The organism is Psychrosphaera aquimarina, from assembly GCF_032461525.1.
Classification (GTDB): Bacteria; Pseudomonadota; Gammaproteobacteria; order Enterobacterales; family Alteromonadaceae; genus Psychrosphaera; species Psychrosphaera aquimarina.
In genome coordinates, this window is the sequence record NZ_JAWCUA010000010.1 from 115,344 (window position 1) to 173,014 (window position 57,671).

At 38.7% G+C, this 57,671-nt stretch carries 49 protein-coding genes and 3 pseudogenes (1 of these 52 only partly in view); 31 read left to right on the plus strand and 21 right to left on the minus strand.

Translation table 11 applies throughout. The features are described from left to right. Positions 1-107 precede the first annotated feature (107 nt). From RT723_RS12425 to RT723_RS12435, 3 genes are all read right to left on the minus strand, one after another. Positions 108-590: a hypothetical protein gene (locus RT723_RS12425; RefSeq protein ID WP_315947392.1), complete on the minus strand. Its 483-nt coding sequence runs from the start codon at positions 588-590 to the stop codon at positions 108-110. A gap of 26 nt (positions 591-616) precedes the next feature. Next, complete coding sequence (locus tag RT723_RS12430) at positions 617-2,068, minus strand: polysaccharide lyase family 7 protein (protein WP_315947393.1); 1,452 nt, start codon at positions 2,066-2,068, stop codon at positions 617-619. Between the two features lie 139 nt (positions 2,069-2,207). Further along, complete coding sequence (locus RT723_RS12435; RefSeq protein ID WP_315947394.1) at positions 2,208-2,948, minus strand: FadR/GntR family transcriptional regulator; 741 nt, start codon at positions 2,946-2,948, stop codon at positions 2,208-2,210. A gap of 224 nt (positions 2,949-3,172) precedes the next feature. Between RT723_RS12435 and RT723_RS12440 the strand changes: the two genes are divergently transcribed. The 10 genes from RT723_RS12440 to RT723_RS12485 all read left to right on the plus strand — a co-directional run bounded on the left by RT723_RS12440 (position 3,173) and on the right by RT723_RS12485 (position 17,656). Then, positions 3,173-6,331 carry a TonB-dependent receptor gene (locus tag RT723_RS12440; protein ID WP_315947395.1) on the plus strand — a complete coding sequence of 1,053 codons (3,159 nt, stop codon included), beginning with the start codon at positions 3,173-3,175 and terminating at the stop codon, positions 6,329-6,331. Positions 6,332-6,610: 279 nt separating this feature from the next. Further along, entirely contained in the window at positions 6,611-7,492 is an 882-nt protein-coding gene (locus tag RT723_RS12445) for an NAD(P)-dependent oxidoreductase (RefSeq protein ID WP_315947396.1), read from the plus strand. A gap of 196 nt (positions 7,493-7,688) precedes the next feature. Continuing rightward, positions 7,689-9,941 carry a chondroitinase-B domain-containing protein gene (locus RT723_RS12450; RefSeq protein ID WP_315947397.1) on the plus strand — a complete coding sequence of 751 codons (2,253 nt, stop codon included), beginning with the start codon at positions 7,689-7,691 and terminating at the stop codon, positions 9,939-9,941. A gap of 5 nt (positions 9,942-9,946) precedes the next feature. Further along, positions 9,947-12,169 (plus strand): heparinase II/III domain-containing protein, encoded by a 2,223-nt coding sequence (locus tag RT723_RS12455; RefSeq protein WP_315947398.1) that lies wholly within the window; start codon positions 9,947-9,949, stop codon positions 12,167-12,169. A 17-nt stretch (positions 12,170-12,186) separates the two neighbouring features. Further along, complete coding sequence (locus RT723_RS12460) at positions 12,187-12,534, plus strand: cupin domain-containing protein (RefSeq protein ID WP_216056500.1); 348 nt, start codon at positions 12,187-12,189, stop codon at positions 12,532-12,534. Position 12,535: 1 nt separating this feature from the next. Further along, positions 12,536-13,837 (plus strand): MFS transporter, encoded by a 1,302-nt coding sequence (locus tag RT723_RS12465; protein WP_315947399.1) that lies wholly within the window; start codon positions 12,536-12,538, stop codon positions 13,835-13,837. Between the two features lie 92 nt (positions 13,838-13,929). After that, entirely contained in the window at positions 13,930-14,850 is a 921-nt protein-coding gene (locus RT723_RS12470; RefSeq protein WP_315947400.1) for a sugar kinase, read from the plus strand. 114 nt (positions 14,851-14,964) lie between these two features. Further along, positions 14,965-15,582 (plus strand): bifunctional 4-hydroxy-2-oxoglutarate aldolase/2-dehydro-3-deoxy-phosphogluconate aldolase, encoded by a 618-nt coding sequence (eda, locus tag RT723_RS12475; protein ID WP_315947401.1) that lies wholly within the window; start codon positions 14,965-14,967, stop codon positions 15,580-15,582. 13 nt (positions 15,583-15,595) lie between these two features. Beyond that, entirely contained in the window at positions 15,596-16,675 is a 1,080-nt protein-coding gene (gene fbaA / locus RT723_RS12480; protein ID WP_315947403.1) for a class II fructose-bisphosphate aldolase, read from the plus strand. A gap of 21 nt (positions 16,676-16,696) precedes the next feature. Next, complete coding sequence (locus RT723_RS12485; RefSeq protein ID WP_315947404.1) at positions 16,697-17,656, plus strand: class 1 fructose-bisphosphatase; 960 nt, start codon at positions 16,697-16,699, stop codon at positions 17,654-17,656. Between the two features lie 104 nt (positions 17,657-17,760). Here the strand turns inward: RT723_RS12485 and RT723_RS12490 are convergent. Together RT723_RS12490 and RT723_RS12495 are read right to left on the minus strand one after the other, a co-directional pair. Next, positions 17,761-18,809 (minus strand): annotated as a pseudogene (locus RT723_RS12490) (polysaccharide lyase family 7 protein). A gap of 368 nt (positions 18,810-19,177) precedes the next feature. Beyond that, positions 19,178-20,185: a phosphotransferase gene (locus RT723_RS12495; protein ID WP_315947406.1), complete on the minus strand. Its 1,008-nt coding sequence runs from the start codon at positions 20,183-20,185 to the stop codon at positions 19,178-19,180. Between the two features lie 179 nt (positions 20,186-20,364). On the opposite strand from RT723_RS12495, the gene RT723_RS12500 reads away from it, so the two are divergent. Together RT723_RS12500 and RT723_RS12505 are read left to right on the plus strand one after the other, a co-directional pair. Further along, positions 20,365-21,708, plus strand: a complete 1,344-nt coding sequence (locus RT723_RS12500; RefSeq protein ID WP_315947407.1) for a DEAD/DEAH box helicase — start codon at positions 20,365-20,367, stop codon at positions 21,706-21,708. Positions 21,709-21,772: 64 nt separating this feature from the next. Beyond that, positions 21,773-22,111: a hypothetical protein gene (locus RT723_RS12505; RefSeq protein ID WP_315947408.1), complete on the plus strand. Its 339-nt coding sequence runs from the start codon at positions 21,773-21,775 to the stop codon at positions 22,109-22,111. Between the two features lie 114 nt (positions 22,112-22,225). Here RT723_RS12505 and RT723_RS12510 read toward each other — a convergent pair whose 3' ends face one another. Beyond that, positions 22,226-22,633, minus strand: a complete 408-nt coding sequence (locus RT723_RS12510; protein ID WP_315947409.1) for an MAPEG family protein — start codon at positions 22,631-22,633, stop codon at positions 22,226-22,228. A 185-nt stretch (positions 22,634-22,818) separates the two neighbouring features. On the opposite strand from RT723_RS12510, the gene RT723_RS12515 reads away from it, so the two are divergent. After that, positions 22,819-23,466 carry an START domain-containing protein gene (locus RT723_RS12515; RefSeq protein ID WP_315947410.1) on the plus strand — a complete coding sequence of 216 codons (648 nt, stop codon included), beginning with the start codon at positions 22,819-22,821 and terminating at the stop codon, positions 23,464-23,466. 67 nt (positions 23,467-23,533) lie between these two features. Here RT723_RS12515 and RT723_RS12520 read toward each other — a convergent pair. After that, positions 23,534-23,905 (minus strand): annotated as a pseudogene (locus tag RT723_RS12520) (DUF2787 family protein). 407 nt (positions 23,906-24,312) lie between these two features. Here RT723_RS12520 and RT723_RS12525 point away from each other — a divergent pair. Beyond that, positions 24,313-25,161, plus strand: a complete 849-nt coding sequence (locus tag RT723_RS12525; RefSeq protein WP_315947411.1) for a hypothetical protein — start codon at positions 24,313-24,315, stop codon at positions 25,159-25,161. Between the two features lie 196 nt (positions 25,162-25,357). On the opposite strand, the gene RT723_RS12530 is transcribed toward RT723_RS12525, so the two are convergent. After that, a complete protein-coding gene (locus tag RT723_RS12530; RefSeq protein ID WP_315947412.1) occupies positions 25,358-25,615 on the minus strand; it encodes a hypothetical protein in 258 nt (85 codons plus the stop codon). 364 nt (positions 25,616-25,979) lie between these two features. On the opposite strand from RT723_RS12530, the gene RT723_RS12535 reads away from it, so the two are divergent. The 4 genes from RT723_RS12535 (at position 25,980) to RT723_RS12550 (ending at position 29,200) form a co-directional block, all read left to right on the plus strand. Next, the gene (locus tag RT723_RS12535) at positions 25,980-26,615 is read left to right on the plus strand and encodes a class I SAM-dependent methyltransferase (RefSeq protein ID WP_315947413.1); all 636 of its coding nucleotides are present in this window, start codon (positions 25,980-25,982) and stop codon (positions 26,613-26,615) included. Between the two features lies 1 nt (position 26,616). Continuing rightward, a complete protein-coding gene (locus RT723_RS12540; RefSeq protein ID WP_315947414.1) occupies positions 26,617-27,759 on the plus strand; it encodes an HNH endonuclease in 1,143 nt (380 codons plus the stop codon). Positions 27,760-28,078: 319 nt separating this feature from the next. Further along, positions 28,079-28,573, plus strand: coding sequence for a mobile mystery protein A (locus tag RT723_RS12545; RefSeq protein ID WP_315947415.1), 495 nt, complete (start codon positions 28,079-28,081; stop codon positions 28,571-28,573). Positions 28,574-28,576: 3 nt separating this feature from the next. Next, positions 28,577-29,200 (plus strand): mobile mystery protein B, encoded by a 624-nt coding sequence (locus RT723_RS12550; protein ID WP_315947417.1) that lies wholly within the window; start codon positions 28,577-28,579, stop codon positions 29,198-29,200. 88 nt (positions 29,201-29,288) lie between these two features. On the opposite strand, the gene RT723_RS12555 is transcribed toward RT723_RS12550, so the two are convergent. Next, positions 29,289-30,152, minus strand: a complete 864-nt coding sequence (locus tag RT723_RS12555; RefSeq protein ID WP_315947418.1) for a YicC/YloC family endoribonuclease — start codon at positions 30,150-30,152, stop codon at positions 29,289-29,291. Positions 30,153-30,467: 315 nt separating this feature from the next. On the opposite strand from RT723_RS12555, the gene RT723_RS12560 reads away from it, so the two are divergent. The 7 genes from RT723_RS12560 (at position 30,468) to RT723_RS12590 (ending at position 37,133) form a co-directional block, all read left to right on the plus strand. Continuing rightward, the gene (locus RT723_RS12560; protein WP_428983705.1) at positions 30,468-32,357 is read left to right on the plus strand and encodes a DEAD/DEAH box helicase; all 1,890 of its coding nucleotides are present in this window, start codon (positions 30,468-30,470) and stop codon (positions 32,355-32,357) included. Between the two features lie 250 nt (positions 32,358-32,607). Next, positions 32,608-33,321 carry a ribonuclease PH gene (gene rph / locus RT723_RS12565; RefSeq protein WP_216056352.1) on the plus strand — a complete coding sequence of 238 codons (714 nt, stop codon included), beginning with the start codon at positions 32,608-32,610 and terminating at the stop codon, positions 33,319-33,321. Between the two features lie 159 nt (positions 33,322-33,480). After that, positions 33,481-34,122 (plus strand): orotate phosphoribosyltransferase, encoded by a 642-nt coding sequence (pyrE, locus tag RT723_RS12570; RefSeq protein WP_216056351.1) that lies wholly within the window; start codon positions 33,481-33,483, stop codon positions 34,120-34,122. A gap of 110 nt (positions 34,123-34,232) precedes the next feature. Continuing rightward, positions 34,233-35,204 (plus strand): M28 family peptidase, encoded by a 972-nt coding sequence (locus tag RT723_RS12575; RefSeq protein WP_315947421.1) that lies wholly within the window; start codon positions 34,233-34,235, stop codon positions 35,202-35,204. A 66-nt stretch (positions 35,205-35,270) separates the two neighbouring features. Further along, positions 35,271-36,263, plus strand: coding sequence for a prolyl aminopeptidase (gene pip, locus RT723_RS12580; RefSeq protein ID WP_315947422.1), 993 nt, complete (start codon positions 35,271-35,273; stop codon positions 36,261-36,263). Beyond that, positions 36,264-36,701: a D-aminoacyl-tRNA deacylase gene (gene dtd, locus RT723_RS12585; protein ID WP_315947423.1), complete on the plus strand. Its 438-nt coding sequence runs from the start codon at positions 36,264-36,266 to the stop codon at positions 36,699-36,701. 66 nt (positions 36,702-36,767) lie between these two features. Then, entirely contained in the window at positions 36,768-37,133 is a 366-nt protein-coding gene (locus tag RT723_RS12590; protein ID WP_315947424.1) for a hypothetical protein, read from the plus strand. A 71-nt stretch (positions 37,134-37,204) separates the two neighbouring features. On the opposite strand, the gene RT723_RS12595 is transcribed toward RT723_RS12590, so the two are convergent. The 8 genes from RT723_RS12595 to RT723_RS12630 form a co-directional block, all read right to left on the minus strand. Continuing rightward, entirely contained in the window at positions 37,205-38,452 is a 1,248-nt protein-coding gene (locus RT723_RS12595) for a diguanylate cyclase (RefSeq protein WP_315947426.1), read from the minus strand. An 82-nt stretch (positions 38,453-38,534) separates the two neighbouring features. Continuing rightward, positions 38,535-40,628, minus strand: a complete 2,094-nt coding sequence (recG, locus tag RT723_RS12600) for an ATP-dependent DNA helicase RecG (protein ID WP_315947428.1) — start codon at positions 40,626-40,628, stop codon at positions 38,535-38,537. An 18-nt stretch (positions 40,629-40,646) separates the two neighbouring features. Next, positions 40,647-41,420 carry a tRNA (guanosine(18)-2'-O)-methyltransferase TrmH gene (gene trmH, locus RT723_RS12605; protein WP_315947429.1) on the minus strand — a complete coding sequence of 258 codons (774 nt, stop codon included), beginning with the start codon at positions 41,418-41,420 and terminating at the stop codon, positions 40,647-40,649. 7 nt (positions 41,421-41,427) lie between these two features. Continuing rightward, entirely contained in the window at positions 41,428-41,817 is a 390-nt protein-coding gene (locus RT723_RS12610; protein ID WP_216056344.1) for a RidA family protein, read from the minus strand. 15 nt (positions 41,818-41,832) lie between these two features. Next, the gene (gene spoT / locus RT723_RS12615; RefSeq protein WP_216056343.1) at positions 41,833-43,923 is read right to left on the minus strand and encodes a bifunctional GTP diphosphokinase/guanosine-3',5'-bis pyrophosphate 3'-pyrophosphohydrolase; all 2,091 of its coding nucleotides are present in this window, start codon (positions 43,921-43,923) and stop codon (positions 41,833-41,835) included. A 107-nt stretch (positions 43,924-44,030) separates the two neighbouring features. Then, complete coding sequence (gene rpoZ, locus RT723_RS12620) at positions 44,031-44,303, minus strand: DNA-directed RNA polymerase subunit omega (RefSeq protein ID WP_216056342.1); 273 nt, start codon at positions 44,301-44,303, stop codon at positions 44,031-44,033. 116 nt (positions 44,304-44,419) lie between these two features. After that, entirely contained in the window at positions 44,420-45,034 is a 615-nt protein-coding gene (gmk, locus tag RT723_RS12625) for a guanylate kinase (RefSeq protein WP_315947431.1), read from the minus strand. A gap of 62 nt (positions 45,035-45,096) precedes the next feature. After that, positions 45,097-45,438, minus strand: coding sequence for a hypothetical protein (locus tag RT723_RS12630; protein ID WP_216056340.1), 342 nt, complete (start codon positions 45,436-45,438; stop codon positions 45,097-45,099). 238 nt (positions 45,439-45,676) lie between these two features. Here RT723_RS12630 and RT723_RS12635 point away from each other — a divergent pair, with 238 nt between their 5' ends. After that, entirely contained in the window at positions 45,677-47,104 is a 1,428-nt protein-coding gene (locus RT723_RS12635; protein WP_315947432.1) for a hypothetical protein, read from the plus strand. Between the two features lie 127 nt (positions 47,105-47,231). Then, positions 47,232-48,518 carry a phosphoribosylamine--glycine ligase gene (purD, locus tag RT723_RS12640; RefSeq protein WP_315947433.1) on the plus strand — a complete coding sequence of 429 codons (1,287 nt, stop codon included), beginning with the start codon at positions 47,232-47,234 and terminating at the stop codon, positions 48,516-48,518. Between the two features lie 83 nt (positions 48,519-48,601). Here the strand turns inward: purD and RT723_RS12645 are convergent, their stop codons facing one another. Genes RT723_RS12645 through RT723_RS12655 form a run of 3 tightly spaced genes read right to left on the minus strand, consistent with a single transcriptional unit; the run spans position 48,602 to position 50,667 of the window. Next, a complete protein-coding gene (locus RT723_RS12645; RefSeq protein WP_315947434.1) occupies positions 48,602-49,489 on the minus strand; it encodes a DMT family transporter in 888 nt (295 codons plus the stop codon). A gap of 1 nt (position 49,490) precedes the next feature. Next, positions 49,491-50,237 (minus strand): DUF481 domain-containing protein, encoded by a 747-nt coding sequence (locus tag RT723_RS12650; RefSeq protein WP_315947435.1) that lies wholly within the window; start codon positions 50,235-50,237, stop codon positions 49,491-49,493. 19 nt (positions 50,238-50,256) lie between these two features. Beyond that, positions 50,257-50,667, minus strand: a complete 411-nt coding sequence (locus RT723_RS12655) for an MAPEG family protein (protein WP_315947437.1) — start codon at positions 50,665-50,667, stop codon at positions 50,257-50,259. A gap of 248 nt (positions 50,668-50,915) precedes the next feature. Here RT723_RS12655 and RT723_RS12660 point away from each other — a divergent pair, with 248 nt between their 5' ends. From RT723_RS12660 to glnG, 4 genes and pseudogenes are all read left to right on the plus strand, one after another. Beyond that, the gene (locus RT723_RS12660) at positions 50,916-51,818 is read left to right on the plus strand and encodes a phosphoribulokinase (RefSeq protein WP_216056334.1); all 903 of its coding nucleotides are present in this window, start codon (positions 50,916-50,918) and stop codon (positions 51,816-51,818) included. A gap of 249 nt (positions 51,819-52,067) precedes the next feature. Beyond that, positions 52,068-53,474 (plus strand): glutamate--ammonia ligase, encoded by a 1,407-nt coding sequence (gene glnA, locus RT723_RS12665; RefSeq protein ID WP_315947438.1) that lies wholly within the window; start codon positions 52,068-52,070, stop codon positions 53,472-53,474. A 221-nt stretch (positions 53,475-53,695) separates the two neighbouring features. Beyond that, positions 53,696-54,805, plus strand: coding sequence for a nitrogen regulation protein NR(II) (glnL, locus tag RT723_RS12670; RefSeq protein ID WP_216056332.1), 1,110 nt, complete (start codon positions 53,696-53,698; stop codon positions 54,803-54,805). Continuing rightward, positions 54,802-56,210, plus strand: a pseudogene (gene glnG / locus RT723_RS12675) (nitrogen regulation protein NR(I)). Before glnL ends, glnG begins: the two are co-directional and overlap by 4 nt. A gap of 136 nt (positions 56,211-56,346) precedes the next feature. Here the strand turns inward: glnG and RT723_RS12680 are convergent. Beyond that, positions 56,347-57,671 carry the 3' portion of a carbohydrate binding family 9 domain-containing protein gene (locus tag RT723_RS12680; protein ID WP_315947439.1) on the minus strand. 907 nt of this gene lie beyond the right edge of the window, so only the last 1,325 of its 2,232 coding nucleotides appear in the window; the start codon falls outside the window, past its right edge; it ends in the stop codon at positions 56,347-56,349.

The following is a 57,671-nucleotide window of genomic DNA, read 5'->3' on the forward strand; positions in this document are numbered from 1 at the left end:
AATCAATTTGGTTTTTATAAAATAATCAAAAGGAATGATAAAGATTTAACTAATTATAAGTTATTGTTTTTCAATGGATATTGTATTCATTAATTCTCTTATTTGGGTTAACCATTTGGTTTTATATTTTTTTCTGTGGTCAAAAAGGTCAACATGGTAAGTTGATTTTTAATGGGTAATGCGTAGGTTAAGTAATAATGGTATTGACCAATTGTCTCTATTTCATATTCAAAAATTGCGACTTTAGTACCAAACTCATTAATCACTTTGTCTTTTTTCCATTTGGCATTTTCATGTGCTTTACGCAGCATCCCAGATAAGGCGTTTTGAATTTTTCGCATTGATTTTTTATCGGCTTGCATCGGATATTGTGTCAACGTTAAGGTAACTGAATTGTCATTATTAGCAAAAGCCGATGATGGTGGAAGTTTTTGACCGCTGTAATATTTTGTTAACTCTTGCTCAGTCATTAGGTTTAAATCACTCGGTAATGACAGGGTTAACGCATTATCAAAAAATGCATAGGTATTTGATTCTGCTTTAATAGATAAAGTGGTAAACAGTAAGATTAGTGGTAGTAATAATTTCATTTTATGCCCTCAATTTGTCTGAATAATTAATGTAGGTTTTCAATTTTATAAAAGGTCGCTTGAACATAATCATGCAGATCGCCAGAGTTGTTTTGGTTATAAACACCGGCTTTGAAGTACATGTACTGGCCACCCTTGTCATAACCACTTTTGCTCATATCCACCGTTTTACTAAATACATCACCGTTTTCTTTAGTGATAGTGACCGTTAGTTCATTGCCAACGACTTTAATTTGATACGAAAATTTTTCGTTTAATTCTATTCCGTTAGTTGGGTTACTTGCGCTGTTGTCCCTTGACCCTATTAATGAATAATAACTGTCGTCGCCGTCTAATATTTCGTGAGCAATATAAATACTGCCTTTATCATTATTTGGTAACTTACGGTAATAAAGCCGTACGGGTTCGTCGTCGTTAGCGTGGATTTGACCTATGATCACTCGGCCAATCTGATAATCTTCCCCTGTCGACGTAACGTGATTGACCGCAACATCGACATTCAAAATACCATCGACTCCACCGGCATTGTTCTGATCTAATTGAGGTGCAGAGGAAAATACCCAGTTGTTTTTATTTACGCCTTGCGTTTTATGTGAACTATTACCCTTACGCAACATTTCACGTAATTCACTACGTACGTAACTTGTATTTTCTGATGTTTTGTAACCTTTAATGGTACTAGAAAATACCAGACCTTCATCTTCACTAACGTAAAAGAATCTTGGATCTTCATAACCTTCGCTCAGGGTACTTTCTTTAATACTGTCGGATTTACCATTACCGTCTTCATCCGTTTGCACACTTAAATACCAATCAATAAGTTCAATATCGTGTTGCGTGTCTTGATGACAGCCAAATGCTTCAAATTCGATCACTCCACTTTGATTATTCAAGCTATTGCCATTTAACGTTAACTTGAGAAAGTATGCGGTTTGTTGATTAGTATTTAGCGATAACTTATCAGCGATAATGTAGTTTTTCTTACTTTGGCCATTAGTAATAAGCGGTTGCCAATTCTCTTTATCTAGTGAACTGGCTATTTCAAAGTAGTTGTATACATCTTGTTTCTGCCAGCTAATAACAAAGTCTTTTAATAACGCTTTATTATTTAGTTGCATGACAATTTCTTGTGGTTTGTTTTCAGATTGCCAATGAGAGTCATTGGTTTTATCGCCATCGTATAAATGAATTAGATTTGCATCCGTGGTACCTGTAGTAATGTTTTCTGCAGATACTATTGTTATTGGATACGAACCATTACAAGATAATGGGGTGGTGTCACTGATATCAATTTCAGTCACCTTGTCAGAATTACTCGTGTCTTCGGTATTAGTTGTGTCTTGACTTTCACTCTCTACGGGGACATTTGTTTTTGTACCAGAGTCGCCTGTCGACTTTTGTTCATTGTGAAATGACAGCTCTTTGCAACTCACAAGTAGAATGGAAAATGTTAATAGTATGTACAACGCTCTAGACATGAGTAACCTCAAAGATTAATGGTAAGTTCGCTCTATTGAGTGATTATTTTTGATACGTTTTACACTAGTGATGAATGAACGGTCAACCAAAATATAAACTTTGGTTTACAATTTGGCGGTTAATTCTAAGGCTAGTTGATTACGTTTTGTGTTCAACTAAGTGATTTATAGAATATAACCCACGGGTTTCATTATTCTTTCTTTTTATTTCTTCTAGAGCTTGGGCTTCGCTTGCGTCAAATAATGAGTTTATCAAACGATTAAAATGTTCATGCATTGCCATACGTGCTGCTTGAGGGTTTCTATTTTTTAACGCGTTATAAATATTTCTATGTTCATCTAAACGTTTATCGACACTACCGTGACAAACATTTGAATAGGCTTCTTTAATATTTTGTTTATGTTCCCTTAAATGCCAAAAATTTTGCACTGCATATAATATGGCGTTATTGCGAGTTGCTGCAGAAATAATGTGATGAAATTCTCTATCTGCGTTTTCTGCATCTATCCCTTTTTCCATTGCAATCAATACCTGGTGCAACCGATTAAGCTCTTCTTCTGTGATACTAAAAACAGCAAGCGCTGCGGCTTCCCCTTCTACTAATGCACGGGCTTGAGTCAGTTCAAATGCACTGACTGGAAGTTGATTCGTGACATCTTGTGCTTTCTCAATGACGTAAACCCCAGAGCTGGTTTTTACTTCAACACGACCTCTAACTTCCAAGGCAATAATGGCTTCACGTATGGTTGGTCGACTTACATTAAACAGGTCTGCTAATACACGTTCCGGCGGTAATCTTCCGCCACAAGGATACTGCCCAGAGTCAATTGACTCCTCAATTTTTTCTACTATTTCCCAAAACAAACGACGGTTCTGCATTGTGATTCTTCTTTATTTATACCGCTAGATGATAATGAATAATTAAATTTTATTGATGTAACTTTATAACAGGAAATAAACAATATGCAAATTGGTATGTCAAAGATTAACCTTTGGTAATGTCAGGAGTTGAAGTTATGGTTAACCAAAGTGGTTGACAATGGGCTAATATGTTGTTTGAATGCACACTTGCTGAATAATAAAAAAATATGAGATCACTCAAAATGGCAACAAACAACAGGCTAAACAAAATCAGTGAGGTGCTTCGTCAGAGCACAAACTTACGTGACAATTTAATTCTCGCTTCTACTTTATTAGGTTTCTTAGCGTTTCCTGCTATATCAGCAGAAGACGACGATAAGAAAAAAGAAAAAGCAGATAAAGAAATAGAAGTTATACAAGTGCAGGGCCTTCGCGGGACAATGACACGCTCTCTTAACGAAAAGAAAAATAGCGTGGCAATTGTTGATGCGGTTGCAGCATCTGATTTTGGTGAATTACCTGGTTTGTCATTGGCTGACATTATCGAAAATATTTCTGGGGCATCAGGTCACAGATTAAAAGGTAGCCAAAACGAAATCTCTATTCGTGGTTTAGGTTCATATTGGGGTTACTCAACTTACAATAACAGAACCATTACTAATGCCGGCCAAGGTCGCGCAGTTAACTTTAAAAAGTTCCCTTCTGAGTTAGTTGATAAAGTTGTCATTTATAAATCTCAACAAGCTGATCTTGTTGAAGGTGGTACGTCAGGTACGATTGATGTTAACTCTCTTAGAGCCGTAGATTACGGTAAATCACAAACAACGGTACAAGCTGCAGGGATTTACAACTCTTATTACAGCGATGTTGAAGGTGAATCTACTCCATTTGGCGGAAGTATTGTTGCTTCAACGGTTCAACAGTGGGAATTAGATGGTCTTGGAGAAATGGGTTTCACGTTAGGTTTAACGCATAAAAAGACATCTAACCCAGAAGAAAATTTTGGTGGTAGTTCTCAAATGGGCGTTTGTGCCCTAAGAAATGCCGCTGGTGATGACTTAATCGCAGGCAGTGAATGTGGTACGGGTCAGCAAGGTGTAAGTGCAGGTCGAGTAGGTCGTGAACCTCAACTAGGTATTGATACTAACCTTGAAGATTACGATCCAGATTCACTTTATTATGTTCCAAAAGACGCATATTGGCGTTCGGTTGATGACACAGATGTGCGTACTGGTGCAGTTGTTACCTTCCAATGGAAACCAAATGCAGACCTAGACATCAATGTTGATTACCAACACTCAGACCTTGAATACACTGAAAAGCGTTATGAATTAGGTTTAAATAACCGTTGGGAATTCCTTGAAGATCAAGTTGTTACCGATGATCACAACTTAGTATATTCAACCGGTATGACACGTCCTCAGTTATTAGATGAAGATAGAAACCAGGTAGATAATTACCGTGGTGGTGGTATTGAAATTGAATATTCACCTCTGGACGACTTAACGCTGACATTAGATATGTCTTACTCAGAATCGACTCGATACTTGGTACGTCATCGTACTAAATTAAGAGCGCCAAACGTAAAAAGTCATGGTAATGGCTATTACAATTACGCGTTAGATTTCACTAACAGTGATGTACCAGTAGTAACTTGGTTGGACTCAGAACGCAGAGGCCCAGGTGATGCTGGTTTTGTATCATCAGAGGTATTTGATGCTTCAGATCTGAATAACTTTGTGCACGATGGCAAAGCTTATGTTGAATATCGTCGCGCCCACGATTACAGAAATGACGATATCTATGCGATTAATTTTGATACGGAATACCAACTAGGTAGTGAGTACTTCTCAAGTATTAAGGCCGGTGTAAGATTCTCTAAAGAACATTTAATTGATCAGTCTAATGGCTCAAGTGCAAACGATGTTTCTATTGGTTTCAATGGTGAAAAAATCGCTGGCGCAACTGATAATGAAGATAAATATGATGGTGGCACTAACTGGTATGTTGAAAATCCAGAAGCCAATTCAGCTTTAATCAATGGCATCATTGATAGCTGTGCAAGTGATCATGTTAATAACAATCATTTTGAAGAAGAATCAGGCGCTGCTGGTGATGTTCCAGGTTACGCTAAATACGATCCAAAATGTTTTATCGGTCAAATCTTAGGTCAACTTCCTGGCGCAACGGGTACTGACTTCTACGATATCGGTGAAAAAGAAGATGGCCGTGATGGTTCTGACAGAGATGTAACAGAAACAATCACTGCCGGTTACGTGATGGCTAATATCGATGCTGAAATATTTAATACACCGGTTTACGGTAATGTAGGTGTTCGTGTTGTTCGTACTGAAACTAACTCCGTTGGCTGGGGTGATAAAGTTTACATTACTTCTTCAGTATACGAAGACGATGAAGACTTATCGGTTTATTCAGCTGAGATCAATGCAACAGGTGAAATCGAACGTTTAACCTTAGACTCAGATTACACTGAAGTTCTTCCTAGCTTGAACTTAACGTGGCAAGTAACCGACGAATTTTATGTTCGTACGGCAGCTTATCGTGCCATGTCTCGTTTCCAAATGAACGCGATGTCGGCAGGCGTAAGTTATGAGACATGTGAAAACGAAAATGACGAGATCTGTAACCCAGAAACCAACACTGACTTATCTGAAGTGATCCGTAGTGGTGACGCAAATGGTAACCATTTAGCTCCTTATACCTCTATGAACTATGACTTATCTTTAGAGTATTACCCAAGTGAAGACGCGACAGTGTCTGCTGCGTTTTATCACAAAGAGTTTAATGGTGGTTATGAAACCGCGATTGAATATCGTGATATCACAGTGAGCTTAGATGGCCAAGATGTGACATATCCAAATGTTGCCCACGTGGTTAAACAAACTTCAGATGATACTTCTACTATTAAAGGGATTGAACTTGCAGGTCAAGTTCACTTTGTTGACTTACCAGAACCATTTGATGGACTAGGCGCTAAATTCGCTTGGAACCGTGCAGATTCTGATTTTGTAACCGAAGAGATTGCAAGCCCTGGTGCAGTAGCTGATGCCAACCTATTTGGTTTCTCAAAAGATGTGGCTTCGGCGTCTATCTACTGGGAAGGCGACAAAACAACTATCCGTCTTCTTTGGAAATACCGTTCTAAATACTTCCAACCAAATGGATTGCCATTCCCAGACCGTTCTCATCGTTATGTTCAGCCAGCTGAATACATCGATATGTCGGCTAAATACAAAATCAATTCATCAGTTAGCCTGTTCTTTAAAGGGTCAAACTTAACCAATACGGCTCAAGTTTATACTCGTGGTAATGATTCAACTATTTCTGATTACTCACGTTCAGGTCCTAAATGGGAGTTAGGTATAAAAGCAAAATTCTAGGTTATTCCTAGTGGTTAGCTTCGGCTGACTGCACTGAGTTTGTGTTGATTATTGATACACAAACTTAATGTCCCCCTTTGCCGTCATTTGATTGCAAAGGGGGACAAGTCTTCAAGGAACGCAGATAGAGCACATTGCTCAACTATATTTTTAAGCGTGCGGTTTCTATCCATTTATTAAATAGAAGCGGCAAATAACAAAGCAAAATTTCGAATGCACACTGCTAATCGGTGAGCCAACAATATGCGAAATAAGCATTTATATATTTAGGAGTTAATTATGTCTAAACCAACTATCGGCTTTATCGGTCTTGGCCTTATGGGCGGCAACATGGTCGAAAACTTACAAAAACGTGACTATACGCTTAACGTGATGGATTTGAATAAAGAAGCTGTTGCTAAAGTACTAGAGCGCGGAAATGCGACTGAAGTATCTTCAGGTAAAGAATTAGCAGAAAAAAGTGACATCGTAATGCTTGCTTTAACAACGTCTAAAGTTGTTGAAATGGTTGTTTATGGTGATAACGGTATTTTAGCTGGTATCTCAGAAGGCAAAACGTTAATTGACTTCGGTACTTCAATTCCTGCTTCTACTCGTAAAATTGGTGCTGATTTAGCGGCTAAAGGCGCTGGCATGATTGACGCACCTCTAGGTCGTACACCTGCTCACGCTAAAGATGGTTTATTAAACATCATGGCAGCTGGTGATATCGACACGTTTAACAAAGTTAAGCCTGTATTAGATGATCAAGGTGAAAACGTATTCCATTTAGGCGCACTTGGTGCCGGTCATACAACTAAATTGATCAATAACTTCATGGGCATGACGACAGTAGCAACTATGTCTCAAGCATTTGCAGTTGCTAAAAAAGCAGGTGTTGATGGGCAGCAATTATTCGACATTATGTCTGCTGGTCCTTCTAACTCTCCATTCATGCAGTTCTGTAAGTTTTATGCAGTAGACGGCGAAGAAAAACTTGGTTTCTCAATCGCTAATGCAAACAAAGACTTAGGTTACTTCTTAGAAATGGTTAAAGACTTAGGTACTGAATCTTTGATCGCAGAAGGCACATCTAAAGGTCTACAAGCAGCAGTTGATGCTGGTCTTGGCCAAAATGATGTTCCAGTTATATTTGATTACTTCTCTGGTTTAGAAAAGTAATTAGCTAGTCTTGAAAGGAGCTTTAAGGGAAGGTTTAGTTTTAACATGCAATTAAACAAAGAACTTATGGCTCCCTCTTAATATACAAGATATCAGTCTTATCAATTATTGAGCTATTGCCACTTATGATGTGGCTATTAATTACAGAAGTCGTATTTTTATACCGCTTCTTTTTTACAAATATAAAGAGTTAATTATGCGATTCATAAGCGGGCACTTAATAAATATATGTTTAGTTCTGGTATCTTTTATAGCTACAGACTTGTGTGCCAAAGAGTACTTAGTCGACAACAAAAAAGCCTACAACAAATTGGCTTCAACCTTGGTTGCTGGGGACACAGTCGTTCTTAAGAACGGTGTTTGGAATGACTTTGAGATTGTATTGCAAGGTCAAGGCAGCAAAAACGCACCAATTTCACTAACAGCTGAAACTAAAGGCAAAGTTATTCTTTCAGGCCAATCAAATTTAAAATTGGCTGGTGAATATTTACACGTTTCAGGTTTAGTATTCAAAAATGGTTTTACGCCAAGTAGTGCCGTTATTGAATTTCGTGTAAACAAAGACAACTTTGCTTATCACTCACGCGTTACAGAAGTGGTGATTGATAATTACAGCAATCCAGATAAAACAGAATCGGATTATTGGGTTGCGTTATATGGCCAACATAACCGTTTTGACCATAACCACTTAGTGGGTAAAAGAAACAAAGGGGTGACGGTTGCGGTTCGTCTTAACAGTGAACAAAGTCAACAAAATCATCACATCATTGACCATAACTATTTTGGCCCTCGCCCTATATTTGGTTCAAATGGTGGAGAAACCTTAAGAATTGGTACTAGTCATCATTCATTAACGGATTCATATACTTTGGTTGAAAATAACTACTTTGATCAAACCAACGGTGAAGTAGAAATTATTTCAATCAAGTCAGGCAAAAATACGGTACGTGGAAATGTATTTTTTGAAGCGCGTGGTACGTTAACTATGCGTCACGGTAACGATAACTTAATTGAAGAAAACGTATTTTTTGGTAATGGCGTAGATCATACCGGTGGCATACGTGTTATCAATAAAGGCCACACCATCCGTAATAACTATATGGAAGGCTTAACGGGTTTCCGTTTTGGTAGTGGTTTTACCGTAATGAACGGTGTTCCTAATTCACCAATCAATCGTTATCACCAAGTTGATGGTGTGACGATTGAAAATAATACTTTAGTGAATGTTGAGCATGTTCAATTAGGTGCAGGTAGCGATGCAGAACGAAGTGCAGTACCAATAAATAGCACATTAAAAAATAACTTAATCATCAACCAAGACAATCAACAACCGTTCACAACGTTTGATGATATGAGTGGTCTTAAATTCTCAGATAATATTGCCAATACCGATGTGCTTAAAGAATTAGCCTACGGGATCAAGAAAGAGGGTGTTGAGTTAAAACGCGGGATAAATGGTCTGCTTTTACCTAAATCAAACGCCATTAAGGCTGGGGTAAAACGCGACTTATCTGTATTAGATAAAAACGCGACAGGGGTAACTTGGTACGCTAAAAAACCAGCTGTTGTTGCCTTTGAGTCAGGTGTTACACATACAGTGAAAGCCAATTCAAATGCCTTATTAGCCGCAATTGAAAAAGCAAACTCGGGCGATGTATTAGTCTTAGAGTCCGGTCAATATAACATTCCTAAAATCGTCATTGTGGATAAGACATTAACGATAAAAGCCAAAGAACAATCAAAAGCAACAATCACTTATGAACGCTCTACCTTATTTGAAATCCACGACGGCGGCAGTTTAAAACTAGATGGCTTAACCATTACCGGTGAAAGAAGTCCTGATTATGCGGGTAACAGCGTTGTGCGTACCAAAAAATGGGGCATGGTAGAAAACTATCGTTTTGTTTTAATCAACTCTACGGTAAGCAACCTAGACATCAACCACTCTTATAGTTTCTTTATGACCGGAAAAGTCGCGTTTGCTGATGATGTTTCTATTATCAACAATACGTTCACTAACGTAACCGGTGACATATTACGTTTAAATACAGAATACGAAGATTTAGGTATTTATAACGCTGAGTATGTAAATATCAAAAATAACCAGTTCACAGACGTACAAGGTAGCATCGTTAAGTTATACCGTGGTGGCTCGGACGAAAGTACCTTCGGCCCTCATTTGTTTATGAGTGATAACCAACTTAATAATGTTGGACTTGGTAAACGTAATAAAGATGGCTCAAGTTTGTACGCTCATGGTGTTCAGGTAACAGATATTTCTAGCAATACCATAGTGAACTCAGCACCAATCATCATTGAACATACTGTAGGTGAACCACAAACAGCGATTACCAGTAACGTATTTGACGGTACGCAAGCTCCTAGTGTGACTGAGTTACGTGTAAAAGGCCCACATACCGCTAAGCTAATAAACAACAAGGTTAAATAAAAATTATGTTGAATTTAACTAAAAAAGTAGCAGCGATTTTTTTAATAGCGAGTGTGTTTGCGATGAGTTCATTGGGTGTAAATGCCAAACACCCTAATTTAGTAACTACCTCTGAAGACGTGCAGTTAATGCGTGACGCGATTAACGTTGAAGGCCGTTTTGCAACGACTTACAAAAAGTTAAAAGCGCAAGTTGATGCACAAATGCAACAACCAATGGCAGTGCCTGTGCCTAAAGACGGCGGTGGTGGTTATACTCATGAACGCCATAAAAAGAACTATCAGTTAATGTATAACGCGGGCATGATTTATCAATTAAGCCAAGACGAAAAATACGCTGACTTTGTTACCGATATGTTGTTGCAGTACGCAAATTTATATCCAAACTTGCCACTACATCCTGCTAGAAAAATGAAGTCGCAAAACCCGGGTAAGTTTTTCTGGCAAAGCCTGAACGAAGCCGTGTGGTTAGTGTATACCATTCAGGCTTATGACTTAGTTTATAACGCGTTAAATGCATCTGAGATCAAAAAAATAGAACAAGAGTTATTAAAACCGGTTGCGCTGTTTTTATCTGAAGGGCAACCATCTACGTTTAATAAAGTTCATAATCATGGCACTTGGGCAACAGCCGGAGTAGGTATGGCTGGCTTTGTTATGAATGAACCTGAGTGGGTAGAAAAAGCATTATATGATTTACAAAAATCGGGTAAGGGCGGTTTCTTAAAACAGATAGAGCAGTTATTTTCACCGCAAGGTTATTATAACGAAGGCCCGTATTATCAAAGATACGCATTATTCCCTTTTGTTACCTTTGCTAAAGCAATAGAAAATAACCAACCTGAACGTAAAATTTTTGAACAGCGCAATGGGTTATTATTAAAAGCCATAAATACAACTATTCAACTTAGCTACAACGGCTTATTTTTCCCAATAAATGATGCGATTAAAAGTAAAGGCATTGACACCATTGAGCTAGTTCATGGGGTAACCATTGCTTATGGATTAACAGGCAATACTGGTTATTTAGATATCGCGCAGCAACAAGACCAAATCATTTTATCTGGCGATGGGTTAAAAGTCGCTAAAGCGTTAGATAAAAAATTAGCAACACCTTACCAGTTTAAATCAGTGGCATTTGGTGATGGTAACGACGGTAAACAAGGCGCATTAGTTATTATGCGAAGTGTTACTGAAGATTCAGACTTTAATAGTACTCAAACCGTATTGTATAAACCTGCAGCTCAAGGTTTAGGTCACGGTCATTTTGATAAATTAACTTGGCAGTTTTATGACGCCGGAAATGAAATCGTTTCGGATTATGGTGCTGCTCGTTTCTTGAATGTTGAAGCTAAATTTGGTGGTCGTTATTTACCAGAAAATGAAACCTATGCTAAACAAACCGTGGCACATAATACCGTTGTCGTCGACGAGACAACGCACTTTAATGAAAATGTGGAAGTAGGTAATGCTAACTACCCGACACTTAACTACTTTGAAACCAACAATTTTGGTACGGTTTCAAGTGGCAAAATAAGCACGGCGTATGAAGGTGTTGAATTAGAGCGTACGTTAGCACTTGTTAACCTTCCTGGTTTGGACAACGCAGTTGCGTTAGATTTATTTAATGTAACTTCAGATGATAAACATCAGTTAGATTTACCTTTGCATTATCATGGTCAGCTTATTGAAACTGACTTCCCATTAGTGGGTAATACCAATAGTTTAAAACCAGTAGGTGCTAAAAACGGTTACCAGCATATGTGGTTAAAAGCACAAGCGACCCCTGAGCAAGGGTTAGCTAAAGTAACGTGGTTAAATGAAAACGGTCGTTTTTATACTCAAACCAGTTTAGTTAAAGGTAATGAATCATTTTTATTCACCCAACTAGGTGCCAATGATCCTAACTTTAACTTACGTAATGAACATGGGTTTATCAGACGTGTTGAAAATACCAAACAGCATAAGTTCATTTCATTGTTAGAACCGCATGGGTTATATAATCCAAGTAAAGAGTTCACTTTAGAAGCGGCAAGTCGTGTTTCTGGACTAGCGTTTACCGAGCAAGATCAACTGGCTCTTATCAAAATCGATATTGCAGAACGTTCATATTTGGTTGTTATCAACCAAGCTGAAACGGATCAGAAATTGACAACTGAATTCAAATATAACAATAAAACATTATCACTAAATGGCCGTTTGGCTGTTTATGAGCTGAATAATCAATAGGAGTTAATAATATGAAGATGCAAAATGAAAGTGCACATTTTACTGACGGCGCTACGGCTGAGATTGAAGATATAGGTGGCGGTTTACGTCGTCAAATGTTGGGTTTCAACGACGAGTTAATGGCGGTTAAAATATATTTTGACGAAGGGGCTATTGGTTATAATCATGCCCACAGACACTCTCAAATTACTTATGTAGTAGAAGGGGAGTTCCACTTCAATATAGACGGTGTGACCACGGTAATGAAGCCAGGAGACAGCTGTTACATTCCTCCTTTTGCAGATCATGGAGCTACTTGTCCTACCGGTGGCATCTTAATTGATACTTTTAGTCCAGCTCGTGAAGACTTCTTAGAGGAAAAATAACATGAAAATTCAAGGATTACGTTGGTGGGTAATCGCATTAATTGCGCTTGCTACCATAATAAATTATATCGACCGTTCAGCATTAAGTGTTTTATGGCCTGATATCGTAGAAGACTTATTTCCGGACGAGTCTGCGTTAGAGCGTAAACAAATTTACGCTACCATTTCAGTGGTATTCGTATTTGCTTATGCATTTGGTCAAGCCATCTTCGGTAAGATCTTCGACTGGATTGGAACCAGAATTGGTTTTGTACTTTCAATTGGTGTTTGGTCATTAGCGACCGCGGCACATGCCTTTGCTCAAGGTGTATTAAGTTTCAGTATTTTCCGCGCCATTCTTGGTGTTGCAGAAGCCGGTAACTGGCCGGGTGCAGCTAAAGGTAATGCAGAATGGTTCCCAACCAAAGAACGTGCATTAGCACAAGGTATCTTTAACTCTGGTGCTGCCATTGGTGGCATTGTTGCAATTCCACTTATTGCATTCTTAACCATATATTTCAGCTGGAAAATGGTGTTTGTGATCATTGGTTTAGTGGGTCTTTTATGGTTAGTGCCTTGGATGGTATTAGTAAAAGCGCCTCCTGGTAAACACCCATGGATCACAGAAGAAGAACGCGCATATATCTTAACTGGTCAAAAACGTGAAATTTCTGCTGAAACCGGTGTTGAAATTGATGAATATAACCCGTCAACGACTGAACTATTATCTCGTAAACAAAGCTGGGGTGTGATCATCGCATCTGCGGCGATAGACCCAATTTGGTGGTTATTCGTATTTTGGATCCCTATTTATCTAAATGAAGTTTACGGCATGGACGTAAAAGCGATTGGTATCTACGGTTGGGTTCCTTATGTTGGAGCTATGTTCGGTGCTTGGTTTGGTGGCTTACTTGCTCAAAACCGCATTAAAGCCGGTTGGGATACAAACAAAACACGTAAGTTTGTTATTACTTTAGGCTGTTTAATTATGCTGCCTTCATTACTGGCGATGTCTAATCCAGGCGCACCCGTTAATGCGGTATTAATCATGGCCGTTATCTTATTTGGTTTCCAAACGGCAATTGGTAACGTGCAAACACTACCAAGTGACCTTCTTGGTAAAAAGTCTGTGGCAACATTAGCGGGCTTCTCTGGTATGGCCGCTAAATTAGGCGCGGTTGGTTTAACGTCTTTAGTTCCAATTTTAACTGCAGATGGTAACTACTACCCTGCATTTATCATAGGTGCATCGTTAGCAATCATTGCTATGGCGGCGGTTTGGATCTTAATTCCAAGAGTTGAACCTCTAAAGCCAAAACAGTAAACAGCTAAAAAAACAGCAATACTCAAATGACACTGTGAGGTTGTTTGGGTATTTGCATCACACATTTAATTTAAAGTTAATAAGTTTTGAAAATGAAAAATATTTATTTTTTTGGCGAGTGCATGATTGAGTTACGCTCAATCGAAGAAAGTTTGATGCGTCAATCGTTTGCCGGTGATGTTTACAATGCTGCTGTGTATTTAAAGCGATGCTTTCCAGCTATTAACTCTTCGATTGTGACATCTGTTGGTCAAGATAATTTAAGCGACAAAATGATCGGTGTGTTTGCTGAAGAAGAAATAGATACAGAATTTGTTTTCAAACATGACACTAAAATCCCTGGTATGTATTTGGTTGAAACCGATGATGTTGGGGAAAGAAGTTTTACCTATTGGCGTAGTGACGCCGCTGCGCGTTATACAATGGAACTGTTCAACGACGACGCAATCGCAAAATTAAAATGTGCAGACATGTTTTTCTTTTCTGGCATTTCATTAGCGATTATCAAATCTGAACTAAGAGACTCATTTTGGCAAATGGTTTGGCAATTAAAAGACGCGGGCGTTCAAATTGTATTTGATCCTAATTATCGTGCTCGTTTATGGGCATCGGTAGACGAAACCAAATTATTATATGACCTAGCACTGCAAGTTAGCGATATTGTTTTACCGGGCATTGAAGACTTTAATTCAATTTACGGCCACACCAGTTTTGACCATGTAAAAACATTCTGTAAGCCATACAACATCAAAGAGTTGGTGATCAAAGATGGACCAAATGGTGTTTTGGTTATATATGACGGTGAAGAAACCTTCATTGATATTTTACCGGTTGAAAACGTTGTGGATACCAACTCAGCTGGTGATTCGTTCAACGGTGCGTATTTGGGTTCTCGCCTTACAGGTCGCTCAATAACAGATGCTGTTCAATTAGCGGCAAAAGCAGCGGGCACGGTTATCCAGTATCCAGGTGCAATCATTCCTAAAGAAGCATTTGATTCAATTAGGCAGTAACCGATCTTAACGCTATTTTTCGTTTAATAGCGTCAAAATTTAATGGCACAGACCATAACTAGTCTGTGCCACCTTCAACATTTTAATTATTATTGTAAGAGTAAAGGAATTTAGATGACTTCTTTTTCTAGTTTAATGGGTTCACAAACATTATTGCCTATCATTCAGGCCGACACACCTGAACAAGGTGTCAATATTGCTAAAGCAATGGCCGCCGCGGGGTTAAAACTTGTTGAAGTGGTATTACGTACAGAGCAATCTTTAGCAGCCCTTAAAGCAATAAAAGAACAAGTTCCTGAATTATTAGTAGGTGCAGGTACGATTACCAATAAAGAAATATTGCAGCAGGCAATTGATGCAGGTTCTGACTTTATTGTTACTCCAGCAGTGTCTGACAAACTACTAAGTCATTTAACCAAGTGTGGCGTACCTGTATTACCAGGTGTTTCAAACACGGGTGATATTTTAATGGCTATCGAACACGGGTTTACTGAATTGAAATTATTCCCAGCATCTTTGTCTGGTGGCGCACCGTTTTTATCGGCGGTTGGCTCAGTATTCCAAGGCATTAAATTTTGCCCAACCGGTGGTGTGTCAGAGCAAAACAAAGGCGATTACTTATCTCTAAACAATGTTATTGCCGTTGGTGGTACTTGGGTTTGTCCAAAAAACTGGGTAGAAGCAGAAGATTGGCAAGCCATTACCGATGCTTGTAAAAAAGCGATTCAATAATAGGTTATCCAAGATGTCTCAATTATCAGATGTATTGGCTGCGGGCGTTATTTTAGGTGATGACGTTCAAACCTTGTTTAATCACGCCAGAGCCAACCAATATGCATTACCAGCGGTTAATACCGTTGGTACTAACTCAATTAATGCCACTTTAGAAGCGGCAGCTAAAGTTAATTCCCCCGTTATTATTCAGTTATCAAATGGTGGCGCCTCTTTCTTTTTAGGAAAGGGCGCAAAACTACAAGGCCAAGATGCAGCCGTTAAAGGTGCTGTAGCCGCGGCTAAATACGTTCATGCCGTTGCTGATTCATACGGTGTGCCAGTGTTATTGCATACCGACCATGCCGCTAAAAAATTATTGCCTTGGGTTGATGGGTTGTTAGACGAAAGCGAAGCGCATTTTAAACAAACCGGAAAACCTTTATTTAGTTCACACATGATTGATCTTTCAGAACAACCATTGGAAGAGAATATCGCTATTTGTGCTCAGTACCTTGAGCGCATGAGCAAAATGGGCATGACGTTAGAGATAGAGTTAGGTTGCACTGGTGGCGAAGAAGATGGTGTTGATAATAGCCATATGGATGCGTCGGATTTATATACCCAACCGGAAGACGTTGCCTATGCCTATGAAGAGTTATCAAAAATTTCTGATAAATTTATTATTGCAGCCTCATTTGGCAATGTTCACGGTGTATATAAACCAGGTAATGTTGTACTAACGCCTGAGATACTAAAAAATTCACAAAAGTATGTGTCTGACAAATTTGACTTACCACATAACAGCTTAAACTTTGTTTTCCATGGTGGTTCTGGTTCTGAGCCTGAAAAAATTGCCGAGTCATTAACCTATGGCGTTGTTAAAATGAACATAGATACTGACACGCAGTGGGCGAGTTGGTCTGGTGTTCTAAATTATTACAATGACAAACAAGCATACTTGCAAGGTCAAATCGGTAATCCTGATGGCGACGACAAACCTAATAAAAAACATTACGACCCTAGAGTTTGGTTGCGTAAAGCAGAAGAGTCTATGGTGACACGTTTAGAGCAATGTTTTGCTGAGCTTAACTGTATTAATCGTTATAACTAAATCTTATTGGTAGATAAAATTATGAAAAGACTGGTTCCTGTTTTAAAGCAAGATGGCGTTGATTTAGATTTAATCATGTTAATTCGTACTATCTTAGCGGCTTCTAAAGAAATTGCATTTAGAGTTAGCCAAGGTGCTTTAGCAGGTGTTTTAGGTTCAACATTGGATGAAAATATTCAAGGTGAAGTGCAAAAGAAACTCGATGTATTATCTAATCAGCTGTTAAAAGACATGTTGTTGGATGATGACACCGTCAGAGCGATAGCATCGGAAGAAGAAGATTATGTGGTTGGCGGTCATGAAAATGGCAAATACATCGTTGCTTTTGATCCACTAGATGGCTCTTCTAACATAGATATTAATGGCCAAATAGGCACAATATTTACCATATACAACGCCAGAAACGACGTGCCTTTTGATAGTGATGAACAATTTCTACAATCGGGTTCTGAGCAAGTGTGTGCCGGTTATGTATTGTATGGTGCATCTACTATGTTGGTGATGAGCACAGGCGGCCCAACACGTTGTTATACCCTAGATTTAACCCATGGTGGTTACCTGTTAACTCAAGATGAAATGTCGATTCCAGCAGACAGCAAAGAGTTTGCGGTGAACATGGCTAATTATCGTTTTTGGAATAATGACGTTCAGAAATTTTTTGATGATGTGTTATACGCCAGTGATGAATATAACAAAGCGTCAATGCGCTGGAATGCGGCTATGGTGGGAGATGTTCACCGAGTTATTAGTCGAGGCGGCATCTTTGTTTATCCAAGCGATAGCCGTAAAGGTATTGAAAATGGCAAGATTAGACTGTTATACGAAGCCAACCCGTTAGCGATGTTAGTTGAAAAAGCAGGCGGTTTAGCGGTATCTAACAACCAAGCGCGTATTTTAGATATCAAACCAAACACATTACATCAAAGAGTGCCTGTGATTATGGGCTCTACTAATTTAACCAAGAAGTTAAATTTTAGTTAGGTCTATTCAGTACAATTTGATTAATAAAAAAGCCCCATATTAGAAATAATAAGGGGCTTTTTTACGTTCTTTTTTTAGCTTCTCAAACTCGCAACTCGAAACTCTTAACCTTTCGGAGCCATCGACTGGCTTAAATCAATCTTAGAAAAAGTAACGCTAGTATAATCGCCATTGGCTTTATCTTCAGCCCAATCACCTGTGCCAGCACAAGCTGCATACCAAACACCTTTTGCATCTTTAGTTGAACATTGATTGTAAGCACCAGCTTTAAAGTATAACCAATCACCAGTGTAACCAGCTGGGTGATCAAGCGTGTCTACCTTGCCATATGGGTCTACATTGTTTGATAAATCAACTTGATACTCTACCGTTGGTTTGTTCGCTTGGGTAAAAGTTAAATACATAATGTTTTGGTGAACATTGATGGTATAGCTAAACTCTTCTCCTAACGCGATTCCCGCGTCACCAGGATCAGCTGGATTTTCCCATGTATAACCCCAAACTGGATGTGCAATGTCGGTACGGTTTGGATCTGCTTTTGCTAAATTACGTTCGTAGTTCCAAAACACAGAACCGGTTTTGTGCCCAGGCCATTTTTTATAATATATTTTAATTGGTTCGTTACCCCAACCAAAACCATCACCGTCGGAAACTAAGTCTTTATCTTTACCTGCATATATTTGTCCTACAACCACAGAGTAAGCTGGTTTTTTAGGGTGTTTTGCATTTAATGCAACGTGATTCACTTTTAAAGTAGCGTCTAATCTTCCACCAACTTGACCAAAATAAGCCGAATCTGGATGTGCCGCTATAGCAAAGTTATTGGCGTACGCTTTAGTGCTGATAGAGGTATCCATACCGCGGATCATTTGTCGTAATTCACTACGTGTATTTGATGAGTTTGCCGATGTGAATGCTTTATTTGGTACCGTAAAAACTAAATCGCCATTTTCATCAGTATAAAAAAGTCAGGGTGCTGGTAGCTGGCTAATTCTTTGGTATCAATTTCGTCAACTTTGCCATTGCCGTCAGTATCTGTAGGTACAGTAATTTTCCAGTTAGATAAATCAATCTTGCTCTCTGGTGCATCTGACGTGCTAGCACAACCGGCAAGCAATATGGTTAAAGGTAATAAGGGCAGAAGTTTAAACATCGTATTCTCCTAATAAATACAGTAATTCTATGAATAAAAAGTACGTTGTTAGTATCTTCACTCAGTAACCATTAAACATGTGTAAGTTGAATTAAAACTTAAGCCGTGCACTGCCTTATAAAATAACAAGTCGCACGTTGTAATGTGATTAATTTATAACTTGAGCTAACCAATCTTGTATTTTATAACGAAAGGCAAGTTATATTACATTGTGACCAATTTATCAATATTGTATTACCAAATATTTAATTGGTTAACCAATGTAACTGTAAAGTATTAAGTGGCAGTAACAAATGGAATTTTAATGTGAAAAAAAACATAAGGGGGCATGTGTTCTGTCAACAAAGTCCAGTTTAAACACAAGTTGGTTATGATAATGCGAGGGTAGTCATCTCTTTTATATAAGGGTTTACCTTCCAACTATTCGGGTTCCAGCCTAGTAAAAATCGATAAAAGTCAGCCCACGCAATAGGGTATAATCGCGAGTATTCTGCACTGAGTTGGTCAAAATCTAAAGTCGGGTGTGTTTGAGTTAAGGCCAGTTTTAAAGCCTTTAAATATAGCTCAAGTATCTGGTCGCCATATTTCTCAAGACTAGTTTGTTCCAGCGCACTACCGGCTAAATAGGCTAAATCCACTACACCAGCGCCTTTGCCAACATATTGAAAGTCCACCGCTGCTACATCACATTCATTAGTATGAAAACACAAGTTCTCAAATTTAGCGTCACCATGAATTAAGGTTTGATACTTAGCATTTGTTAAACAACGATCGAGCTTGGTTGCGTGTTGTTTTAACTCACCCTCTGGCATAACAGCCAATTCATCTTGACGGGTATCCAAATGCCAATACCCACCTTGTGACCAAAGGCCATCGGCGGTATTAAACATAAATGTACTATGAAAGTTAGCTAGCCAAGTAATGGCAAGTTTGAGTTTGTGCCAATCGTTTTTATCCGCACTAATGTTATAACCACTGGCGTGTAAATCTTCCATAACTAACAAACAGCCATCTTCTAATTCCACAATTTTGTGTAATGCTGGGACTTTGCAGTTTTGAGCACACAGGCTTGAATATCGACGGTAAAACTCAGTTTCTATTTGGTACGATCTAACTTTACGCTGGTGGCTATTGTCGGTATTCCAACCTCTTGGGTGCTCAGTTGCAGAATTGGAAGTTTGAATATACTTAACAATATAACTTAGGTTTTTATGTTTACTGTAACAGCGCACGATACTGCCATAACCACTCCAAAGTGCTTGTAATTGCTCTACAAATACAACTGAATTATCTTGCATTGTTTGCTGTAATTTTGGTAATAGGTTTTGAACAAACGGGCTGTCTGAATGCACATTATTTTTTAGTTTTGAAGTCATAACGCAGCAAGGGATAAGTTTTAGGGATAAGTTATTTATCCAGTTTAAACGAGGGACGTATTCTTGGCTAGGTCGGGGTGTTAGGCCAAGGTATATTAGACAAATTGGATTTTACTAACTTAGTGGACACAAATAGGCTAAAATATCGGGTTATTGTTTAGCTTTGAGCCCCTTATAAAATGACCTCTACTCCAACTGCAACCAATTTCAAAGAACTTGGCTTAATCACACCACTGTTAGACCGCCTTACTGAATTGAAATATCAACAGCCAACCCCAATACAAGCACAGGCGATACCAACGGTATTAGCAGGACGAGATTTAATTGCAGGGGCAAATACGGGGTCGGGTAAAACCGCGACATTTGCATTACCTTTGCTTCAAAAGATATATGAACAAAGCATTCTTTCAAAAAAGCTTAGCACTACAAAAACTAACGTTAAAAGCGGCAACTATGTTGCTGGACTTATCTTGGTACCTACGCGTGAGTTAGCCAAACAAATAGCAGACAGCATTAAATCTTATGCTCAACACTTTAACGGCGAAATAAAAACCCTTGCCGTATTTGGTGGTGTGTCGGTTAATACGCAAATGTTGGCGCTACGTGGCGGAACCGACATTTTGGTGGCCACACCCGGTCGACTGTTGGATTTAATATCAAGTAATGCCATAAAATTAGATTTAGTAAGTACCTTAATTTTGGATGAAGCCGACCGTATGTTAAGTCTGGGCTTTACGGAAGAATTAACAAAACTGCTAAAATTAACGCCAAACAAAAAACAAACCTTATTGTTCTCAGCCACCTTTCCAGAGCAAGTACAAGACTTAACTAAAACCTTGTTAACCAATCCGGTTGAAATCCAACTGCAAAGTGAAGACGCCAGTACCTTAGTACAACGTGTATTTACCGTTAACAAAGGTGAGAAAACCACCGTATTAGCGCACTTAATTAATCAACATCAATGGCAACAAGCCTTAATATTTGTTAACGCCAAAAGAAGTTGTAAACACTTAGCGGATAAATTACTTAAACGTGGCATAACCGCAGAAGTATTCCACGGCGACAAAGGCCAAGGCGCACGTAATCGTGTTTTAGAATCATTTAAAGCCGGTGAGATCCAAGTATTAATCGCCACAGACATAGCAGCACGTGGATTGGATATAGAAAAACTGCCGGTAGTAATAAACTTTGATTTACCAAGAAGCCCATTAGATTATATGCATCGCATTGGCCGCAGTGGCCGCGCAGGAGAAGTAGGCTTAGCATTATCCTTGATCGATCACGAAGACTTCCATCATTTCAAAATAATAGAAAAGAAAAATAAATTTCGCCTAGAACGTGAATTGGTCGAAGGTTTTCCTGTTACCGACATACCAGACCAAGCGGTATTAGACGCCGAAAAAGTACAAGGCGTCGGCATGGCAAAACCAGAAGGCACAGGCAAGAGAAAACACAAACACAAAAACAAATCTTCAATCAGTGCCGCCGACGTTTGGGCTGGCCATGTTGGTGATGATGATTAATCTTGTAAGGTCACCGACCTTATAATCAGGCTTAGCATTAATTAAATAATTCAGAGAATTGTGCATGAAAAGGTTAATAAACCTTAAAAGGAAGTATTCTTTTAAACAGAAAATGTTGAGCTTTAAACAAGCTTTAGCACAGGAAAAACAAGAAACCATTGAGATGCTGAGCATCTACAAAAAATTTACTAAACGTACAGCGAACAAAGAAGAAATGAAAATTGCCCAAACGCAGTTTTTCGATCTGCTAAAAGGCTGTGGATTAGGTGTTTTTGCCTTATTACCTCTGGCGCCAATCACCATTCCTATCCTTTTGAAAGTTGGCAGAATGTTAGGTGTTGAATTAAAGCCAACCTCTTTTAATGATAAAAAACCAGTTCAAAACCCAGAACAAGATAAATAGCGGCCGCGCTATTCAAACTTAAAACCTAGCCTTAAATAGGTATTTACTTAAGGCTATCGTTTTGTGTTCAGACACACTTTAAATTCAAATGCTTTCAGTAATAATATTCAAATTTTAAGCCGAAAAGATCAGGCCTAATAAAACCACTTGAGTGATCAAACCAATTAAATAAAAGTAGCTGCGCGGGCTCGGATTTTCATTGGTGGCAATTTTATAAAACAAAGTCATATGAACAATACGCGCCGCCGCAAACACAGATGTCACAACATAAAGTGTATTTGCATCAACCCCTGCAAACATAGCCAATAAAGCGGTAACCACAAATAACGGCACATTTTCCAAAGAGTTCATAAAGGTCCGGTTACTGCGGAAGACAAAAGAGTGGTGATCCAACTCAGGTGCAACCACACCCGGAATATAATGGTCTTGTTTTCTATGGGCTCTAGCCGCAACTAAAGCTTGAATAACAACGGTGGCGATAATAATAGCGATTACAAAAATACTGTCAGCATATTGTGGCATTGGACTTTTCCTGTTTGTTTATAGTTTGCGTGCAAAGTAATTTAACAGAGGTGTTTATATGTGTCAAATGATTTGTGTGCAAAGTAAAATAACTACTGCTTTAAAAGTAGTTGTTCATAAACCAAACCACTTTCGCTACCATGGGTAAATAACACAATTTAAAATTGATAAGAGCAGGCTTTCAAATGATCAAGAACGTATTCACCATCGCCGCCGTAATCACTGTGCAATTAGCTGTAATTAAAAGCGCCATTGCAGAACCAAGCCAGTGGCAAGTGAAGGTGGAAGAGCCTGATTTAGTAATATCAACCAGAACAGTACCGCACTCACAACATCTTGAAGTACAAGCAACAGTAAACTTTCAAGCGCCCCTAAATACCATAAAAGCATTTTTTACCGCAGATGGAGAGTGTTGGAAGTGGCAACTACGTTGTAGTCGAACAAACATAATTGATTCAACCTCTGAGTCAGAAAAAACGATTTATGTTGTTGTTGATATGCCTTGGCCAATTGATGACAGAGACTTTGTTTTGAATTCAACCTACAGCGAAGATCAAACTAATAACCGTTTGACGTTAACGTTAGTTCCTTCTGAAATCCAAGCTCCGTCTGAAACTCAAGTCCCAAGCGATTTAGTTCGCGCGTACTCAACAATCACGTACGAATTAACAAGACAAACAGAAGACAACCACACCACACTGAACGTCACCATGCACACCGAATTTGGCGGTTCAACACCATCTAGCCTAACCAATAGCCTGTTACACAAAGAACTAAAAAAAGACTTAACCAAGTTAATGCAACTTGTGAGAAGCGCAAAAGCAAATCAATGAAGGGCAAAGCTAGTTGAGTAGTGTTAGAATTCTAATTCCTATCAATTACAATTGACTTAGATTATTTTTAATTTGGCGCAAATAACATAAAGTTATTAATAAATAACTGAATCAAGTTACCTGCATGCTGTCTGACTGAGCCACCAGCAAATAAACTAAATACTTGTTTAGTGATGAAACAAATATCAATCTCTTTGACTAATTCAGGAAAGGTATGGCCCTGATATGAAAAGTCGGTGATATAAACAAGCTTTCATTTACCACTTAGTTTGTCCAGCCTCACTTCAACCGGATGAAAACCATCAGTATTTGGTGAGTATTCAGAGTCACGAAAGTTAAAGGCATTAGCTGAAATGCTTTTGTTTGGAATAGTTGATTTATTAATTTCTCTATTTAAAACGGTATAAAAAGATTTAGGCACAGGTAAAAGAAAACACATAGGGCCAATTAAAGCCGCTGACGTTTGGGCTGGAATTTCAAAGTTAGATAGTTAGCCTGAGTACTTATTTTTGATTGAAAGGGGTCATTACAATATTGACAGATAGATTAAAATTAGGTTATAAAACACCACATCTTGTGTTTTTGATGTGGCGTAAATACCATATATAGAAAACCAACTAACTGGAATCGAATAAAAGGAAGATTCTAATGTATTTAACAAACACTGAGTTTGTAAAAACATAGAACGAATTTGAGTTAACCCATAACTCAACATACAGCACTTATTAAGCAGTGTTGATGCCTTTATTTGATTTCAGGAGTCACTTAACAACCTCCTGTAATTGAACAAACGAAACTTGCCTTGCAAATGCTTGGCATATATTTATTCATTTAGGAGAATTGCCCATGAGCCATTTTATAAATTTAGATTTAAACCGATTGATGCAAGCGCAAAGCGACGAGATTAATCAATTGAAAAAATCACCAACTTATATTGTCGATGGATATATGAGTTATATGTTGAACAGAAAAAGTAACACAGTTAGTTTGCTGGAAAAGGCGATTGAAAAGTCTAACTCTTATATTTTTAACGTTCTCAATGGTGATTTAGGCGCCATGACATGGCGAACGCACATGGACAATTTAAATCAACTCGCACATAAACAAAGAAAGTTAGCGTTCGTTCATGCACAAGCCAAGACTCACACATTAAAGAGTGATCAATTACTCGAACGCCTAAATAGTAAATTTTGTATTGGGCAATGTAACAATCAAGATTTAGACGTTGCTGCAACAACGGCAGAGCGCGTTCAACATGTTCAGCTAAACCAATATTCGCAAACCGTATTTGATACTTTGTTTACTAAAAGCACGTCAATTGTTGGACTTTTTATAGCCAAAGACGAATTTGAACTCGACGAATTCACAGAGATAAAAAATAAATTTTGGAGTGACTATACACCGTTTATGGTGTCGATAGGTTACGCAATAGACACATCAATTGACCAGCCTTGGGAATTGCACTTGTTTAACTTTAGTGGTCAATATTCAAGTTTTCCAAATGTGGTAGAAGTGGAAGACGATTATATTTTTTTAACTGATGACAACGCCGAGTTATTTACTTGTGCGGCGTCAAAGTACAAAGGTGAGAACCAGTGCTTGTTTAAAGAGGAAAAACTAACTAAAACACAGACGTATAGCAGTGCGAAAGATGGAAAGCACTACTGCGGCTCGTGTATCGAACGCTATAATTAATTGTCGGGTTGGCTTTTATTGTTCAGGCTATTAATACTCAATATGGCCTGAAATAACATGAATTTTTAAGGTGTTTATTAACGCCATTAATTCAAATAACACTCTTAATTCAAATAACACTTAAGTGGCCAAGTAAAATTGGCCACTTGATAGTTAACTTAATGCGCCGTTGTATGTATTAATCGCCCCTTGTGTTTTATGGCAATTTACCATGTTCGCTTTTATCTTCTTTAGCATGACTTGAAAGGCCTTTGTGGTTATTTATAATTTTTTTACGGCACTTATCAAAACTCAATTTAGATTTTTTCCAGCATTGTTTGCCATCGTCGGCCAAACAATATTCTAAAACAGCCACCGCCTTCTTCTTACAGGGTATAAATTCATTGGCAGTAGCTGACGCAAAAACAGACAAACTACTAAATAGCCCTATGTAAAATATCAAAACTTTTTTCATATTCAGAACTCATTAATTTATTTGTGCAGTTAGACAATACCGTCATTTAATTAGTTAATAATAGGTAAATTAGACGATACGTGAAGCATTACAGCGACTTTTGTTTAAACAAAAAAAAGACCAAGATTGTAACCTTATACAGGTTGAACTGCGCTGGCTATTACAATGCAGCGGCGCAATACCAGTAGAGCAAGGCGAGCAGGTTCAAGCTTCTGCTCTGCGTCACAATTCATAATGTTTGGGTTTATTGACGTAGTTTGATTATATTACAGCCAACAACCAACTTTCGATTGACATAATTAAGCTCTGTAGGCACTTTATCTATATGAAATAAAAGATAAAATATTCAATGGATTTGACGTTTTTGAAGACTCATCAGTTTTATAACGACAATGCTACTAAGTTAGCCGAACAGTACCTTTCAAAAACCTTTGAACAGGTGCATCGAAGCTGGTCGCCGTTTTTACCCTCGATAATTGAAAATCCCAACGCTCGTATTTTAGACTTAGGTGCCGGTTCTGGCCGCGACGTTAAATACCTTGCACAGTTAGCCACTAAAACACACCAAACAAACAATAATATTCAAATATTTGCCGTAGAGCCAGCTCAAGAACTGGCAGTAATTGGACAAAAGACCACGGACGCTTTAAACGTAAAATGGATAGACGATTCATTACCAGCATTATCAAAAGTCAGCAAACAAGAAGTCAGTTTTGACTTAATTCTACTCAGTGCGGTTTGGATGCATATGAATGCAGAAGAGCAAAGTGACGCTCTGAATACGTTAAGTAAACTAGTTTCACATGGTGGATTAATTGTAATCACGCTTAGAATTGGTGAATTTACAGATGGCCGTATAGCGCATAAAATTAATGAAACTGATCTCATAGCGCAAGCAAATAGCCTTAATCTTGACGTTATTCTAAATGAAAACTCGGCTGACGCGCTGGATCGCTCAGATGTGACTTGGAAAACATTAGTCTTTAAATGGAAGCATTAATATGACAGTTCAGTTTTATATCAATAAGTTTCAAGCCTTAAAACCGGATAAGTCGAGTGGGCATGCAAAGCCACATAAAGTATGTTTATTGTTAGCTGTCATCGAGCAGATTGAGCAAGGCTTTATTACAACGAATAAAGTAATTTATAACGATAACTTAAAAAGTAGATTCACTTATTACTTTGAACAATTACAGCAAGGTAATGACAAAGACACGCCATATCTGCCGTTTTATCATTTACAAACTAGTGGTTTTTGGCATTTAGATGTTAAACCTGAATATCAAGAGGAGTTCAGTGCTTTAAAGGCGGCAAGTAACTCAAATATCAGTCGTTACGTGAGTTTTGCGTATTTTGATGAGGAGCTGTTTGATTATCTAAAAAGTCCAGCAACGCGACATGCATTAAAGGATGCGTTAATTCACAATTTAGACAGCTTAGAAGTTCAATATCAGCGCTGGGCATTATCCATTGGTAAATCTGAAAAGACGGTGAAGAACTACGTTGGTGCGCTTAAAGGTTCAATTTCAAATTGGTTGTATGATGCTGGAATATCCAAAGAGAACGTTTTGTCGATTGGTTCGTATGCACAGTATAGTGTGGTAGCGAGTAAAGCTTTGCAAATCGAAGAGTTTAGAGCTAAAAACACTACAGGTAATGGTATGTACAGCGCGGCGCTTAAGTCTTACCAGTCATTTTTAGCTGATGTCACTCAAGTAAATGTCAAAGATGACATTGATAAGATTTTAAACGACGAAAATACAACAGCAACCGAAAAATCAACCTTAGTTAATACCAGAATAGGGCAGGGAGCATTTAGAGATAAATTGATCCAATATTGGCAGGGCTGCGCATTAACCCGGTATAACAAAATGCAGTTTTTAATTGCCTCACATATCAAGCCTTGGGCAAGCGCTGATGACAAAGAAAGGCTAGACCCGAATAACGGTTTGTTATTGTTGGCTAATATAGATAAAGCATTCGATCTTGGTTACATAACATTTACAGAAAAAGGCAAGATAGTCATTTCACCTTACTTAGACGACTACCAAGTTTTAGGCATAAGCAAAAACATGGGAGTAAATCTAAATCAACAACACCAAGACTATTTGGCATATCATCGTGAAGTTACGTTTAAAAAATAACCAAACCCACTAATATTTGTTGGTGTTAAACCTTGGTAGTGAACCAATGTTTTGGATCTGCTCCCGCATTTGCTCAATAAGCACTTTCAATTCAACTGCTGCGTTGGCTATGCATTACTTTTTATAATTACTTACCCTTTTTTTATAATCTTTATTGAATACATTAATTTATTTATGTATCTAAAATTGATTGCATTTTATTGTTTTTGTATTCATTTATGATTACGCTTGTTTGTTATTGTATCAAATTAAGGTTACACTTATTAAGGTTTGTAAATCTTAATACTTTGACTATAAATTAAAAAAATAGAGGGATGTCATGGCTTTTAACAGAAGTAATCCAAAAAGCACCGTCAAAAAGACAGTGATGTTTCAGTATAAATCTATTGCTAACTCGGTAGTTGGCTCTCGCTTGTTTAAAACGCCTAAAGAAGGTTGGGTTAGAACCATCAGAACTGCACTTGGTATGTCGGGTGCTCAACTTGGCAAAAAAATGTGGGTGAGTCGCAATCGAATTTCTGTTCTTGAGCGAAAAGAAGCCCAGGGAGAAATCACACTAAACCAATTGCAAGCACTTGCGGAACAACTCAATTGCGATTTGACTTACGCATTGATACCAAAGAAAAAAATTGAAGATATGATTGATGACAGAGCAACAGAAATAGCTTATAAAAACTTAGAAACTAATTCTCAGAATATGTTTTTGGAAGCTCAAGCTATTGATGAAAACGCTCAAAATAGACTTCTTAATCAGATCAAAGAAGAAGTTATAGAGTCAGGTGGACGCGCACTGTGGAGCAACACTAAGGAGTAAGTTTTGTCGGAATTAATTGATAACCCAGAAGGCGCAACGCCACTTAATCCTGATGATATGCTTGGCCTAAAATTAAAGCATATTGATACTCGTGAACAGTTGAATGAAGTTGAAGCCGCGAACATACTTCAAGGTCAAATTTGGGCAAGTAAATTAAAGAAAGGAACTCAAGATCCTACTTTGGATGATATTTTTAATCGAGATTTTGTGACTAATTTGCACAAAGCACTTTTTGGTGAAGTTTGGCAATGGGCAGGACATTTTAGACAACGAGAACTTAATATAGGCGTTGACCCTAAAAATATTGCGGTTGATCTACATAATTTTATTGAAGACGCTAAATGTTCGGTCGAATTTAAGCATTATGACAACCTTGAACTTTCTGCCCGCATTCAACATAAGCTTGTTCAAATACATCCATTTGTAAACGGTAATGGCCGTCACTCCCGGATATTCACTGATATTGTGCGAGTGTATTTACTTAACGAGAAACCAATGAAATGGGCAAATGCCAAGCTTGAGAACATGACAGAAGAACGTAACTCTTATATTTCTGGCTTAAGAGAAGCCGACGTAGGCGACTTATCCACCTTCATTAAATATCTTCAAAGTCTAGGGAATAAATAAAAAGCTTAGGGAATAAATAAAATCACCGCCATAATACTCATATAAATATTATGACGGTTTGTAGTGGTTATAAAACGTTAAGAACGTTTTACTCAATATTTTGAATTTGTTCCCTCATTTGCTCAATAAGCACCTTTAACTCAACCGCTGCATTTGTTACTTCTGAATTGATGGATTTTGAGGCTAGGGTGTTTGATTCGCGGTTAAACTCTTGCATCATGAAGTCTAGTCTGCGGCCGCATGCGCCGCCTTTTTTCATTATTTTTTGAGTTTCTGTTACGTGGCTTTGTAGGCGGTCTAGTTCTTCGGCTACGTCGGTTTTTTGTGCCATGTAAATCAGTTCTTGTTCTAGGCGTTGTTCGTCAATTTCTACGCCGGCTTCTTCTAAGCGGGTTGTGATGCGTTCTTTTTGCCATTTCATGATCTCAGGTAGGTGAGCAGAAACAATTTTTGATTGTTCTAATACGCCTTCCAATCTAGTGTCTATCATGTCTTTTAGGTTTGCACCTTCGCTGGCTCTGGCGTCGATGAAGTCTTTAATCAGTGGTGTGAACGCGGCCAATATTTCTTGTTGTACGGCATTCATGTCGGTTTCTTCGGCTTGCATTACCCCTGGCCATTTTAGAATGTCGACTGGGTTGATTTCCCCTGAGGCTGCTTCGTTGGTGATCCAAGATGCACTGTCGATTAACTGTTTTGCTAAGGTTTTATTAATCGTTAACTGGGTGACTGCTGACGGATTGGGTGTGTATTTTAAAAATACTTCTACTTTGCCACGTTGCAGTTGTTTACGTAAACGCTCGCGTAATATGGCTTCTAATGAACGGAACTGTTCTGGTAGTCGAATGTAGGTTTCTAAGTAACGTTGGTTAACAGAACGGATTTCCCACACAGCGGTGCCCCAATCACCTTTGGTTTCGGTACGGGCGTAGGCAGTCATACTTTGGATCACAAGCGAGTCCTTTGTTTTAATAAGAAAGTGTTTAATTAGAAAATGAAACTATAATATTTTTGCAAGTATAACCGCGACGCAGCTAGCTGGCTAATTTATAGAGTATTAGTAGGGATTATCCCTAAAATTTAAGTAAATACTTTAAAATGATGATTTATTAGTCAAAAGTACTCGCTATTTTTATTTAAAAAGCGTAGAATGCGCGCCCTTTTGATTCCCCCATAGACAGGCTAAGCTCGGATAGTTACGTAAGGTAACGCGCATGTGAGTGATAATGGATTGACGCGTGAAGTTGGGGTAGATGTGAGTAAAACAATGACAGAACAAGTAACACCCCAACTAGAAGCAGCCGCGGTTGCCGAACTAAAATTTGCAGACTTAGGCTTAAGCCCTGCAGTATTAGATGCAGTAACAAGCGTAGGTTATGAAACACCTTCACCAATCCAAGCAGAATGTATTCCTCATATTTTAAACGGCGATGACGTTTTAGGTATTGCACAAACGGGTACAGGTAAAACAGCTGCGTTTGCATTACCTGCTTTATGTAAATTAGATGCAAAAATTAACTCTCCACAAGTGTTGGTTTTAACTCCAACTCGTGAATTAGCTATTCAGGTAGCTGAAGCGTTCACGACTTATGCTGAGAAACTTAAAGGTTTCCACGTATTACCAATTTATGGTGGCCAAGACTTCCGTACACAATTACGTTCTTTAAAACGTGGTGTACATGTTGTTGTTGGTACGCCTGGTCGTGTTATGGATCACATGCGTCGTGAAACATTGGATTTGTCTAACCTGAAAATGGTTATTTTGGACGAAGCTGATGAAATGTTACGTATGGGTTTCATCGACGATGTTGAATGGATCATGGAAAGTGTTGCTAAAAATACACAGATTGCTTTGTTCTCTGCAACCATGCCAGCACAAATATTAAAAGTAACTAAAAACTACTTAAAAAATCCTAAAGAAGTGCGCATTAAGCCTAAAACGGCGAGCCACTCTAACATTACGCAGCAATATTGGATTGTTAATAACAATCAAAAACTAGATGTATTAACGCGCATTTTGGAATTAATCCAATTTGAAGGCATGATTATCTTTGTTAAAACTCGTCAAAGTACGGGTGAATTAGCTGATAAGTTATCTGCAAGAGGTTACGCCGCTGCAGCACTTAACGGTGATATGAACCAATCACACCGTGAACAGTGTATTGAGTCTTTAAAATCTGGTCGTTTAGATATTATCATTGCAACAGACGTTGCAGCCCGTGGTATCGACGTTGAACGTGTTACTCACGTTATTAACTACGATTTACCATATGATGTTGAGTCTTATGTTCACCGTGTTGGCCGTACTGGTCGTGCTGGACGTAAAGGTATTGCAATCTTGTTTGCTGCGCCACGTGAGCGTCGTTTATTAAAAACGATTGAACGTGAAACTAAGCAAACTATCTTGCCTTATGAAGCACCTTCAAATGAAGAAGTTACACAATTACGTGTGTCTTCTTTCAAAGAGAAAGTTGCCGATGCGTTGGGTTCTCAAGAATTAGAGTTCTTTAACAAGTTAGCGGCTGAATTTGCTGCTGAACATAACATGGAAATTGCTGAAGTTGCGGGTGCATTAGCATTTTTAGCTCAACAAGAAGCGCCATTACAAGTTAAAGGTCGCAGTATGCCTGGGCATAACAACGCCGATGACAGAAGTGGTGATCGTGGTGGCCGTGAAAGAAACGGACGCGACAGAGACCGCGGTGAGCGTGGCGGACGTGACAGAGATCGCAGCGAACGTGGTCCTCGTACTGACCGTGATCCTGGCGTTAAAATGCAAGCATACCGTATTGAAGTTGGCCGTGAACATGGTGCAACTCCAAGAGATATCGTTGGCGCTATCGCAAACGAAGCAAACTTAAGCTCTAAGTTCATTGGTAACATTAAACTTATGCCTAACTTCTCAGTGGTTGAATTACCGGCTGATATGCCTACTGAAGTACAGCAACAGTTAAAACAGACGCGTATTCGTAACCAACAACTGGATCTTAAAGTAGACCCACGTGGTGGCGAAGGTGTTGGTCGTGATGATCGTCCAGCTCGCCCTCGTCGTGACGGCGGACGTGATGGCGGCGGTCGTGGTCGTGGTGGCGAAGGTCATCGTGGACAACGTGATGGTGGTCGTTCTCGTCCATCAAATCGCGGAAGTCGTGATTAATAGAGCTATACGTTCTAAACAATAAAAGGTGCATTTATTTGCACCTTTTTTTAATTTGTAATGTAGAAAAATGCTTATTGGTTTTAATACTCACGGTTTAACTTAACGTGGTGATCAGGTTTATTAAATTCAAATGAAAATTATCCATGCAGCAAGGGTTTGAATTTTCTATAATGCATTAAATTTTAAGAGTTATTGTTAGGCTTAGTCTTAAGTAACAGACTTAGTCGTTTATTAGATAGAGGTCTATATGCGTCCAAGTGGCAGAACCACATCTCAAATTCGTCCAGTTACAATTACACGTAACTTCACAGCACATGCTGAAGGTTCGGTATTAATTGAAATAGGCGATACCAAAGTTCTTTGTACTGCTACCGTAGAAAGTGGTGTACCACGTTTTATGAAAGGGCAAGGCAAAGGTTGGATCAATGCTGAATATGGCATGTTACCGCGTTCTACTCACACTCGTAACCAACGTGAAGCCGCTCGTGGCAAACAAACTGGCCGTACGATGGAAATACAACGTTTAATCGCTCGTTCTTTACGTGCTGCGGTAGACTTAAAAGTATTAGGCGAAAATACAATCACAATTGACTGTGATGTGATTCAAGCTGACGGTGGTACTCGTACTGCGTCAATTACCGGCGCTTGTGTTGCTTTGGTTGATGCAATTAATTACATGTTGAAAAAGAACATGGTTAAAGCTAACCCACTTAAACATCTTATTGCTGCTATTTCTGTTGGTGTTTACAAAGGGACACCGATTGCGGACCTTGAGTATGTTGAAGACTCAGAAGCTGAAACAGACATGAATGTTGTGATGACCGAAGATGGCCGTTTAATCGAAGTACAAGGCACAGCAGAAGAAGAACCATTTAGCTTTGACGAGATGCAAGAAATGATGGGATTAGCTAAACATGCCATCAAAGAATTAATAGATGAACAGAAAAAAGCGTTAGCTTAAGAGCAGCCGTAAGCTATAAGTCATAAGCTATAAGTTAAAAGCAACAACAAAAGCTTGATGTGAGCACTCGCTTTGGACAAGCTTTTTTACAGCTTACAGCTTACAGCTTACAGCTTACAGCTTACAGCTTACAGCTTACAGCTAAGATTTGAGGAACTTATGAAAGATTATCAAAAAGAATTTATTGAATTTGCGTTAGAAAAACAGGTGTTAAAGTTTGGTGAATTCACCTTAAAATCTGGGCGTACTAGTCCTTATTTTTTTAATGCGGGTTTGTTTAATACAGGTCGTGATTTAGCTCGGTTAGGTCGTTTTTATGCGGCAGCTTTGGTTGACTCTAATATTGAGTTTGATGTGTTGTTTGGCCCAGCATATAAAGGCATTCCAATTGCCACTACCACGGCGGTTGCTCTTGCGGATCATCATGATGTGGATACGCCTTACTGTTTTAATCGTAAAGAGAAAAAAACACACGGTGAAGGTGGTAGCTTGGTTGGCGCAGAACTTAATGGCAAGATCATGTTAGTGGATGACGTGATCACTGCAGGTACTGCAATACGTGAATCAATGGAGATCATTGCCCAGCAAGGTGCTGATTTATCAGGTGTATTAATTGCGCTGGATCGCCAAGAAAAAGGCAAAGCAGAATTGTCTGCTATTCAAGAAGTTGAGCGCGACTTTAATACTAAAGTTATTTCAATTGTGACCTTGGCAGATTTGGTTTCTTATTTAAAACAAAATCCAGATTACGCTGAGTTTTTACCTAAAGTAGAAGCGTACCGTGCCAGTTATGGTGTTTAAATAAAGCTAACTGATTTGTTTAGTGAGTAATATATAATGTTAGTTAAAACCGCTTAATTTAAGCGGTTTTTTTATAGCTAAATTAAGTGTTTATAATCTAAACTGTGGTGATGAAAAATATAAAACTACTACTAACATTTCTTAGCTGTTTGGCGTTTTATGCTAATGCGGCATTTCCACAATTATCATCTAATAATATTAATACCGATCGTCTTCTAACCAATTTTAAATATTTATCGAGTGATGAACTCGCCGGACGTAAGCCACAGACTTCAGGTCATTTATTAGCGCAAAAGTACATAACGCAAGAATACAAAACGAATAAATTATTAAGTTTTAATGTTAATTATCAGCATACGTTTAATTATGAGTCTTCACGCCAGAATAAGAGCGGTGTCAATTTGTTAGGGTACGTGGCGGGTATAAAATATCCTAATTTGTACTGGGTAGTGACAGCACATTATGATCACTTGGGTGACAATGGCCGAAGTGTATTTAATGGGGCAGACGATAATGCATCTGGTGTGGCCGCTATGTTGGCGTTATCCCGTTATTTTTCTGAGCACCCACCACAATATTCAATTATCTTTCTAGCGACCGATGCTGAAGAAGATGGGCTCAAAGGCGCAAAAGCGTTTATAACAAACCCTCCGGTGCCAATTGAAGCTATTGTGTTAAACATTAATTTAGACATGTTATCGCAAGATGCGAAGTGGAAAACACTATATGTTGCAGGAACAAGAGACAATGAAGCTTTTAAGAAAATTGTTAACGATACCAATCATAATTTACAAACCAATAGTTTTAAACTTAAGCGTGGGCATGACCGAGTTGGCGGCGGTCGTCTATCAAACAAACTCAAACCAATTGATTGGAAAAAAGCCAGTGATCACTCTGAGTTTAGGAAAAAGAACATAGCGTATTTGTACTTTGGTGTAGATACTCATAAAGATTATCATACCGTGAATGATACTTTTGAAAACGCCAATATAAGTTTTTATTTGCAAAGCGTTAACGCTATTTTAGTGAGTTTACAACAGCTAGAGCAATTACTTCCCCAGCAGATACAATCCAATAATTAATTACAATAAGTACTTCACACTCGTGGTTTGCAGTCATACTATAATGTTTCCCTAAATGATTAGAGAATGACTGTTTTTATGCGTCCTTTATTTCCCGACATTCAAATAAACCAACGTTATATGGTTCCTGTCTCTGACGGTCATGTTATTTATGTAGAAGAAAGTGGTAACCCAGATGGCATACCTGTGGTGTATTGTCATGGCGGCCCTGGTGGCGGTTCAGAACCTTTGTATCGACGTTTCTATAATCCAGAACACTATCGCATTATATTATTTGATCAGCGTGGTTGTGGGCAATCTACTCCACATTGTGCCAATGACATTAATGCGACTTGGAATAATTCGTTGTCGGATTTAACCAAAGACATGGAAGTGATCCGCCAGCATTTAAATATAAAACGTTGGGTTGTGGCCGGTGGAAGTTGGGGAACGACGGTAGCGTTGATTTACGCTATTGAGTATCCAAGTTTAGTTTTGGGTTTGATCTTAAGGGGTGTATTTTTAGGGCGTCAACAAGATCTCGATTGGTTATACGGCACTAAAGTTGGGGCTAGTCAAATTTATCCTGAACGACATGCCAATTTTAGCAGAGGCAAAAATGCAGATTCAGTGGCTGAGTTATTAACGGATTATTACGAACAGCTCACCGGTGATAATGACTTAGTGCAACTTTCAGCGGCCAAACAATTTGCCCATTGGGAGTCCAGCATATCTAAATTGAAACCAAGTTCAGGGTCATTGCAAATGACTAATAAAGAAGTGATAGCGGGATCCTTGTTAGCGTGTCATTACTTTACTAACAATTGTTTTATGTACGAACACGAGATCATCAGTGAGATTGGTCGTATTAGTCATATTCCAGGTTATATCATCCATGGTCGTTACGATATTGTATGTAAACCAGAAGGGGCTTATGAATTAAGTCGATTCTGGGAAAATGGCTTGTTAGAAATAATTCCTGAAGCTGGCCACAGCTGCACTGAAATTGGCATTATTGATGGTTTAGTTAGAGCCAGTGATGAAATGGCAAATTATATTAAACAGGAGAAGTTAAGTTAAATGATCGCCTTGATTCAAAGAGTAAAATCCGCCCAAGTCGATGTGGATAATCAAACCATAGGAAAGATTGGCCAAGGTTTGTTAGTGTTACTGGGAGTCGCCAAAGATGATGACAAGGCAAAAGCCGACAGATTAGTGCAACGGATCACCAATTACCGTATATTCTCTGATGCAGATGGACGAATGAATTTAAGCTTGAAGCACGTTGAGGGTGAGCTGTTAGTTGTATCTCAGTTTACTTTAGTGGCGGATACTAAAAAGGGCACTCGCCCAGGTTTCTCCAGAGGGGCTAGCCCAGAATTGGGTGAACAGTTATACGATTATTTTGTTGAACAATGTAAACAAGCTGGCATAACCACCCAAACTGGGCAGTTCGGTGCTGATATGCAGGTAAGTTTAGTAAATGATGGGCCAGTTACGTTTAATCTTGAAGTGTAAACGTTCTAGGCCTAATAAAATGAATACTTATAAAATAAAAACACTAAAAATGAAAAGGGAAGGGAAATGGGCATTTTAAAATTAATTACGTATTTAGCCGGCGCGGCAGCATTAGGTCTGTCAGGTTATTTAGTTAAATTATTAAATGAAACTAATTTAATGGAACAAGTTGCAGCGATACCAAGTGAAAACATTACGTATTTCCATATTGGCGCTATGGTTGTGATAGCTTGGCTGATAGTGAGTTTTGTAATGAAACTGATCTCCAGAGCAATCATTATAGCCTTGTTAGTTCTTGCTGTTGGTGCAGAAGGGACTTTTGTTGGCATGAACCTAAATGGTTTGATAGTTGAACAAACTGCCTCGTTAGAAGATGTCAAAGAGAAAGCAGAAGATATGTTAGAAGAATTAAAAGATGCCATTGACGATTAAGCTTTAACTTAGTTGTTAAGGCCAAAAAATAGGGAAGTCATGCTTCCCTTTTTTATATTTGTAATTTGGGCTTAGTCAGTTATGACTATGTTACGACCGCTTTCTTTCGCTTCGTATAACAACTCGTCGGCTTTGATCATAATGCCATCAAAAGATTTTTCGCAACAATGGGTAATGCCAATACTGATGGTGCATTTAATAGTATTACCACCTACTTCAACTGACATGTTTTCCATTTCTTGACGGAAATTATCCATTAACAATGTTGCTTCGTCTCTGCCTAAGGTATCTAAGAATATACAAAATTCTTCGCCGCCAATTCTGGCCGCTAAATAGTCTGCTGAAAAATGCTGTTGGATTAACAGGGCTGTGGCTTTTAATATTTCGTCACCAGCGTCATGGCCGTAAGTGTCATTCACCGATTTAAAATGATCGATGTCCATCATAGCAAGTGTTGAGTTGGTAGAGCCATCAAATCGTTTTACAATTTCTGGCGATACTTGTTCAAAAAAGTAACGTCGATTGTATAGTCCTGTTAAGTAATCTGTATTTGCTTGCTTCCGAATGGTGTCAAGACTCTCAATAAACTCAATATTTTGTAAAACTTTACAATAAAATTCTTCTAAACAAAATGGTTTGGTTAAGAAGTCATTCGCACCATTTTTTATAAATTTAGCAGTTAATGATTGATTACCTTGGCCAGAAATTCCAATAATACTCATCTCATCTTTAGAGTATTTTGAACGGATTTTATTACACAATTCAATACCGTCCATATTGGGCATTTCTTTGTCTGTAATGATCAGCTTTAAATCTGGATGTAACTCTAATTGTTTCATGGCTTCCTCGCCAGAACTCGCTACGTAAACATCATAATTATGGCGCTTAAGAAGATGTTTTATGTATTCTCTTGCACTGACAGAATCATCAACAACGAGAACTTTAATTAAATGATTAACTCTGAGCTTAACTAACAAGTGTTGTAAGTAGGTGTAGGCTTGTTTGCTTTCTTTAGTGATGTAATCAATTACTGGGAAATTAAGAATAGTATCTCGAGTTTTATCGTCGATCATGCCGGTCATGACAACTCCAGGAACGTTATGATCTAATAGATAAGGAATAGCTTCACCATTTGGTGCATCAGGCAAGCTGTAATCGATGATGGCGCAAAATAAGTCAGGAAACATGTGCTCTAACGCTTTCACTTCAGCGAATGTTTCTGCAGTAACTGGATTAAACCCAGCCTTGGTTACCAAATGTTTGTGGATTTGAAGAATAGGTTTACTATCTTCGACAATTAAAACGTTGAGCTTCTTCATGCGCACTTTTTTGTATTACTGTGTTATTGAGTTAAGCACTATATGATTAAACTCGCAATAAGAATCTAATTTTTATAGTAATTTAGGCGTTAGTATAGACTTGTTTTTCACCCAACCAGCGTTGAATGATTTTATTGATCAATTCAGGTTGATGGTTGAGGATATTGCTCGCTAAATTCATAGCGATAGGGATTAATGCTTCATCTCTATTTAAGTCGGCTACTTTGAAATCGGCGATGCCGGTTTGTTTGGTACCTATAATTTCCCCTGCGCCACGTATTTCTAAATCTTTTTGTGCAATAACAAAACCGTCGCTAGAGTCACGTAACACGGCCAATCTCTTTTGAGCAGTATCTGATAGGGGAGCATGATATAACAAAACACAGTGCGACTTAGAGGCGCCACGACCCACTCGGCCACGGAGTTGGTGTAACTGTGCTAATCCTAGTCGTTCAGGATTTTCTATGATCATCAAACTGGCATTAGGCACGTCTACGCCCACTTCAATCACAGTGGTAGCCACTAATAAATTAATGTCGCCAGATTTAAACTGTTCCATGACACTTTGTTTGTCGTCGCTTTTCATGCGCCCGTGCACTAAGCCAATTTTTAATTCAGGTAATAATGTTTGTAATTCAATCGCAGAATCTTCAGCGGCCTGGCATTGTAATACTTCTGATTCTTCCACCAAAGTACACACCCAATAGGCTTGTTGCCCTGTGGTGATACATACGTCTTTCACCCGTTCTATTATGGATTGTCGGCGAGTATCTGGAATTGCGACAGTCGTGACAGGTGTTCTTCCAGGTGGCAGTTCATCAATGATTGAGCAGTCTAAGTCGGCATACGCGGTCATGGCCAATGTTCTAGGTATTGGCGTGGCGGTCATGACTAATTGGTGAGGGTACAAACTACCATTTTCTGAATGTATGGCACCTTTGTTACGTAGCTCTAGGCGTTGATGAACACCAAATCGGTGTTGTTCGTCGATGATGATCATAGCTAAGTTATGAAATTGTACAGATTCTTGAAATAAGGCATGGGTGCCAATCACCATTTGGGCAGAACCAGACTCAATTTTTTCTAGGATAATTCTGCGCTCCGCGGCTTTCGTTTTACCCGCTAACCAAACTACCTCTATGCCTAACGGTTCAAGCCATTGCTTAAAACTATTGGCGTGTTGTTCCGCCAGTATCTCGGTAGGTGCCATTAACGCAACTTGATAATTTGCGCCAATAGCGGTTAATGCTGCCATCGCGGCGACGAGTGTTTTACCTGACCCAACGTCACCTTGCACCAATCTGAGCATAGGTCTTGGTTGTTTAATATCATTATAAATATCAGCTATGACTCTTTGTTGAGCATTGGTTGGGGTAAACGGTAATTGTTGTAAAAGGCGATGGTTTAACTCTGCATTAGGTTCAAGTGACAGGGCATTAACTTGTTGAAAACTGTGTTTGGTTTTTAACATGCTGACTTGATGAGAGACCAGCTCTTCTAAAGCCAAACGTTGCTGAGCAGGATGTATGCCTAACTCCAACAAATGATAGGGGGTGTCGACCGGTGGACGGTGGCAAAGGCTTAAGGCTTGTTTAATCGTATAATTATTAGGTAAAGACTCGGCAGGTAAGATTTCATCCACATTGTATTTTTGCAGTCGACTTAGTGCTTGTTCGGTAATATTTCGTAAGGTGGCTTGTTTAATGCCTTCTGTGGTTGGGTAAACCGGTGTTAAGGTTTCTTCTACCGATACCGGTTGTTCAGGGTCCACTTGTTTGTATTCTGGATGGATCATTTCTGGTCCGTTTCGACCGCCTCTTATCTCACCAAAACAACGTAACCAAACACCACTTTCTAATTGGTTTTTCTGTGACGCACTAAAGTTAAAAAAGCGAAGGGTCATTAATCCCGTAGGGTCACTAATTCTTACTAACATAGAACGACGTTTACCAAATTGAATTTGGCAAGACTGAACCTGACCGACAACGGTAACATGAGTGCCAACAACAGAATCAGCTATGGTGTATATGCGGCTGCGGTCTTCGTACCTAAGTGGAAGGTGAAATAAGGCATCTTCTACGTTATGAATATCAATTTTTGCTAACTTTTCAGCAACCTTAACCCCTATGCCTTTTAAGGTAGTGATAGGGACAGAAGCAAGGGATGATAAGGCCATGTTAGTTTCTTAATTTGGCTAATCGGCAAAAGAATTAGGGTTTAATTCAAATTGTTGATTGGTATGAGTGAAATCAACTCTGCGTGATTTTGAATCAGCAGGTAATTTATTGAATTTGTCTTTTATTGCTTGATACCAACTGCGATCTGCTGCGATTTGACCAAACTCATCCAAAGGGGGATAAGGCGTTTTTGTTCTTACGCATAATTCGGCGTATATGGGATGGCCCCCTTCAAATAACATTTGATGTCTAATTTCTTCGCTTATTTTTGGGCTATCGTATAATCCAGCTGCTAAACGTTGACGTTGCGCTTCATACATAATTAATGCACCAGCAACACTTACGTTTAGGGATTCAACCATGCCGTACATAGGCACAACCACATGATGATCTGCCATCTCTAATGCGGTTTCAGAAATACCATCTCGCTCTTGCCCTAATATTAAGGCGGTGGGTTTGGTGTAATCTATTTCACGAAAATCAACGGCACGGTCAGATAAGTTTGTGGCTAGTACCTGCATACCTTGTTGTTTAAACTCGGTAATGGCGGTTTGAGTATCTGGTTGCTCGACTACTTTTACCCACTTTTGACTACCGGATGCGCGGCCGCCCGATAACCAACGACTTTCGGTTGTATAAATTGCGTGGATATTATGAATGCCGATAGCATCAGCCGTGCGAATAATGGCTGATAAATTATGAGTTTTGTGCACCTGCTCCATACACACCGTTAAATCAGGTTGGCGTTTATTGAGCAGGTCGGTGATACGTTGGAAGCGTTCTGGTGTCATAAGAGTATTAAACGTCTGATAATTCTAATACGCCATCAATTTCAATTTGTACACCTTTTGGTAACGCTGAAACTTGTACAGCTGCTCTTGCTGGGTATGGTTCAGACACATATTTGGCCATGATCTCATTTACTTTTGCAAAGTTACCTAAGTCAGTTAAGAAGATGTTTAGTTTTACTGCATTGGCTAATGAACCACCGGCTGCATCACATACAGCTGCTAAGTTTTTGAATACTTGTTCCGCTTGTTCCGTGAAATCTTCAGAGATGATCTCCATGGTTTCTGGAATTAACGGGATCTGGCCTGATAAATAAACCGTAGTGCCGGTTTTTATCGCTTGGTTATAAGTACCAATGGCAGCTGGTGCGTTTTCAGTCGAAATTACAATTCTAGTCATGTTGTTTAATCCTATTTATTTTCTACTAATACGTTGAACATCAGGTAAGGTTCTTAATTTTTTGATTACCCTTGCTAAATGTATGCGGTCTTTTACCGTCACATCGGCTGAAATAACGTATAAGTTTGATTCTTTTTCTTCAGTGTTTAAATGCTCAACATTGGAGTGAGCTTTGGCAATTAAGTTGGTTACTTTTGCAAGTGCACCTTGGTGATTTATTAGTTCAATTTTAAGTGATGCAATATACTCTCTGTCAGAGTTTTCATCCCATTTTACTTTAAAATATTTGGCGGTTTCTTTTTCCCAATGACGACAGTTAGGGCAGTCTTCACGGTGAATTGTTAATCCTTTACCTTGTGAGATATGCGCAACAATTTCATCCCCTAACACTGGGAAACAACATTTACTGTAAGTAACTAACATACCTTCCGCACCCGCAATAGGGGTATGGTCGCCAGTATCATTCTCAAGACCACTATTTAATAAACGGTTACGCACCGTTAATCCCATCAAATGACCTAAACCAATTTCACGATATAAGTCATCTAAAGTTTTGGTGTTAAATTCAGTCAGTACTTTGTCTAAAGTATCTAAAGAAATATCATCAATGCTGGTTTCGCCAAGCGCCGAAGTTAACAAACGACGGCCTAAAGATACGGCTTCATTGGTGCGTTGATGTTTAAGATAATTTCTAATGCCTAAACGTGCTTTGGCGGTAACTACAAAGTTTAACCAGTTTGCATTTGGTTTCACGTTTGGTGATGTAATGATCTCTACGGTTTGACCTGAGTCTAATGCTTTACTTAACGGATGTGGTTTGCGGTCTACTTTAGCGCCAACACAGGTATTACCGACATCGGTATGTACGGTATAAGCAAAATCGACAGGTGTTGCGCCCATAGGTAACTCATGGATTTTACCGTCTGGGGTAAACACGTAAATTTCCTCAGGGAACATGTCGGTTTTTACATTTTCAATAAACTCAAACGATGAACCGGCGCTTTGCTGTAATTCCAACAAGGTTTGCATCCACTGTCTAGCACGTTGTCTTGCTGTATTTCCTGCTTTTGTGTCGGTGCCTTTATAGGCCCAATGCGCAGCAACACCTCGGTCAGCAAGCTGATCCATGTCGTTGGTTCTAATTTGGATTTCAATTGGAATACCGTGGGGACCAATTAGGGACGTATGCAATGATTGATAACCATTGGACTTCGGAATGGCAATATAGTCTTTAAAACGGGTTTCAATCGGCTTATATAAGTTATGCATGATGCCGATCATTCGATAACAAGTATCTATGTCGTCAACGATGATCCTAAATGCATAAATGTCCATAACTTCGTTGAACATTAGCTCTTTATTAAGCATTTTTCGGTAAATGCTAAATAAGTGTTTTTCTCTACCTTCAACATCGGCAGGAATGCAAACTTCTTCTAAACGAGTTAATATTTCCGATTTAATGTTTTGGATGATCTCTTTACGATTGCCTCTGGCTTGTTTAACCGCATTACCTAATGCACGTGAACGCATAGGATATAAGGCTTGGAAACCAAGGTTTTCCAATTCATTTTTAAATTCGTGAATACCAAGTCGATTAGCAATAGGCGCGTAAATCTCTAATGTTTCTTTTGCTATTCTGCGTTTTTTATCAGGACGCAATGCGCCAAGTGTGCGCATATTATGTGTACGGTCGGCAAGTTTAATCAATATGACTCGAATGTCTTGAGTCATTGCCATAACCATTTTACGGAAATTTTCGGCTTTAAATTCTTTTTGGTCTTTAAATTTAAGTTTGTCTAGTTTTGATACACCTTCAACTAAGTCTGCGATGGTTTCGCCAAACTCTTCTGCCAATTCTTCTTTGGTTACGGGGGTATCTTCAATAACATCATGCATTAATGCCGCAGCCAATGTTTCATGATCAAGGCGCATATTTGCAAGTAATACAGTCACCGCAACAGGGTGAGTAATATAGGGATCGCCACTAGAACGCATTTGGCCTTCATGGGCGTCACGGGCTACGACGTAGGCGCGTTGAACTATGGCTACTTGTTGCTCTGGCAAGTAACTACAAATTTGTTGTTTTAAACCTTCAAATAAATACACAGAAACTCAAACTAGACGGAGAACTAAAAGGGATTGGTTAGACTATACGATTTTTAGAAAAGAAAGCCAACGCAAGAGATGCGTTGGCTAGAAGATTTTTTACTGAATTATTCGTTTGTTACGATTGCAGCAACCGCTGCCATTTCTTCAGACTGACGAACTGTCTCAGCTTCGTTATCTTGCAAGTCCATTACATCGTTTGTAATTAAACCAGCTTCAATTTCACGTAATGCGGTTACTGTTGGCTTGTCTAAACCAGCATCAACTAGAGGCTCTTTGCCTTGTGTTGCTAATTGACGCGCACGACGGGCAGCAACTAAAATTAAATCGAAACGATTTCCTACTTTCTCAACAGCGTCTTCTACAGTTACGCGAGCCATTTACAATCTCCAGTTACATAAACCACTTTCGGTGGTGAAATTTTGTTATTTGCAAAATACAAAAACAAAATTGAATAAATTAAAAATTTAAGGGGCGTAATATTACACTAAGGTAATCAATTCGCCAACAGTTCGTTTATTAAGTCAGCAAATTTACTTTGTTGATTTGCCGTTTTTAAACGATGAGCCAGTACAATTTGTTCAAAATGAGACAAGGTTTGCTCAAAATCGTCATTGATCATGACAAAATCGTACTCTTTGTAATGCGACATTTCGCTCTGGGCTTGTGCCATTCTACCGGCAATGACCTCTTGAGAATCTTGACCGCGTTTATTTAAACGGCTTTCTAATTCTTGTCTGGACGGCGGTAAAATAAATAAGGTAATTAAATTGGGCACCAATTTACGCATTTGTTGTGCGCCTTGCCAGTCTATATCTAAAAAAACATCGATACCTTGTTCTAGCTGGTCATTAATAGCCGATTTAGACGTACCATAATAATTGCCAAACACTTCTGCCCATTCATAAAATTCATTCTTTTGAATGCGTTCCTTAAATGAATCTACGTCTGTGAAATGATAGTGCTGGCCATCAATCTCACCCGGTCTAGGCGCTCGGGTAGTATGAGATACAGATACTTTCATATCGGTATGTTTGGCTAATAAGGCACTGATCAAACTAGATTTTCCCGCTCCACTTGGAGAGGAAACAACAAATAAATTACCTTTCATAACTCACTAATAAGTTCTGGTTTAAGAATTGGAGCGCAGTTTACCATAAAATGCGGGCGATATTATTGACCTTTTAACATGTCTAGTTTTTCTTGAAGTTGCGCTTTCATTTGCTCTATTTTTTCTTGAGCATCTTCTGCACTGATATTTTTATCTGCTAACATTTCTTGTAGGTCGTCCTGATTTAACATGCCTTGTAACTGTTCTAAGTCGGCACCTTCTAATAGTGAAGACATGTCACCATCCAATAAATTTTGACTTAGGTCTTCTAAACTCAAATCATTATTATCTATTAATTCTGTAACCGGACCTAAATAAGGTGCCACCATTTTATTGATATCAATTTTGAAAACATACTGTAGTAATGCGTAAACTATGAAGAGTTGGATGAGATATTTGAGCATATTAAAGTCCTGCGCTGTTATGTTAAACGTACTAACTTAAGTAACGTAATTTGCTATTAGGCATTATATAAAGGTCTAATCTAGTATATAAAGGCAACAGAGTCGAAGTACTTTTAATAAAAATATCTGATGGAAGTGTAATGAAGACTGGTTTATTCATAGTTAGCGTTTTAAGTTTTGGTCTATTGTCTATCTCGCATTCCTTTGCTAATAACCTCAATATCACTGAATTTGAAAAGTGGAAAAAAAGCATAAGAAGGATGTTTCTCATTTCATAGAGCAATACGATAAAGATTTTGCCTCGTTTTTAAAATCGCGATGGATAGAAACCGATGTTATGGCGGGCAAACAACGAGATATAAATCCTAAACCTCAGCAAACTCCCAGCAAACAGCCAAAACCCATTGAAGATAAAACACCTGTTGAAATAGTCTTGCCTGACATTCAAGCGCCTGAGACGAAACCTGAACAAGATAGGTCTGATGTCGCAGAGTTTCCTTTACCTAAAGATAAGGTACCAGATGTTAAAGTGAAACCACCTTTTTATTATGTTGAGGACGATAACGGCTCTGAAAGCCAAATCAGTGAGGTGACGTTGTTAGGGCAAACCTTGATTATGCCTAAAATCACTTTACCTAATTTGAATATAACGAAACTTAGCAGTGGTGTGATCTCTGAATTATGGCTAACCATGGCAAGTTCGGATTTTAAACCTGCACTATCTGCTATCGAACAAGCCAGCCATGATTTAAAACTTGATGATTGGGGGAATGCCTTATTAACCCATCAATATTTAACTACACAAGCCCGGTTAACTCAAAACCAACGTCAGTTACTCACTTGGTTCTACTTGGTTAAACAAGGATTTGATGCCAGAGTGGCGTTTGATAAAAATGAAATTTATTTATTGCTGAACGCTGCACAGCCGCTTTTTGCTCAAAAGTTTTTTACCTTTGATGATCAGAAGTATTATTTTGTGGATTTTTCGAAAACACGTCCGATAAATATTGGCAGTGTTTATACCTACGAACAACAATATTCGTCGGCTAAAAAGTCGGTGAAAATTGACATGCGAGTTGCGCCTATACTTGGTAAAAGTGACAAAACCAGAGTGTTAACCACTAAGATAGGTAATCAATCAGTTTCGGTGACGGCACCTTATAATTCGAGTTACATTGATTTTTTAAACTTTTACCCACAAGTTTCGATGCAATATTATTTTCAAGCCGAACTCCCAGAACAAACCAAAGTTAGTTTGTTAAGCCAGCTCAAACAACAGATTGCCGGTCTATCAGAATTAGAAGCGGCAAACTTCTTATTACACTTTGTTCAAACTAGCCTGCAATACCAGACAGACCAACAACAATTTAATTATGAAAACTACTTATTTGCTGGGGAGACCTTGCATTATCCTTACGCCGATTGCGAAGACAGGTCGGTACTTTTTGCTTATTTGGTTACCCATTTAATGGGCAATAAAGTCGTTGGTCTTCAATACGATGGGCATGTCGCAACGGCGGTTGCATTAAAATCAAAAACGACCGGTAGTTCATTTTTAATTAATGATGTTAGATATACGATTGCTGACCCAACGTTTATAAACGCGAATGTGGGAGAGGTGATGACTGGGTTCGAAGGTGTTGAGCCTGAGCTTGTGATCTATTAATTAACTAAAAATTCAGCAAATTCGGTTGGTTGTTTAATCATAGTTGTTTAACCATAGGTGTTTGCTGTGTTAATATCGCCGCCAATTTTTATCCATCCTTTATTAAATTAATACGCGAGATCAAACAATGAAAGTACTTGTTATTGGTGGTGGCGGTCGTGAACATGCTTTGGCATGGAAGGCAGCACAAAGCGCTAATGTTGAAACTGTTTTTGTAGCCCCTGGAAATGCGGGTACAGCCCACGAAGCAAAATTACAAAATGTTGATATTGCAGCTGAAGATATAGATGGCTTAGCTAAATTTGCTCAAACTAATAACATAGGTTTAACCATAGTTGGTCCTGAAGTACCTTTGGTTGAAGGTGTGGTTGATACGTTTGAAGCGTTAGGTCTAACTATTTTTGGTCCTAGTAAAGGTGCAGCACAACTGGAAGGGTCTAAATCATTCACTAAAGACTTTTTAGCTCGTCATAAAATCCCAACAGGTGCTTATCAAACGTTTACCGAAATTGATAAAGCCGTTGCTTATGTTGAAGAAATTGGCGCGCCAATTGTGATTAAAGCCGATGGCCTCGCAGCTGGCAAAGGCGTTATTGTGGCTATGACCAATAAAGAAGCCACTGACGCGATTGAAGATATGTTGGCCGGTAACGCCTTTGGTGAAGCGGGTTCTCGCGTGGTTATTGAAGAGTTTTTAACGGGTGAAGAAGCCAGTTTCATTGTTATGGTTGATGGCAAAAACGTGTTATCCATGGCAACTAGCCAAGATCATAAACGTGCTTATAATAACGATGAAGGTCCAAACACAGGGGGCATGGGGGCCTATTCTCCAGCACCAGTGGTTACGCCTGAAATTCACCAGCGTATTATGGATGAAGTGATTTATCCAACCGTTAATGGTATGGCTGCAGAAGGTAATTCATATAAAGGCTTTTTGTATGCGGGCTTAATGATAGACGCTGACGGCACACCTAAAGTGATTGAATATAACTGTCGTTTTGGTGATCCAGAAACACAGCCTATAATGCTACGTTTGCAGTCTGATTTAGTTGAATTATGTTTGGATGCGTGTGCAGGTAAATTAGATTCATCTACTATCAGTTTTGATCCAAGACCATCTGTTGGAGTGGTATTGGCTGCTGGTGGTTATCCTGGTAGTTATGCAAAAGGTGATGAAATTACAGGAATTCCTGCTACTACTGAGTCTTCTAAAACATTCCATGCTGGAACCAAATTGGTAGACGGTAAAGTGGTGACTGCTGGTGGCCGTGTATTATGTGCCACGGCAATGGGAGCAACGGTAACTGAAGCGCAACAAGCCGCTTATGCAGCCGTTAATCAGATTAAATGGAATAATGTTGAATACCGTACTGATATTGCTTACCGCGCAATCGTGAGAGAACAAAACAGCTAATAACTAAACCAAGTTATTAAACAAAAAAGGATGAAGCTAACTTCATCCTTTTTTGCATCTAGAGCTTAATTTTTTATTTGTGGCTATATCACTGTACGTTTAGTTCGGCTGAAAAATAATGCTAAAACAATAACGCCACCACCTAGCATTAATCGCATGATATCAGCTTCTTTATTCCAAATAAGTAGATTAACAATGATGCCCGCAGGTATTAATAAGTTATTCATTACGGCCAAAGTACCAACGTCGACTAACGTTGCACCTTTGTTCCAGATAAAATAACCAATGCCAGAAGCCACAATACCAAGGTAAATTAATACACTCCATTGAACGGACGTGGTTGGCAGTTTATTGCTATCGCCGAACAGTAAATAACATAAACTAGCGACAATGGATGCCCCAATAAAAAACCAACCAAATACTTGATGTTGTTTGAAGTGTGATGCTTGCTCTTTATTTTCGGTTGCGCTCTGACTATCCAAGTTGGTAATCAAACGTTTATAAGTCACCTGTCCGGTGGCAAAACATAAGTTAGCCGCTTGAACGAGCAGTAAACCAATAACAAAATCCGAACTGATATTTTCAAACCGGATTGCAAACGCACCAGCTACAGCTAACAGCGCAGAAATAAAGAACTTAGAATTAAAACGATGGTCGAGTAAGTCGTTTAACAGGGTAATGTATATAGGCGTTAATATGGTGAATAGCAGCACTTCTGGAACCGTTAAATAGATAAATGAATGGTAATAAAACACATACATCAATCCTAGTTGAACAGCACCAATAGCCATTAACTTAAGCTTTAAAGCGGTTTCAATACCTTTAAATTTAGTGAAAGGTAGAAATACCAACGTCGCCAATATGATACGTAATAATACCGAAAACCAAGGGTCGACTTGACCTGCTAAATACACACCAATTAAGCTAAATGAAAACGCCCATAATAAAGTAATCGCTAATAAATAAGCCATATTAGAACTCTATTTCAAATCCAGCTTGGTAACTCACGTCGGTTGCTTCTACGTTTAAAACCGGTTTACTGTCATGTTCAACTTGTAGGCCAAATTTCATTGAAATATTGTCCGTTAATTTAGAACTGATTGATAACTTGTTATAAGCGCGCCAATCATTCAGACTTTCTATATTAGGCTGATAATAGATGGTATTAGACAAGGTAACTAACTCGTTTAATTTTTTGCTAACAACCCAATAGACATTCATTCTATTTTGGATAAATGAAAGTGTTTCGTTATTAACTAAATACTCTTCATGTTCGTTAAATATGCCCACACCAAAAGAAGATGTACTGTTTACTTCTTTTCGGTAAGCCAGACCAATTAACTTTCGTGATTCCAGAGATTTAAAATCATCTACATTGGTTTGAGCAAACACTTCCACGGCTTCGTTGTCAGAAATGTAGTAGTTGTAACGTATATGAATAAATGAATTATCCGCATTTTTTTGGCCATTACTTTTTGAATACTCTCTGGTGGCCATGATGTAACCAAAGTGTTGTTCAAAACGTTCGGAGTGATAAATACCCAATTCGACATTTTCAGTTTCTGAGTTGCCTTTTTTACCAGAAAGGTCAATGGACAAGTTGGTAAAGTTGGGTTTGTTTTGTGAACGTTGTCTGATGGATTCCGTTTCATCTATCGCGTGAACGGTAAATGTAATGGTAAGTAAAAGTAAGACAAAAAATGTAGATAATCTGATCATATGAATAACGTTTTTCCTATTACTGCAAACAATGAAACATCATTGTTAAATTTGAAATGATACCTATCGCCCAAACCGTACTGCGTAATTTATCCCAGTTAACCCAGTAACAGATTAAATAGGCAATACGACAAGCGATAAACAGCACAGATAATATCACGGTAAAGCGATTAATGTGATTAGTCGCGATGACTAATAACACAGATGCTGAGAATAATATAAGTGCTTCAAAGGAATTTTCGTGAGCGGCCAGGCAGCGAGCACCAAAGCCTGTGAGTTTCTTTTGTTGTTCTCTTGGCAGTTCATTATCATAACCTGATAACTTGCCTTCCCCTTGTTTTCTCATGGCTTGAGCCAGAGGTGCTTTGGCAACATAAGGTAATACTGCTGCAATGATTAAGCAGTAAATTAGCCAGTTAAGTTCATTCATTTTGTTGATACCTTGTATGTGAAGTGGCGATTTGAGAGAGGATAAACTAAGTGATAATTATTAACTTGTATATAAATAAGCAGATAAATGATGGGGATCAAAATAAATTGCTACTATAACGATCTTTGATATTGAGTATATTGTTCACGTCAGTTACTTGGACCGGTCTAAACTTGACCTGTTTGGTTATTCGCTTTATAACATTACTCGATTTATAACATTAGCTCCTAACAATAAGAAAATACGTTATGTCTGTTAAACACCCTATTATTGCAGTAACTGGTTCTTCAGGTGCCGGAACAACCACAACAACTAATGCCATTACTCATATATTTCGTAATTTGAATGTGGATTCTGCAATCTTAGAAGGGGATAGTTTTCACCGTTATGCTCGAGCAGAAATGGATATGGAAATTCGTAAAGCCCAAGAACAAGGAAAACATATTTCTTATTTTGGCTCTGAAGCAAATGACTTTGGCGCATTAGAGTCGCTATTTAAAAGTTACTCAGAAACAGGCTCTGGTAATGTTCGTAAATACTTACACTCATTTGATGAAGCCGTACCTTTTAATCAAATGCCCGGCACATTTACACCTTGGCAAGAACTTAGAGCTAATACCGACTGCTTATTCTATGAAGGTTTACATGGCGGTGCGGTTACGGATGAACATAACGTTGCGCAATATGTTGATTTATTGATTGGCATGGTTCCCATTGTAAACTTGGAATGGATTCAGAAGATCATTCGCGATACTAATCAACGTGGGCACAGCAGAGAAGCGGTGATGAGCAGTATCGTACGCAGCATGGATGATTATATAACGCATATAACGCCTCAGTTTTCCCGTACCCACATAAACTTTCAGCGAGTACCAACGGTAGATACTTCTAACCCTTTTAGTGCAAAAGATATCCCTTCATTAGATGAAAGTTTTGTAGTTATTCGTTTTCGTGACATTCCTAATGTGGATTTCCCATATTTATTACAAATGATTGATGGTTCTTTTATGTCCCGTATAAATACCTTTGTTGTCCCAGGCGGCAAGATGGGATTGGCGTTAGAGCTTATCCTTACCCCTTTAATTGAAAACTTAATTGTGAAACGTAGAAAATTAATAGGGCAGTTAGATTGGATAGATAATAAAGAATAGCAGGTTGTTTTTAACGGTTTTACGCTTTTATTTGGGCTTAAAATAGTCCAGTGTTGAACTATGGATCATACTGGTGCGCACCACGCTTCACTTTGGTGCAAAATAAAGAGTAAATATACTAATTAAAATGTTAACCTTATGTTTTTATTAATGATTTAAAGTTGGCATGTATTTGGCTATTTATTACGTAATATAAAACAAACCATTTTATAATGGTAAAAAACTACATATCAACTTCTGGAGAAAACAATGTCTCAAACGGTTTTAGACCTAATCAAAGAAAGCGAAGTTAAATTTATCGACTTACGTTTCACTGATACTAAAGGTAAAGAGCAGCACGTTACTATTCCATCACATCAAGTAGACGAAGATTTCTTCGAAGATGGAAAAATGTTTGATGGTTCATCAATCGCTGGTTGGAAAGGAATTAACGAATCTGACATGGTTTTAATGCCTGATGCAGATTCTGTTGTATTAGACCCGTTCTCAGAAGAAACAACTTTAAATGTACGTTGTGACGTATTAGAACCTGGCACAATGCAAGGTTATGAGCGTGACCCACGTTCTGTTGCAAAACGTGCTGAAGCATATATGCGTGCTGAAGGTTTTGCTGATGAAGTATTAATTGGTCCAGAGCCAGAGTTCTTCTTGTTTGATGATGTTAAATACAAATCAGACATGAGTGGTTCTATGTACTCTGTAGATTCTGTTGAAGCTGCATGGAACTCTGATAAAGATTATGAAGGTGGAAACATGGGTCACCGTCCTGGTGTTAAAGGCGGTTACTTCCCAGTTTCTCCAGTAGATTCATCTAACGATTGGCGTTCAGCTACTTGTTTAGTAATGGAAGAAATGGGCTTAGTTGTTGAAGCACATCACCATGAAGTTGCTACTGCAGGTCAAAACGAAATCGCATGTCGTTTTAACACGCTTGTATTAAAAGCTGACGAAACTCAAATTTATAAATATGTTGTTCACAACATGGCTCACTTATACGGTAAAACAGCTACGTTTATGCCTAAGCCATTAGTTGGTGATAACGGTTCTGGTATGCACGTGCATCAGTCTCTAGTTAAAAACGGTGAAAACCTATTTGCTGGTGACAAGTATGGCGGTCTTTCTGAAACTGCACTTTATTACATTGGTGGTATCATCAAGCACGCTAAAGCAATTAACGCGTTTGCAAATGCTTCTACTAACTCGTACAAACGTTTAGTACCAGGATTTGAAGCACCAGTAATGCTTGCTTACTCTGCACGTAACCGTTCAGCGTCTATCCGTATTCCAGTAGTACCGTCGCCTAAAGCACGTCGTATTGAAGTACGTTTCCCTGACCCAAGTGGTAATCCTTACCTAGCATACACTGCTATGTTAATGGCTGGCCTAGACGGTATCAAAAACAAGATCCACCCTGGTGATGCGATGGATAAAGATTTGTACGACCTTCCTGCGGAAGAAGCGGCACAAATTCCACAAGTTGCATCTTCATTAGAAGAAGCTTTAGCTGCATTAAGCGAAGACCGTGAATTCTTAAAAGCTGGTGGTGTATTTAACGATGATACTATCGATGCATACATTGCTCTTAAAGCGCAAGATGTAGAGAAATTAAACATGACAACTCACCCTGTTGAGTTCGAAATGTACTACAGCGTATAATTTGTAAAGTCTTTGAAAAACCTGCAAAAATTGCAGGTTTTTTTTGCCTTAGTTTCAATGTTTGGGCAAGTAAATTGCAATAATACAGATAATGAATAAACACGAAAAATAGACGTGTATTTGCCCCAATTTAGAGCGTAATACTTTTGTTGTTTTGGCCAATAGGGTTTAAACTAAATGTAGGTGCACTATTTTGGTGCTTAAAGCGATACGGATAACCGATGACAAAAACACCGCAAGTTTCAAAAAGCTTTCAGATATTAGAGCAATTGAGTTTGGCTGTAATTGTGATCGATCAAGATGGACGGATCCGTTTCTGCAACCAACAAGCGTCTATGATGTTTGGTCAAAGTAAAAAGAAATTAACCACAAGTAAGTTGTGGGAGTTGTTGATCAGGCATACTTTTCCACAGCGTCTATTAAGCGAGTTATGGGAATGTAATCGCAGCTTTTTTGATAATGATGTCGAGTTTATATTCGCAGATGGTCGGCATATCACAACGGAAGTAACCGCAGACTCTATGTCGTTAGATGGTGAAATATCGTGTCTATTACAGATTAGACAAAATGATAATTTACGTAAAATAAATCAAGAGAATGCTCAAAAGCACCATATTAGTGCATCCCGTCATTTGATCCGTGGATTAGCTCATGAAATTAAAAATCCGCTTGGCGGGATACGCGGGGCTGCACAGTTATTGAGCAGAAGCCTAGATTCAAATGAATTAAAAGAATACACCCAACTTATTATGGAGCAATCCGACCGGTTGAGAGATTTAGTTGATAGGTTGTTGGGCCCAAACACGTTACCAAAACGTTCTGCCACAAATATCCATGTTGTTTTGGAACGGATATTTAATTTGGTGATGTTAGATAAGCCTGAAAACGTATCATTTGAACGAGATTACGATCCAAGTTTACCAATGACAGTGTTGGATCCGAATCAGATAGAACAGGCTGTGTTGAATATAGTCCGTAATGGCATGCAAGCGTTAGCGGAACATTTTGATAAGTCGGTAGGCAATGAAAGAGCACGATTAATTATGCAAACCCGTTTTGCGGGCAACATAGTGTTGCATGATAAACGATTTAGGCAGGTGATTAAGATATCCATTATCGATAACGGTGGTGGCATTTCAGAAGACTTAATTGATACGATTTTTTATCCATTGGTTTCAACCAAATCCGATGGCAATGGTTTGGGTCTTTCAATTACCCAAACGCTGATAGACCAACATCGCGGAAAAATAGAAGTAGACAGTGTACCTGGTAAAACAGCATTTAATATTTATTTACCCGTTATCCAAGATAATGAAGGAAGTGACTTATGAATCGAGTGTGGATAGTCGATGACGACAATTCAATTCGTTGGGTTTTAGAAAAAGCATTATCGCAAGCAGGGTTTGAAGTAGAGTCATTTGCATCAGCCAATATGATGTTGCAACGATTAGATTATGACGAACCGGATACTATTATTTCAGACATTAGAATGCCTGAGATGGATGGTATGGAACTGTTAGATAAACTTCAGGTTAGTCATCCCAACTTACCTATTATCATAATGACAGCGCATTCAGACTTAGATAGTGCCGTTAACGCTTACCAACAAGGCGCGTTTGAGTATTTACCTAAACCTTTTGATATTGATGAAGCTATTGCGCTTGCAAAACGTGCCGTTGAGCATTCAAAAAACGCAGCTCAAAAAAGAAAACCTCTGTTGCAGGGCCAGTCTCTGAGATCATAGGTGAAGCGCCTGCTATGCAAGAGGTGTTCAGAGCGATAGGGCGTTTATCACGTTCTAGTGTCAGTGTTTTAATTAATGGTCAATCGGGTACCGGTAAAGAATTAGTTGCCCATGCGTTACATAAACACAGCCCACGTAAAGATAATACGTTTGTTGCACTTAACATGGCTGCAATACCAAAAGAGTTGATTGAGTCTGAATTGTTTGGTCATGAGAAAGGGGCATTTACTGGTGCCGCTTCAACCCGAAAAGGTCGTTTTGAACAAGCCAATAACGGTACGTTATTTTTAGATGAAATTGGTGATATGCCACTGGATATACAAACGCGTTTGTTAAGAGTGTTAGCAGATGGTCAGTTTTATCGTGTAGGCGGGCATGAACCGGTTTCGGTTGATGTTCGTATTGTGGCTGCAACCCACCAAAATCTAGAGAATTTAGTTGAACAAGGGCAGTTTAGGGAAGATCTATTTCATCGTTTAAATGTGATTAGAATTCATATCCCTGCACTTAAAGACCGTAAAGAAGATATCCCACAATTGTGTGAACACTTTTTAATTCAAGCGGCAAAAGAATTAAGTGTGGAGTCGAAACAGTTATCTAAACCTGCGGCTGAGTTTTTATCTCATTACGCTTGGCCTGGCAATGTAAGACAATTAGAGAATACCTGTCGCTGGTTAACCGTAATGGCCAGTGGTAAAGATATTATTATTGATGACTTACCGCCTGAAATTTTAGATAAACCTATGTATCAGCAGTCTAGTCAAATGCAAGAAACGTCAGGTAATTGGGTGAGTTCGTTTGAAATGTGGTTGGACGAAGAGTTATCCGAAGGGAAGTCTGATGTTATTAAAGAAGCGCAAGCTAACTTTGAGCGAGCATTAATCGAAATATCGTTACGTCACACCAAAGGACATAAACAAGAAGCGGCTAAACGCATAGGTTGGGGGCGCAATACCATTACGCGTAAGATGCAAGAGTTGGACATGAACTAATACTTACCAAGTCTTGTAAACAAAACAGAAAGGCCAATTAAAGATTAATTGGCCTTTCTGTTTTTTAACGTGTTTTATCCTGAAGCAAACTAGGGACAATAAATTTCAGAAGAAACACTTCCGCTAACCGTTAAGGTTATAACTGCCATGCGTAACTCATTTTCATAAATACGGTACGGCTGTCTTTTTCAATTCGACTTAAATTATCATCTTGAAACCCGCCATCAGCGTAACCTAAATAGAATAGCGTTTGTGGGTTGATCTTGTATGCATATAACAACTGAGTATTGACATATTTGTTATTATGTTCGACCTCTTCGTCTTCATCTAAATTGGTATACAAGTCTACATCACGGTCAATGTCGGTATATTGAATAACTAAACGTAGATAGCTTTTTAAGTTGAATTGGTAATTGACTCTAATGTCATATTGATTGGCCGTAAACAAAGTACCATTAGGCACATCTAAAGACTGATGGGCAAAGTTAATTTCGCTGGATAAATGTTTGCCAAGTTTAACGTCGGCAAATGCCTCTAAGATTAATATGTCACCCAGTTGGCTATTAGCAAAATCAATGGCATCACCAAATCGGTAAAAGCCACCAATCGTTGTATTGGACGTTGGGTTAAATCGTGCAAATTGCATGAAATGCGTTTCTTTGTAATATTCGCCATCCCAATATTTATTGCGATGTACCACACCAAAATTGGAATAAAATTGCTTGGGGCCTTGCAAGTTACCGTGAATTTCAAATTCTTCTTCTAACATGATGCCGTCTTGTGAATAGGTTTTATCCCAATCACCAAAAACACCATAACGAGTCCAAGGGCTACCTTCTTTTCCATACCAAGTATATTCACCAAAAATAACCGCTTGTTCGTAATCAACTCTGCTGGTGAAACCGAGATCAGATCTAAAATCTTTACCGTAATTTGAATAACCGGCACCGTAATTAAAATTACGCGTATTGTGGTTATATCGAACGTTGATAGCGCCGTCTGTTTGTGCCCGTTTAACATCAAAGTCTTGTTGAACTGCTTCTGGGTTTTTACTGTCGGAATGCGCTATTTGGTATGAAAGGCTGTCTTTTTTATTAAACTGATAACGACCATCGATAGATGCAACGGTATTGCGGTACTGATCGCCAGAACGATTAGTCAGTAATACACCAACGTTATTTCGGTCGCCAACATCCATTCGATAACGAGCAATGACCACTTCAGATTTCATATCTAATTCAGCAATATCCGATCCTGAATGTTCCGGCATTAGAAAGGCCGTTGAGGCGTCGTTGGTGGTTAATAAACCATAAGTATTATCGCCACTTTTACCGGTTAATTTCATACCATATTCTGGTGAAGCTATATTGCGGGTATGTACTAAGTTCATTCGTTGAGTATCAAAATAATCTTTACCGTCTAAGAAAAACGGGCGTTTTTCGTTAAAAAATAATGAATAAG

Bases quoted from the DNA above. Each gene is read 5' to 3' on its own strand.
- RT723_RS12425 (WP_315947392.1), bottom strand. From the start codon at position 590: ATGAAATTATTACTACCACTAATCTTACTGTTTACCACTTTATCTATT.
- RT723_RS12430 (WP_315947393.1), bottom strand. From the start codon at position 2,068: ATGTCTAGAGCGTTGTACATACTATTAACATTTTCCATTCTACTTGTG.
- RT723_RS12435 (WP_315947394.1), bottom strand. From the start codon at position 2,948: ATGCAGAACCGTCGTTTGTTTTGGGAAATAGTAGAAAAAATTGAGGAG.
- RT723_RS12440 (WP_315947395.1), top strand. From the start codon at position 3,173: ATGGCAACAAACAACAGGCTAAACAAAATCAGTGAGGTGCTTCGTCAG.
- RT723_RS12445 (WP_315947396.1), top strand. From the start codon at position 6,611: ATGTCTAAACCAACTATCGGCTTTATCGGTCTTGGCCTTATGGGCGGC.
- RT723_RS12450 (WP_315947397.1), top strand. From the start codon at position 7,689: ATGCGATTCATAAGCGGGCACTTAATAAATATATGTTTAGTTCTGGTA.
- RT723_RS12455 (WP_315947398.1), top strand. From the start codon at position 9,947: ATGTTGAATTTAACTAAAAAAGTAGCAGCGATTTTTTTAATAGCGAGT.
- RT723_RS12460 (WP_216056500.1), top strand. From the start codon at position 12,187: ATGCAAAATGAAAGTGCACATTTTACTGACGGCGCTACGGCTGAGATT.
- RT723_RS12465 (WP_315947399.1), top strand. From the start codon at position 12,536: ATGAAAATTCAAGGATTACGTTGGTGGGTAATCGCATTAATTGCGCTT.
- RT723_RS12470 (WP_315947400.1), top strand. From the start codon at position 13,930: ATGAAAAATATTTATTTTTTTGGCGAGTGCATGATTGAGTTACGCTCA.
- eda (WP_315947401.1), top strand. From the start codon at position 14,965: ATGACTTCTTTTTCTAGTTTAATGGGTTCACAAACATTATTGCCTATC.
- fbaA (WP_315947403.1), top strand. From the start codon at position 15,596: ATGTCTCAATTATCAGATGTATTGGCTGCGGGCGTTATTTTAGGTGAT.
- RT723_RS12485 (WP_315947404.1), top strand. From the start codon at position 16,697: ATGAAAAGACTGGTTCCTGTTTTAAAGCAAGATGGCGTTGATTTAGAT.
- RT723_RS12495 (WP_315947406.1), bottom strand. From the start codon at position 20,185: ATGACTTCAAAACTAAAAAATAATGTGCATTCAGACAGCCCGTTTGTT.
- RT723_RS12500 (WP_315947407.1), top strand. From the start codon at position 20,365: ATGACCTCTACTCCAACTGCAACCAATTTCAAAGAACTTGGCTTAATC.
- RT723_RS12505 (WP_315947408.1), top strand. From the start codon at position 21,773: ATGAAAAGGTTAATAAACCTTAAAAGGAAGTATTCTTTTAAACAGAAA.
- RT723_RS12510 (WP_315947409.1), bottom strand. From the start codon at position 22,633: ATGCCACAATATGCTGACAGTATTTTTGTAATCGCTATTATTATCGCC.
- RT723_RS12515 (WP_315947410.1), top strand. From the start codon at position 22,819: ATGATCAAGAACGTATTCACCATCGCCGCCGTAATCACTGTGCAATTA.
- RT723_RS12525 (WP_315947411.1), top strand. From the start codon at position 24,313: ATGAGCCATTTTATAAATTTAGATTTAAACCGATTGATGCAAGCGCAA.
- RT723_RS12530 (WP_315947412.1), bottom strand. From the start codon at position 25,615: ATGAAAAAAGTTTTGATATTTTACATAGGGCTATTTAGTAGTTTGTCT.
- RT723_RS12540 (WP_315947414.1), top strand. From the start codon at position 26,617: ATGACAGTTCAGTTTTATATCAATAAGTTTCAAGCCTTAAAACCGGAT.
- RT723_RS12545 (WP_315947415.1), top strand. From the start codon at position 28,079: ATGGCTTTTAACAGAAGTAATCCAAAAAGCACCGTCAAAAAGACAGTG.
- RT723_RS12560 (WP_428983705.1), top strand. From the start codon at position 30,468: ATGACAGAACAAGTAACACCCCAACTAGAAGCAGCCGCGGTTGCCGAA.
- rph (WP_216056352.1), top strand. From the start codon at position 32,608: ATGCGTCCAAGTGGCAGAACCACATCTCAAATTCGTCCAGTTACAATT.
- pyrE (WP_216056351.1), top strand. From the start codon at position 33,481: ATGAAAGATTATCAAAAAGAATTTATTGAATTTGCGTTAGAAAAACAG.
- RT723_RS12575 (WP_315947421.1), top strand. From the start codon at position 34,233: ATGAAAAATATAAAACTACTACTAACATTTCTTAGCTGTTTGGCGTTT.
- pip (WP_315947422.1), top strand. From the start codon at position 35,271: ATGACTGTTTTTATGCGTCCTTTATTTCCCGACATTCAAATAAACCAA.
- dtd (WP_315947423.1), top strand. From the start codon at position 36,264: ATGATCGCCTTGATTCAAAGAGTAAAATCCGCCCAAGTCGATGTGGAT.
- RT723_RS12590 (WP_315947424.1), top strand. From the start codon at position 36,768: ATGGGCATTTTAAAATTAATTACGTATTTAGCCGGCGCGGCAGCATTA.
- RT723_RS12595 (WP_315947426.1), bottom strand. From the start codon at position 38,452: ATGAAGAAGCTCAACGTTTTAATTGTCGAAGATAGTAAACCTATTCTT.
- recG (WP_315947428.1), bottom strand. From the start codon at position 40,628: ATGGCCTTATCATCCCTTGCTTCTGTCCCTATCACTACCTTAAAAGGC.
- trmH (WP_315947429.1), bottom strand. From the start codon at position 41,420: ATGACACCAGAACGCTTCCAACGTATCACCGACCTGCTCAATAAACGC.
- RT723_RS12610 (WP_216056344.1), bottom strand. From the start codon at position 41,817: ATGACTAGAATTGTAATTTCGACTGAAAACGCACCAGCTGCCATTGGT.
- rpoZ (WP_216056342.1), bottom strand. From the start codon at position 44,303: ATGGCTCGCGTAACTGTAGAAGACGCTGTTGAGAAAGTAGGAAATCGT.
- gmk (WP_315947431.1), bottom strand. From the start codon at position 45,034: ATGAAAGGTAATTTATTTGTTGTTTCCTCTCCAAGTGGAGCGGGAAAA.
- RT723_RS12630 (WP_216056340.1), bottom strand. From the start codon at position 45,438: ATGCTCAAATATCTCATCCAACTCTTCATAGTTTACGCATTACTACAG.
- purD (WP_315947433.1), top strand. From the start codon at position 47,232: ATGAAAGTACTTGTTATTGGTGGTGGCGGTCGTGAACATGCTTTGGCA.
- RT723_RS12645 (WP_315947434.1), bottom strand. From the start codon at position 49,489: ATGGCTTATTTATTAGCGATTACTTTATTATGGGCGTTTTCATTTAGC.
- RT723_RS12650 (WP_315947435.1), bottom strand. From the start codon at position 50,237: ATGATCAGATTATCTACATTTTTTGTCTTACTTTTACTTACCATTACA.
- RT723_RS12655 (WP_315947437.1), bottom strand. From the start codon at position 50,667: ATGAATGAACTTAACTGGCTAATTTACTGCTTAATCATTGCAGCAGTA.
- RT723_RS12660 (WP_216056334.1), top strand. From the start codon at position 50,916: ATGTCTGTTAAACACCCTATTATTGCAGTAACTGGTTCTTCAGGTGCC.
- glnA (WP_315947438.1), top strand. From the start codon at position 52,068: ATGTCTCAAACGGTTTTAGACCTAATCAAAGAAAGCGAAGTTAAATTT.
- glnL (WP_216056332.1), top strand. From the start codon at position 53,696: ATGACAAAAACACCGCAAGTTTCAAAAAGCTTTCAGATATTAGAGCAA.